Raw genomic sequence first — 48,979 nt, 5'->3', positions numbered from 1 at the left:
GGGGTCCGCGGTAGCCGGCGCCCCGGCCGGGGTCGACGGCGACTCGGTCGGGATCGTCCGTGCCGAGGGCTCCGGCGACGACGCGATCGTCGAGGCCGCCCGGTCGGCGCTCGCCGACGGTCACGTCCCGGTCGTCGTCGTGACGGCGGACCGGGAGCTCCGGACCCGCGTCGAGGCGCTGGGGGCCGAGGTGCGCGGCCCGGGCTGGTTCCGCGAGCAGTAGCCCGACGCAGCGAGCAGGAGCCCGCGCCGGCGAGCAGGAGCCCGCCATGGCGTCAGCCCTCGGGCACGTACCGCTTCGACGACACCAGCAGCGCCACCCACGACACCACCCCGAGCCCGACCACGACGGCCAGGACCACCGAGACCGGCACCCCGGTGCCGCCCACGACCGCCGCGATGACCGCCGGCGCGAGGAACCCGCTGTACGCCACCGCGTAGAACGCCCCCGTCAGACCGGCCAGGTCGCGCGACCCGGCGATCCGCTGCACCTCGAGCAACGAGGACACCAGTGCGGTCCCCATCCCGACACCGATCACGACGTTCGCCGCGAGGCCGACCCACACCGACTGCAGCTCGACGGCCAGGAGCACGACCCCGATCCCGACGGTCATCACGGCGACCGAGGTCACGAGCCCACGCGCCGAGGCCACCGAGTGCACCCGCTTGGCGAACGGCTGCACGGCGCTCGACACCCCGAGCGCCACGACGGTCGCGGCGGTGGCGAACACGAGTCCCCACGGACCGGTCGCCCCCGCGAGCCGCGTCGGCAGGTACCCGTAGCCGATCGCGGCGGAGCCGAAGATCCACGGCGCCGCGACGACGACCACCCGGGTGAACCGGCGGTGCCCGGCGCTCGGGATCGCGAGCTGCCGCCACCACGGCCCGGCCAGACCGCCGTGCACCGCGGTCTCCGGCGCCCGCCACACGACGAGGGCGAACGGCGCCGCGACGCAGACGTGCACGAGGAACGGCGTGACCTCGGGCACCGGCCCCCACTGCGCGATCGCCCCGGCGACCAGCGCCCCGATCCCGGACCCCAGGGTGAACGCCAGGGATGCCCGCCGTGCACCGGACCCGGTGTCCGCCGACGGGTCGTACCGGCCCTGCGAGAGCTCCTTCACCCAGCTGTTGCCGACCGCCATGGCGATGCCGACGGTGACGCCGGAGAAGAGCCGTCCGGCCGCCAGGAACCCGGGCCCGAGCGGTCCGAGTGCCAGGAGCCCGCTGCCGACGACCGCGGCGCCGATCCCGACGAGCATGAGCGGCTTCCGCCCGTGCCGGTCGGAGAGCGACCCGGCGACGAGCAGCGCGGGTGCGAGCCCGAGCACGTAGACGCCGAGGAAGGCGTTGACGAGCAGGGACGAGTAGTGCGCCCGCTCCTCGTACATGAGCAGCAGCGGCGAGAACTGGTTGCCGCCCCACGAGCACACGAAGACCGCACCCCAGACCATCGCCCACGGGGCCACCCGGCTCGTCGGCGTCGACACGGCCCCGGTGGTCGGGATGCTCCCGGTCGCGCCGCTCACAGTGCACCCCGGTGCGAGGCGACGTGGGCGCGGAGGACCGCGGCGTACCGCTCGGCGTCCCCGTCGTCGAGGGCGGCGGCGAGTGCCCGGTGGTCGTCGAGCGACGCCTGCAGCTGCTCCGGCCGCAGCCGCATCAGCTGGTGCCGGAGCCGCTGCTGACGGTCGCCCAGCGTCCGCGCGAAGAGGACGGCGATCGCGTTCCGCGACGCCTCGACGACGGCGCCGTGGAACGCCGCGTCGCGCTCGACGAAGCGGTCGACGTCCCCGGCGGCCACCGCCGCCTCCTGCTCCGCCAGCTCGGCCTGGAGGCGCGGTGCCAGTTCCGTCACCCGGCCGTCGGTGACGACGCGGGTCGCCGCGGTCGACTCGATCGCCTCTCGCATCTCGAGCACGTCCGCCGCCTCGTTCGGGGACATCGGGCGCACGACGGCGCCCCGGCGGGCGCCGAGCAGGATGAGTTCCTCGGCCGCCAGGCGCAGGAACGCCTCGTGCACCGGTGTCCGCGAGACGCCGATCTCCTGGGAGAGCGCGTTCTCGCTGATCGCGGCGCCGCCGGGCAGGTCACCGCGGACGATCGCCCGCTTGATGTGCTCGTAGGCCCGGACGGCTGCGGGTGCCTCGCTGCTGGTGTCGCTCACGGCAGCCGATCCTACGCCTTGCATGCAAGGTTGCATCCGCTGCGGAGCGAGAACGTCACACGGCGTTCGTGACCGGATCGAGACATTCCCCACCCGCCGTCGCTACGCTGACCCTCACGTCAACGGAGACGTACTGATCAGGAGGTCACGATGGAGCGTGTCACCAGAGCCGACGACCGCGTCCACCGCCCCGCGGGGCCCTGGACGCCGACGGTGCACCGGCTGCTCGCGCACCTGCACGAGCAGCGCTTCGTCGCGGCACCGGAACCGATCGCCGTCGGCGACGCCGTCGAGACCGTGACCTTCGTGCCGGGCACGGCGGGCAACTACCCGTGGAGCACCGAGATCGCGAGCGAGGCGGCCCTCGTCACGTCCGCGAGGCTGCTCCGCCAGTACCACGACGTCGCGGCGAGCTACCCGCGCGACGACGCGGTCGACGTCTGGTCGCAGGCCGGACGGCTGCCGGTCGAGACGATCGTGCACGGCGACTTCGCGCCGTACAACTGCGTGTACGACGGCATCGCTGCCGTCGGTCTCATCGACTTCGACACCGCACACCCCGGGCCACGGGTCTGGGACGTCGCGAGTGCCGTCTACCGCTTCGCGCCGTTCACCACCGGGCTCGTCGAGGGGAGCACCGCGCCGGGACTCGACGAGCGCCTCGACCGGGCGGCGGAGTTCTGCCGCGCCTACGGGCTCGACGACCGCTCCCGTGGGGTGCTCGTCGAGACGATGACCGCGTCGCTCGTCGCCCTCGTCACGACGATGGAGACCGAGGCCGCCGCCGGGAACCCGAAGTTCCTCAGCGACCTGGAGCACGGGCACGCCGACCTGTACCGCGCCGACGTCGCGTGGATCGAGTCGCACGCCGACGCGATCCACACCGCCGTCACCGCGGCCTGACGCCGGTCGCGCCGCGACCGCAGCGCGGGACGCCACGCGCCGCCCTGCACGCGAGACGCCGGCGTCGACGCGAGACATCGCCACCTCACCGAGACACAGCGGCGACACGAGACGCCGGCGTCGACGCGAGACGCCGCCGAGCCACCGAGACGCCGCCGGATCCCACGGCGTCTCGGCCGGCGGACGGCGTCTCGGGCGCACGCCGGCGTCTCGGGCAGGGAACCGGCTCGTCGAACCGCGGCGTCCCGCACAGACGCGGGCGTCTCGCGCACGCAACGCACGCGCCGGACGTGCACCGCGCCTCCCGGCAGCTCCCAGCGCACGCGCGGCGGACTCTGATCCTGCAGCCGGTAGTGTCGCAGGGCCATGACCGACAGCCCGGCCGACGCCACCCCGTACGAGGTCCTCGGCGTCCCCGCGACCGCCGACGACGACGAACTCCGTCGCGCCTACCGTCGGGCCGCCCGCGAGACGCACCCCGACCTCGGCGGTGACGCCCGGCGCTTCCGTCAGGTGCAGATCGCATGGGAGCGCATCGGGACGCCGGCCGCTCGGCGGGCGTACGACGCGGGTTCGCGCGCCTCGGCACCCCGGACCCCGTCCGGCTCCTCGGTGTGGGCGCACGACGAGGACGGCACGTTCGCACCCCCGACGGCCCGGCGCGACTCCCGGCCCCGGGCGCGTTCGCACGGACACCCGGGAGGTCGGTCCCGCGAGGTCTTCCTGCAGGCCGAGCGCGAGTGGGTCGGCCTCGGCGACCCGATCGAGGACCCGTACGACCCCGCGCTGGTGCGTTCGGCGCCTCGCCACATCCGACGGCTGCTCGCCGAGGCCCTGGCCGAGGAAGCCACGGCGGCGATCGTGTCCGAGATGGGCATCGGCGTGTCCGTGTGGCACGACCTCGACGCCGGTGCCGAGGGCAAGCTCGACCACGCGGTCCTCACCCCGAGCGGGCTCTGGGCCGTCGAGTCGATCGACTGGGGTGCGCCGGTGCGCGTCGAGCACGGGGAGATCGCCGGCGAGACCCTCGCGCCGGGGGAGCGCCCGGTCAAGGAACTCGTGCGGGCGGCCCGGGCGGTGCAGAAGCAGACCCGTGTCAAGTTCACCGGGCGCCTGATGGTCGTCCCGGACTCCGCCGTCGACGAGGACGTCCAGGTCGTCGGCCCGGCGCGGAAGCCCACCGCGCTCGTGGTCCGACGGAGCGCCCTCGGGCAGGTCCTGAACGGGGTGTTCTCCCCGGAGGGCTCCGTCGACGTGTTCGAGATCCGCGACCGCCTGCAGCAGACCGTCCGCTTCGTCTGATGCGTGAGGAGGTCGTCGTCGAGGTCGGCGGCTGGGAGCACGAGTGCTGCGGCCCGGCACACGAACTCGACACCGTCGCGTCGTTCACGGCTCTCGGGCCGGGCCCGCGCTACGACGAGTCCCGACACCACGAGACCCCGGACGGCATCGTCGAGCTCCGCGGACGCATCGTCGCGCTCTTCGCGGTCACCGAGCACGGAACGCGCGTCGGCGTGCAGCGCATCCCCTCTGGCCGGGCGCTCCGCGGGTTCGACGAGCACGATGACGGTCATCTCGAAGCACCGTGGACCGGCGAGCCGGTCACGGTCGAGGCCGACCACTTCGAGGTCGTCCTCGACCGGTACGTCACGCAGACCCGTCAGTAGCCGCGGAGCTTCTCGAGGTCGCGGCGCTCCCGCTTGCTCGGTCGCCCGGCACCGCGGTCGCGGGTCGGGACGAAGCCGGCCTCCTCGCGGGGGAGTCGGGGCGGGGTCCGGTCCTCGAAGTGCTTCGCCGCCTCGATCGCACTCGTGCGCTTGAGGATGATGCCCCGGACGACGACCACGCGGTCGAACCCGTGCTGGCGGACCCGGACCTCGTCCCCGGGGCCGATCGGTTGCGCCGGCTTCGCGCGCTCACCGTTGACCCGGACATGCCCGGCCTTGCACGCGCTGGTCGCGGCGGAGCGGGTCTTCGTGATCCGCACCGCCCAGATCCAGCTGTCCACGCGCGCCTTCTCCATCCCACCACCCTAGGCGGACCGGCCCTGCGAGCAGCCCCTACGCTCGACCCGTGCAGGAACCGCGGCAGCCGGACCCCGACGGACAGCTCCCCGACGGCCAGGCCCCCGACGGCCGGCCCCCGATCGGTGGCGCTCCCGGTGGGCAGGACGCCCTGGCTCGAGCGCTGGCGCTCGGCGTGCTGCGCGACGCGTCGCTCGGCGACCGGCTCGTGGTGCGGGCACGGGTCGGGGACGGCGCGCAGGACGCCCTCGGCACGCTGATCGCACGCACCGCGGACACGCTGACGATCGAGACCCGGCGAGGACCCGTCGAGGTCCTGCTCGCCGACGTCGTCGCTGCGAAGCCGGTGCCCCCACCACCTGCGCCCCGCCCACGCCGACGCTGACCGGCACGGCACGGCACGGCACGGCACGGCACGGCCGCAGCCCCCGTGGCCCGTCGCATCCCGGCGGCGCTCATCACCGGCGAGCCGTCGCCGTCCCCGCAGGCGCCGCCACGTAGCCTCGACCCATGGCCGTCCCCGTCCCGCTCGGCACCGAGGACCGAACCTCCCGCCTGACCCTCCGTCGTCCCGACCGCTGGCGCCGCGAGGACGCCCCGCAGGCCGACCTCCGCCTGACCGGTGACGACGTCGTGCTGACCGTCCGCTCCCGCCCCTCGGAACGGACGATCGCCGAGGAGCACACCAGCCTGCTCGAGCGCCTGCCCGGATCGGTCGACGGCCTGCGGCTCATCGGCTGCGACCCGTGGACGACCGCCGGTGCGCCGGCCCGCCTGGTCGAGTACGTCCGCCCCGACGAGGAGGGCGACGTCGCCGGTGCCCACCTGCTCTTCGTCACCGGTCGGCACCGTGTCGACCTGACCATCGAGCGGCCGCTCGCCCGGATGCTCGAGACCGACGACCTGGTCTCGGCCGTGCTCGAGTCCGTCCGCGCGACGGAGCCCGCACCGTCCCGCCCGCAGCGCGAGCTGGAGGCGCTGCCGGTCGCCGTGCCGGTCCCGCAGCTCGACGGCACGCACCTCGGAGCCGATGCGCTCCGGACCCTCCGCAGCCTGGCCGGACGCCGGTGGGACCCGATGCTCCTGCGCTCGCCCGCCGGGCGCGAACTCGTGCAGACGGGGCTCGTCGGCCGCCTCGGGACGCTCCCCGAGCCCACGCAGGAGCTCATCGCCCCGTGGGGCGACGACACCCAGCCGGTCACCCTGGAGCAGCGACTGCCCGACGGACGGACCACGCGCCTCCAGGCCTGGTCGGAGACCGTCGTGGACGGGACAGACGAGACGGGCGGCACCGTCGCCCGTCTGCCGGTCGAGCGGGTGGTCGCGCTGGCGGCCGGGAGGCTCGGCATCCGCCCGTCGTGGACCTTCCCCTTCCGCACGGGGGCGCTCAACGCCGACCTTCTGTCCCGCAGGACGGGTGACGCCGGGACCGCGCCCGACCTGCCGGCGGCCGTCGCCGAGGCCGACCCCCGGCTCGCCCGTTTCTGGGCGGCGCCGTGGACGGTCTCGTCGATCCGTCGGCCGGGACGACCGACGCCGGTCGTCGTCGTGCACGCCGAGGGGATCGGCTTCGCGCGGATCGGACGCACGGAGGCCGGGGAGACGGCCTTCCGGTCCGACTCCCCGGCCAACGTGTACCGGTCCCTCGTGCGGGCGCTGCTGGGCTGACGTCGTTGCCCCTGCTGCCGCTCGCTGGCGCTGCTCGCTAAGCGGCGGGGCCTGCGGTCAGCGTCACGGTGACGGTGTGCGCCGCGCCCGTTGCGTCGGTGTAGCCGATCTGCACGCGGTCGCCGACGGCATGCGAGCGGATCGCCGACGTCAGCGCGTCGTTGCTCGTGACGGCGGTGCCGTCGATGCTCGTGATCGTGTCGCCGGCGACCAGACCCGCCGCTGCCGCACCCGAGCCGTCGACGGTCCCGGCGACCGGGACCCCCGCGGTGGTCTGCGTGGTCGCGCTCGATCCGACCTGGACGCCGAGGAACGCCGGCAGGCCGATCGTGACGGTGTCCGAGGACTCTCCGGCGAGGATCTTGTCGGCGATCGCCTTCGCGGTCGTGATCGGGATCGCGTACCCGGTGACCTCGGCGGACCCGGACGACGCCGCGGTGGCCATGCCGACGACCTCACCCTCGCTGTCGAGGACCGGACCGCCGGAGTCGCCGGGGACGATCTGCGCGGCGACCTGGATCAGGCCCTGCAGCGACTCGGTGCCCGTGCCGGACTCGCTCTGCACCTGGATGTCCTGGTCGAGCGCCGTGACCGTGCCCGCGGCGGCGACGAGGTTGCCCGTGCCCTCCGCGTTGCCGACGTCGGTCACGGCGTCACCCGTCGACGGTTCGCCGTCGTCGTCGAGCGTCACCGTGGACAGGCCGGATGCGTCCTGCAGCTTCAGCACCGCGACGTCGTGCGTGGCGTCGGTGCCGACGACCTCGGCCTGGTACTGCTTGCCGGTCGTCTCGTCGGTGACCCTGATGCTCGTCGCACCCTGCACGACGTGGTTGTTCGTCAGGACGAAGCCGTCCGAGGTGAGGACCATGCCGGTGCCCGCGGCCTGCGACGAGGTGTCGTAGTTCATCACGGTGTCGATCGTCACGATGCCCTTCTTCTGCGCGGCGGTCGCCGGGGTCGCAGCGGTCTGCGTGCCCGTGCCCGTACCGGAGCCGCCGCTGCCACTGCCGCTCGTGCCGTCGCCGCCCGAGCCGTTCCCGTAGCCGGGGACGGTGAAGCCGTTCGTGCCGCCGCTCGTGCCGGACCCGCCGCCGGGCAGCGTCGTCGTGCCCTGCGACTGGCTCGACGTGGTCGTGGTGCCCTGCGAGGACAGCCCGAGCGCCGTGCCGCCGGCCGCGCCGATGATGGCCAGCGCCGCGACACCGGAGCCGATGATGAGTCCGAGCCGCCGCGGTCGCTTCGCCCCGGGGTGGTTCGCGGCAGCAGCGCCCGAGGTCCAGCCCCAGGAGGTACTGCCGGTCGTCGTGCTCGCGGGGCCGGTAATGCCGGTCGTCCCGCCGAGGGCCGCGCTGCCGATCAGGTACGGGCCACGGCCGTCCGGGGTGTAGGCGTACGGCCCCGAGCCGTCGGTGCCGTACAGCCACGGGCCGCTGCCGTCGAAGGCGTAGGCGGGGCGGAGGGTGTCGCGGTCGGCGTGCGGGGCCTCCCAGCCGGGGCGGTCGGTCGCGCGCTGGTCGTCGGCGGGGTTCTCGTTCATCGGTGCTCTCCGGTCGTCCCTCGACCACCCGGGGGTGGCGGTGTGCTCCTCGACGACCCGGTCGGGTGTCGACGGAGACCAGTACAGGAGCCGAACCCAAGACGACCCTATGAACGGGCCCTGTGGCTGCTCCGGGCTTCCTCGGGAGCCGCCGAACGAGGTGCGGGATTAGGCTTGCCGCACCTCCCATGCGCGCGTCCTCACCCGTCACCCCCGCCGTCCGGCCCCGCCCGGCACCCGCCACGCGGTCCCGCCTCGTCGGGGCGGCGCTGCTCGGGGTCGCCGTGCTCGTGGTGGCCGTGGCGCTCTCCGTGGCGTTCGGCTCGCGCCCGATCCCGCTCGGGACCGTCCTCGACGTCGTCCTGCACCCGCACCGGGACGACGAGGTGGGTCTCATCGTCCTCGGCAACCGTGTGCCGCGCACGATCGTCGGGCTGCTGGCCGGCGCCGCGCTCGGGGTGGCCGGCGCCGTGATGCAGGGGGTGACCCGGAACCCGCTCGCCGACCCGAGCATCCTCGGCATCAACGCGGGAGCGGCCCTCGCCGTCGTCGTCGGCATCGCGGTGTTCGGCATCAGCGGGACCGCCGCCTACCTGCCGTTCGCCTTCGTCGGTGCCGGACTCGCGGCACTGCTCGTCTACGGCATCGCCGCCGTCGCCCGTCGCGGCCTGTCGCCGGTCGGGCTCGCGCTCGCCGGGGCGGTCGTCGCCGCAGCCCTGTCGTCGATCACGACGGCGGTCCTCGTGTCGAGCCAGAGCCTGCTCGACCAGCTGCGCTTCTGGCAGGTCGGTGCGCTCGCCGGGAAGGACCTCGGCACCGCCGGGGTCGTCGCGGTCCCCGTGCTCGTCGGGCTCGTCGTGGCCGCGGGGCTCGGACGCTCCCTCAACACCCTCGCGCTCGGTGACGAGCTCGCCGCGTCGCTCGGCCAGCGGGTCGTCCTCGTCCGTGTCGTGGGCGGCATCGTGACGGTCCTGCTCGCGGGGTCGGCGGTGGCGGCCGCCGGTCCGATCGCGTTCGTCGGCCTCGCCGTCCCGCACGCCGTCCGCCGGCTGAGCGGACCCGACCAGCGTTGGACGATCCTCCTGTCCGCCCTCGTCGCACCCGCGCTCCTGCTCGTCGCCGACGTGATCGGCCGGGTCGTCGCGTACCCGGGGGAGCTGCAGGTCGGCATCGTGACCGCGCTCATCGGCGCACCCGTCTTCATCTGGCTGGTGCGGTCGCGGGTGGTGACCGGCCTGTGACCGCGGTCCGCCGCGAGCTCGCCGTGCTCGGCGCGGTCCTCGTGCTCCTGGTCGCCCTCGTGCTCGTCGGGCTCGGGGTGGGGGAGATCCCGCTCTCGCCGCTGCAGGTCGCCGGCGCCCTGGTCGGCCACGGCGACACCGTCTCGGACTTCGTGGTCGGGCAGCTCCGCGGGCCCCGGGTCGCCGGTGCCGTGCTGGTCGGGGCGGCCCTCGGTGCGGCCGGCGGCATCGTGCAGAGCGTCGTCCGCAACCCGATCGCGAGCCCCGACGTCATCGGCATCACCTCGGGCGCGAGCGCGGCCGGGCTGACCGCGATCGTGCTCGTCGGGGCGAGCGGCGGCGTGCTCTTCGGGTCCGTGGTCGTCGGCGCCGTGCTCGTGGCGCTCGTGATCGCCCTGCTCTCCTGGCGTCGTGGCATCACCGGCAACCGGGTCGTCCTGGTCGGCATCGGGGTCGCCGCGATCTGCCTGAGCATCACCGGCTGGATGCTGACCGCGGGCACCGTCCAGCAGGCGGGCACCGCGCTCCTCTGGCTCTCCGGCAGCCTGAACGCCGTCGACCGGACGCTCGTCGGCATCCTCGCGGTCGCCGTCGTCGTGCTCCTCGCCGCCGCCCTCGCGCAGTCCCGGCGCCTGACGGTCCTCGCGCTCGGCGACGAGGTGGCCGCCGCCCTCGGCCTCCGCCCCGACCGGGCGAAGGTGCTCCTGCTGATCACCGCCGTCGGCCTGACCGCGGGTGCGGTCGCGACGGCCGGTCCGGTCGCGTTCGTGGCGCTGATGGCCGCGCCGATCGCGCGCCGCCTCGTCGGCAACGGTCGCGTCGCGCTCGGTGCGGTCGCCGCGGTCGGTGCGGTCGTCACCCTCGCGAGCGACCTGGTCGCGCAGTTCGCGATCCCCGGCAACGCGCTGCCGGTCGGCGTGGTCACGGGTGTCGTGGGCGCGCCCTACCTGCTCTGGCTGCTCGCCCGCGGGCGGTAGGCGCCGCACAGTCCCGGTCGTGCCTGGTCCTTCCAGGCGCACCCCGTCGTTCCGCGCACACCTGGTCCTTCCGGGCACACCTGGTCGTTCCGGGCACACCTGGTCGTCCTGGAACACCAGGTACGCCCGTTCCCGCAAGGCATCCCACCCGTTTTGGGAAGGAACGGGTGCACGGAACGGGCGCCGCGGCGGACGGGAGGCGCGGTGCGGGCCGGTGCCGCGCCTCCCGTCCGTCACGTGGTGGCGTCGCGAGGGGGCACCTGCCGTCCGTCCGTCGGCCGACGGCAGCAGGCGGCGGCGCCGACCGACTCGACCCGACGGCCCGTGCGGGGATCCGCGCCGCGGCCACGCGATGCCGCACGCGGCTGCGTGATCCCGCACACAACCGCCCGGACCCCCCGTACGGGTGTCGGCGTCCTGCGCGATCCCTCGTACCGTCGTCCCGACCGACCGGACCCCCGACAGCGCCCGACCCGACGGAGCGCTGGTCCGGAAGGAACGAAGGACTGCCATGCCCGAACCGTCTGCCGGCGCACCGATGCGCCGTCGTCAGTGGGGGGCCGAGCGCCGGACCCGTCCGCTCGACACCCTGCACGCACGCCCCTCCGACCGCAAGCTCGTGTCCGGACGCGTGGCGATCATCCTGACCATCGCCTTCTGGCTGGCGTACGTCGTCTACACCGTGATCCGCCAGTTCCTCGACTACGGCACCGAGAGCTTCCGCTTCACCACCGAGGCCGTCTCGTACCTCGTGGTCGTCACCTTCCTGACGTTCTCCGCGCTCATGCACCTGGTGGCCCGCCAGGGCGCGATGGAGCGCTTCGCGACCCACGTCCGCGTCCCGCGCGCCGAGCTCGACCGGCACTTCGCGACCGGCCACGACGCCCCCATGACCGTCCTCGTGCCGAGCTACGCCGAGGAGCCCGACGTCGTCGCGACCACCCTCTGGTCGGCGGCGCTGCAGGAGTACCCGTCCCTGCGGATCGTCCTGCTGGTCGACGACGCCCCCTTCCCGTCCGACCCGGCGACGCTCGACAAGCTCGAGCGCACCCGAGCGGTCGCGGGCCGCATCCAGGCGCAGCTCGATGCCCCCTCGCGTCGGTTCCAGGAGGCGCTGTTCTCCGCCGAGGTCGAGGCGGACGCGGCACCGTTCGCCAGCACGCACGCCCTCCGGACCCTCGTCGAGCACCACCGCTGGGCCGACGCGTGGCTCCGTCGGAACGCCCGCGAGCACGAGGTCGCCGACCACGTCGACCGCTTCTTCCACGACCAGGTGCTCGTCGGGCTCGCCGACGAGTTCCGCCTCACCGCCGAGGCGCTGGAGGCCGCGATCGCCGATGCCGTCGCACTCGGGCAGGACTTCAGCGAGGTGACCTCCGCCCGGGCGCTCGAGCTGCAGCGCCGCCTCGCGTGGACCTTCACGGCGGAGCTCACGGCCTTCGAGCGCAAGCGGTACGTGAACCTGTCCGACGAGGCCAACAAGGCGATGAACCTCAATGCCTACATCGGCCTGATGGGCGGGGCGTACGCGTTCGACGAGACCGCGTCCGGCACCGTCCTGCGCACCGTCGCCGACCCGGCAGCGGCCGACCTCGTGGTGCCGGCCTCGGACTACCTCCTGACGCTCGACGCCGACTCCGTCCTGCTCCGCGACTACTGCCTGCGCCTGGTCTACTTCCTCGAGCAGCCGGAGAACGCCCGGGTCGCGGTGACGCAGACCCCGTACTCGTCCTTCCGCGGTGCCGCCACGCGCATCGAACGGCTCGCGGGGGCCACCACCGACATCCAGCACATCCTCCACCAGGGGATGTCCCGCTACGACGCCACCTTCTGGGTCGGGGCGAACGCCGTCATCCGCACCCAGGCGCTCCGCGACATCGAGGAGGTCGAGACCGTCGGCGGCTTCGAGGTGAAGCGCTACGTGCAGGACCGCACCGTGATCGAGGACACCGAGTCGAGCGTCGACCTGGGCATGCACGGCTGGACGCTCGTGAACTACCCGGAGCGGCTCTCGTACAGCGCGACGCCCCCGGACTTCGGGTCGCTCGTCGTCCAGCGCCGCCGCTGGGCGAACGGGGGGCTCCTCATCCTGCCGAAGTACGTCCGGCAGGTCCGCGAGCGCCGGGCCCGTGGCGAACGGGTCGGTCTCGTCGAGATGGCGCTCCGCGTCAACTACATGGCGTCGATCACCTGGGCGTCGTTCGGCCTCGTCTTCCTGCTCGCGTACCCGTACGACTCGCGCCTGCTCAGCCCGATGGTGCTCCTCGCCGCGCTGCCCTACTTCTGGCTGCTGTCGAGCGACCTGAAGTACTGCGGGTACAAGCGCACGGACGTCTTCCGCATCTACGGCTTCAACCTCATCCTCACGCCGGTGAACGTCGCGGGCGTGCTCAAGAGCATCCAGCAGGCCCTGACGGCGAAGAAGATCCCGTTCGCCCGGACGCCGAAGGTGCGGGACCGCACCGCCTCGCCGGCGCTCTACGTCCTCGCGCCCTACGCGATCGTCGCGTTCTCGGTCTTCACCTTCGTCCGCGACTACGGCGCGCAGAACTGGGGAAACGCGGTCTTCGCCGCCTTCAACGCCCTCCTCGCCACCTACGCGATCGTCGCCTACATCGGCGTGTGGAACTCCGTGGTCGACCTCTGGCTGTGGGCCACCCGCTGGATGTACTACGACCCGTCGGCGCGCGCGGCCCGTCGTGCCGTCCGCCGTGCTGCTCGTGCCGACCGTCGGCACGGACGTCGTCGCGGCGGTGTCCGTCCCGTCCCGGAGCCGGTCACCGAGGACTGGCACGCGGTCCTGTACTTCGGCCACGGCGGCGGCAACCTGCCCGTCCGCCACGACGCCGACGTCGTCGGTGCGGCCGACGTCCGCCCGATCTCGTCCACCACCCAGACCGGCTCGGCCGGCCCCCGCCAGGAACGGAGCGCAGCCTGATGCCGACGACGAGACGACTCTCCCCGGTCCGGGTCACCATCGCGGTCGTGGTCGCCGCCGCCGTCTCGGTCGCCGGGTACGCCGGCTTCGACCGCTGGCACGCGGCCCAGGCGACCGAGCGGGAGCCGGCGTGGTTCGCGGCCTACACGGACGTCACCGCGACGCCGGCCTTCGCGTTCGAGGACGTCAAGTCGGCGAAGGGACGCAACGTCATGCTGTCCTTCGTCGTCGCCGACCACGACGACGCCTGCTCGCCGACGTGGGGGTCCTACTACTCACTGCAGGGTGCGGCGGACCAGCTCGACCTCGACCGCCGCGTCGCCCGCCTGCAGCAGCAGCACGGCGAGGTCGGCGTGTCGTTCGGCGGCCTGGCCAACGACGAGCTCGCCACCACCTGCACGAAGGCGTCCGACCTCCTCGGTGCCTACCGGAAGGTCGTGGACCGCTACGACCTGTCGACCGTCGACTACGACGTCGAGGGCGACGACCTCACGAACCGCGCCGCGGGGGAGCGTCGCGCGAAGGCGGTCGCGGCGCTGCAGGACGAGCGCCGGGCAGCCGGCCACCCGCTCGCGGTCTGGCTCACCCTGCCGGCAGCGCCCTCGGGCCTGACGTCCGACGGCACGACCGCCGTGGCGCAGTTCCTCGCCGCCGGTGTGGACCTCGCCGGTGTCAACGCCATGACGATGGACTACGGCGAGGCGAAGGGGTCGAGCCAGAGCATGTACTCGGCGTCGGTGCAGGCGCTGCAGGAGGTCCAGCGGCAGCTCGGTGTCCTGTACCAGCGCGCGGGCACGCCCCTCGGCGACAGCACGCTCTGGCACAAGGTCGGTGCGACCCCGATGATCGGGCAGAACGACGTCCGTGACGAGGTGTTCTCGCTCACGGACGCCCGGAAGCTCAACGCCTGGGCGCGTGACCGCGGGTTGGGCCGGATGTCGATGTGGTCGCTCAACCGCGACACCACGTGCGGCTCGAACTACGTCAACCTGTCGACCGTGTCGAACTCGTGTTCCGGGGTCGACCAGCACGGGGTGCTCTTCGCCGACGTGCTCGGCAAGGGCTTCGGCGGCGGGATCGTCGCGGCGGCTTCCGACGTGACCGAGGCCGAGCCGTCCGCGACCGAGCAGCCCACCGACGACCCGAAGACCAGTCCCTACCCGGTCTGGGACCAGGACGCCTCGTACCTCGAGGGCACGAAGGTGGTGTGGCACCACAACGTCTACGAGGCGAAGTGGTGGACGTCGGGCGACCTGCCCGACGACCCGGTGCTCAGCGCGTACGAGACGCCGTGGCAGATCATCGGACCGGTCCTGCCGGGGGAGAAGCCCGTGGAACCGCTCACCCTGCCCGCAGGGGCCTACGCCGCGTGGTCGGGGACCACGCAGTACGACACGGGAGCGCGCGTCCTGTTCCAGGGGATCCCCTACCAGTCGAAGTGGTGGAACACGGGCGACAGCCCCGAGGCGTCGACGAGCGACCCGGACGGGTCGCCCTGGGTGCGGCTGAAGGACGCCGAGGTGCGCCGGATCCTGGACGGGCTCGCCTCCGGGGAGCCGGCTCCGTCAGCCACCGCGACGGCGACGCCCGCGCCCTGATCGCGCACTCCCGCGACCACGTTCCGGACTGGAGGCACGGTGCAGGCCCGCCCCGTGCCTCCCGTCCGTGAGCTGGGTCGCGTCGGTGTGTTCGCTGTGCGCGTGCTCCCGAGTTGTCCCCAGCCCCGTTCGGGGCTCCCGCGAGGTCACCCGTTTCCGATACGCTGGTGCGCCAAGAGGAGGAGGTCCACGATGCCAGAGCCAGTGGTACCGCAGCCGGGCGGTCAGAAGACTCCGGAACAGCGGCTGGTCGACACCACCCTGACCTTCAGCATGGACATGGGGACGGCCCTGACGGCCGAGTCCGGTGTCTCGACCGAGGAGCGCGAGGCGATCAACGCCCTGCCCTCGGGTTCGGCGCTGCTGGTGGTCCGGCGTGGCCCGAACGTCGGCGCGCGGTTCCTCCTCGACTCGGACGTCACGACGGCCGGTCGACACCCCGACGCCAGCATCTTCCTCGACGACGTCACCGTGTCCCGCAAGCACGCGCAGTTCCTGCGCCACGGCACGGCCTTCAGCGTCAAGGACAACGGGTCGCTGAACGGCACCTACTTCGACGGTGTGCGCATCGACGAGGCGCTGCTCACCGACGGTGCCGAGGTGCAGGTCGGCAAGTTCCGCCTGACGTTCTACGCATCCCGGGTCGACCTGGCGCGCCTGGCGACCGCGTAGTGGCTGCGCGGTCCGCCGCAGCCCGGGCCAGTGCTGCGGTACCGGACCTGCTCACCATCGGGCAGGTCATCGCCCGGTTGAAGCCCGAGTTCCCCGACCTGTCGAGCTCGAAGCTCCGCTTCCTCGAGGAACGGGAGCTCGTCACGCCGATCCGCACCGCGAGCGGCTACCGGAAGTTCTCGGCGGCCGACGTGGACCGGCTCCGCATCGTGCTCGGGTTGCAGCGCGACCACTACCTGCCGCTCAAGGTCATCAAGGACTACCTCGCCGACCTCGATGCCGGTCGCGAACCCGTCCTGCCCGGTGGTGGCGACGCCCCGAAGCCGTCCATCCTGGGTCGTGAGCGCCGGTACACCCGCGACGAGACCGTCCGTGCCGCGGGCGCCTCACCGATGCTCCTGAACGACGCGGTCTCCGCGTCGTTGCTTCCCGCTGCGGACACCTACGGCGACGATGCCGTGGCCGTGCTGAAGGCCCTCGTCGAGCTGCAGCGCACCGGGATCGAGCCGCGACACCTGCGCACGATGCGCGGGGTCGTCGAGCGCGAGGTCGGGCTGATCGAGTCCGCGCTCATGCCGGTCTCCCGCCGGGGCGATGCCACCTCGCGGGCGAAGGCGACGGAGCTCGCGCGGGAGATCGCCGGACAGCTCGAGGTCGTCCGGTCCAACCTGGTCCGCGCGGCGATCGGCCGACTCGACGCATGAGCGTCCGCCGGGCGACTCCGAGCGCGCGGGTGACCCCTGTCGACCGTCGGTGGTCGGGGCGTATCCTCGACACGCCGGACGCGCCGGTGCGGATGTGCCGGGCAGACGCTGCCCGAGTCGCTACCGTGGACCTCGGAACAACTCTCAACCCGTCGTTGAACCTTCTGGTGAGAGCTCGAACGTCGTGGAAGGCATGCACATGAGTGGGACTGACACCCCCGGTACCGAGTCCGAGATGACTCGGTACGACCTCGGCCTGCTCTTCACCGACGGTCTCCCCGAGCACGACGAGCAGAACGGCTACCGCGGCACCGTCGCCGCCCGAGCAGCCGGCATCTCGTACCGCCAGCTCGACTACTGGGCCCGCACCGAGCTCGTGCAGCCGACCATCCGCGGCGCCGCCGGTTCCGGATCGCAGCGGCTCTACGGCTTCCGCGACATCCTCGTGCTCAAGCTCGTCAAGCGACTCCTCGACACCGGGATCTCGCTGCAGCAGATCCGCACCGCGGTGAACCAGCTCCGCGAGTCCGGCGTGTCCGACCTGGCCCAGACGACGCTGATGTCCGATGGTGCGTCGGTCTACCTGTGCACCTCGGACGACGAGGTCATCGACCTGGTGTCCCGCGGCCAGGGCGTGTTCGGCATCGCCGTCGGCAAGGTCCTGCGCGAGGTCGAGAGTTCCCTGGTCGAGCTCGACGCGACCCCGGCTGCCGATCCCGCCGACGAGCTCGCCGCCCGCCGGGCCACCCGCGCGTCCTAGCCGCTCGGCCCCGCCGGCACTGGCCCCTGGTCGTCACGGGGCCCGTCTTCCGGCTGCCCGTCGGTGTCGAGCGCTCCCGCGAGCGTGCAAGATCTGTCACGCTCGCGACGCCCCGGCGTCCCTGTCGCAGGGCTCTCTTCTGAGCGTGCACGATCTGTCACGCTCACGCCGCCCCGACGACGTTTCGAACCCGCTCGGTGTCCGACGCACGGCGTGTTCTGCCCGCTCGGTGCGGCATGATCGACGGCACGTCCGGCGTCTGGCTTCCGGCGCGTCTGGCGTCCGGCGTTCGGAGCCGGGAGCCGCCAGCCGAGGTGCGGCGATCGACCTCCGAGTCAGCACGGCCTGTCGTTCCGGGCGCACGACTTGCCGCACCTGTCGGTCGTGGTCGCACGACCTGCCGCTCAGCTCCTGTGCCGACGGCATGTCGTGCGACCACGACGGACGGAGCCCCGGCCGATCTCGGTCAGCGACGGCTCAGACGTACGAAAGGCCAGACGTGCGACGGCTCGGACGTGCGACGGGTCGAGCAGGCCCCGACCCGAGTGGGCAGGACACGCCGCGGGGTCGTCGTCGCGCGGGCAGGGATCGTCGCTCACGGCCGCCGAGCGTGACGGATGTGGCCCGCTCGACAGGCGCGGTACCGCCGACCGCGACGGACGTCGCCCGCTCGACAGCCGACGCAGCTCGACAGGGCCTAGGCGGCGCCGCCCTCGGCGTACGGGCCGATCTTGCCCGTGCGCATGATCCGCTCGAGCAGCTGATCGAAGTTCTTCGCCATCTCCTGCGCGGACTCGCCGGGCCACACGTGCAGGGGCTTCGCCGCACCCTGGGCCTGCTGCAGCGACGTCCGCTCGGGCAGCTGCGGCGAGAGGACGAGCGGCCCGAACATGTCCCGGAGCTCCTTGATGCGGAACTGGTGCTCCAGGGACTGCACGCGGGCCCGGTTCACGATGATGCCGAGCGGTTGCAGGCGGGGGGAGAGTCCGCGGCGGATCTCCTCGATCGCGCGGAGGGCGCGGTCGGCAGCGGCGACGGAGAACAGGCCCGGCTCGGTGACGACGGTCACACGGTCCGAAGCTGCCCATGCGGTCCGGGTGAGGGCGTTCAGCGACGGGGCGCAGTCGATGAGGACGAGTTCGTAGTCCTGCTCGACGTTGGCCAGCGCCTCCTCGAGCTTCCAGATGTCCCGGATGGAGGGGTGGGGGCCGTCGAAGTTGATGGCGGACGGTGATCCGACGAGCACGTCGACCTTGCCCTGCGAGCCCTTCGTCCACCCGGACGGGGCGATCGCCTGGCGGACGATCTTCTCCTTCGGGTTCTCGAGGACGTCGGCGACGTTGAGGTGGCCGGAGATGTCGATGTCGAGGCCCGTGGAGACGTCGGACTGCGGGTCGAGGTCCACCACCAGCGTGCGCAGTCCCTTGGCGAACGCGGCCGAAGTCAGGCCGAGCGTCACCGTCGTCTTTCCGACACCACCCTTGAGGGAGCTCACGCTGAGTACATGCACGGTGAGCCACGTTACCGCCAGTAGGGTTGTGACACCTCAACCCGGGCTGAAAGGGACGTCGTGTTCAGCAAGATCCTCGTGGCGAACCGTGGCGAGATCGCCATCCGCGCGTTCCGTGCCGCGTACGAGCTGGGTGCCCGTACGGTCGCCGTCTACCCGCACGAGGACCGCGGGTCGCTGCACCGGCTGAAGGCCGACGAAGCGTACGTCATCGGCGAGCCGGGGCACCCGGTGCGCGCCTACCTGGACGTGTCCGAGATCATCCGCGTCGCCCGCGAGTCGGGCGCCGACGCGATCTACCCGGGGTACGGCTTCCTGTCCGAGAACCCGGACCTCGCCGCCGCGGCGGCCGCAGCGGGCATCACGTTCATCGGACCCGGCGAGCACGTCCTCGAGATGGCGGGCAACAAGGTCACCGCCAAGGAGCACGCGATCGCCGCGGGCGTCCCGGTCCTCGCGAGTACCCCGCCGAGCCGTGACGTCGACGAGCTGCTCGCCGGCGCCGACACGATCGGGTTCCCGGTCTTCGCGAAGGCGGTCGCCGGCGGTGGCGGTCGCGGGATGCGCCGGGTGGAGACGAAGGCCGAACTGCGCGGGGCGCTCGAAGCGGCGATGCGCGAGGCCGACAGCGCGTTCGGCGACCCGACGATGTTCCTGGAGCAGGCCGTCCTGCGTCCGCGGCACATCGAGGTGCAGATCCTCGCGGACGCCACCGGCACGGACGCCGGCACCATCCACCTCTTCGAGCGCGACTGCTCCGTGCAGCGCCGCCACCAGAAGGTCGTCGAGATCGCTCCGGCGCCGGACCTCGACCCGGCCGTCGCTGCCGCGCTCCACCGTGACGCCGTCGCCTTCGCCCGGTCGATCGGCTACGTGAACGCCGGCACCGTCGAGTTCCTCCTCGACACCGAGGGCGAGCGGGCGGGTCAGCACGTCTTCATCGAGATGAACCCGCGCATCCAGGTCGAGCACACCGTCACCGAAGAGGTCACGGACGTCGACCTCGTGCAGTCGCAGATGCGCATCGCCGCGGGGGAGACCCTCGCCGACCTCGGGCTGTCGCAGGACACCGTGTCCGTGCACGGTGCGGCGCTGCAGACGCGCATCACCACCGAGGACCCCACGCAGGGCTTCCGGCCGGACACCGGGCGGATCACGACCTACCGGAGCCCGGGCGGCGCCGGCGTCCGCCTCGACGGCGGCACCGTCGCGACGGGCGCGCAGATCAGCCCGCACTTCGACTCGATGCTCGCGAAGATGACCTGCCGCGGGCGGGACTTCCCGGCGGCCGTGGCCCGGGCGAAGCGCGCCCTCGCCGAGTTCCGCATCCGCGGGGTGAGCACGAACATCCCGTTCCTGCAGGCCGTGCTCGACGACCCGGACTTCGCGCGCGGCGACGTCTCGACGCAGTTCATCGAGGAGCGTCCGCAGCTGTTCGGCGGCCACGTGTCGAAGGACCGCGGCACGAAGGTGCTCGGGTGGCTCGCCGACGTCACGGTCAACAAGCCGAACGGCGAGCGTCGCCCGCAGACCGTCGAGCCGAGCGAGAAGCTGCCGGCGGTCGACCTGTCCGTCGCGCCGCCGTCCGGCCAGCGCGACCTGCTGCAGCGCGTCGGCCCCGCCGAGTGGGCACGAGCCCTGCGCGCCCAGACCGCCCTCGCCGTCACCGAGACGACGATGCGCGACGCCCACCAGTCCCTGCTCGCCACGCGCGTCCGGACGAAGGACCTGGTCGCCGTCGCGCCGCACGTCGCCCGGCTCACCCCGCAGCTGCTGAGCGTCGAGGCGTGGGGCGGGGCGACCTACGACGTCGCCCTCCGCTTCCTCGGCGAGGACCCGTGGGAACGCCTGGCGGCGCTCCGTGCGGCGATCCCCAACATCCCCGTGCAGATGCTGCTCCGCGGGCGGAACACGGTCGGCTACACCCCGTACCCGACCGAGGTCACCGACGCCTTCGTCGCCGAGGCCGCCGCGAGCGGCGTCGACGTCTTCCGCGTGTTCGACGCACTCAACGACGTCAGTCAGCTGCGACCCGCCCTGGAGGCCGTGCTCGCGACCGACACGGCCGTCGCCGAGGCGGCGCTCTGCTACTCCGGCGACCTCCTCGACCCGGCCGAGGACCTCTACACGCTCGACTACTACCTGCGCCTCGCCGAGCAGATGGTCGAGGCCGGCGCGCACGTCATCGGCATCAAGGACATGGCCGGGCTGCTCCGCGCCGGCGCCGCCGAGCGGCTCGTCGCCGCGCTGCGCGAGCGGTTCGACCAACCCGTGCACGTGCACACCCACGACACCGCGGGCGGCCAGCTCGCCACGCTCCTGGCAGCGAGCCGGGCGGGTGCCGACGCGGTGGACGTCGCGGCGGCGCCGATGGCCGGCACGACGAGCCAGCCGAGCATGTCCGCACTCGTGGCGGCGCTGGCGCACACCGAGCGCGACACCGGGCTCGACCTGGCCGCGGTCGGCGCACTCGAGCCGTACTGGGAGGCGGTCCGTCGCGCCTACGCACCGTTCGAGTCCGGTCTGCCCGGCCCGACCGGCCGCGTCTACCAGCACGAGATCCCCGGCGGGCAGCTGTCGAACCTCCGGCAGCAGGCGATCGCGCTGGGCCTCGGCGACCGGTTCGAGCAGGTCGAGGACTGGTACGCGGCAGCGAACCGCATCCTCGGTCGTCCGACCAAGGTCACGCCGTCCTCGAAGGTCGTCGGTGACCTCGCCCTCCAGCTCGCAGCGGTGGGGGCCGACCCGGACGACTTCGAGCAGAACCCGCAGCAGTACGACATCCCGGACTCGGTCATCGGCTTCATGGCCGGCGAGCTCGGCGACCTGCCGGGCGGCTGGCCGGAGCCGTTCCGCTCCAAGGTGCTCGAGGGGCGCGAGGTGCACCTCGGGACGACCCCCGTGCCGGAGTCCGAGCGCGCCGCCCTCACCACCCCCGGCCCGGAGCGGCAGCAGGCCCTGAACCGACTGCTCTTCCCGCAGCCGACCCGGCAGTTCGAGCAGGTCCGCGAGCAGTACGGCGACCTGTCCGTCCTGCCGACCCTCGACTACCTCCACGGCCTGCGCCCCGGGCAGGAGCACGTCGTGCCGCTCGGGCGCGGCGTGGAGCTGCTCGTCGGGCTCGAGGCGATCGGCGAGGTCGACGAGCGGGGCATGCGCACGGTCATGACGACGCTGAACGGGCAGCTCCGCCCGGTCGCCGTCCGTGACCGCTCGGTCGAGGTCGAGACGAAGGCCGCCGAGCAGGCGGACCCGTCCGACCCGAAGCACGTCGCCGCACCGTTCTCCGGTGTGGTGACGCTCAAGGTCGCCGTCGGTGACGTCGTCCGGGCCGGTCAGCCCGTGGCGAGCATCGAGGCGATGAAGATGGAAGCGGCCATCACGGCGCCCGTGTCGGGCACCGTCGGCCGTCTCGCGATCCCGGCGACCCAGCAGGTGGACGCCGGCGACCTCCTGGTGGTGCTGCAGTAACGTGACCGTCCGTCCCATCCGCCTGTTCGGCGACCCCGTCCTCCGTTCCCCTTCGGACCCGATCGCGCCCGACGCGCTCGGTTCCCAGGGCGTCCGCGACCTCGTGCAGGACCTCCTCGACACCGTCCGGGAGCCCGGCCGCGCCGGCGTGGCCGCCCCGCAGATCGGTGTCGGCCTGCGCGCGTTCTCGTACAACGTCGACGGCGAGGTCGGGTACGTGCTCAACCCCGAGGTCGTCGAGGTCCGGGGCGAGGTCGAGCTGATGGACGAGGGCTGCCTGTCGGTGCCCGGTCTGTCCTACCCGACCCCGCGCTCCCCGTACGCGAAGGTCCGCGGCGTCGACGTCGACGGTGCCGAGGTCGTGCTCGAGGGCACCGGGCTGATGGCCGAGGCGCTGCAGCACGAGGTCGACCACCTCGACGGCACCGTCTACGTGATGACCCTCGACCCCGAGGTCCGCCGCGGCGCGCTGCGGGACATCCGCGCGCAGACCTGGTTCCACTGAGCGTCCACCGGCGTCCACGGGCGGCCGGAACGCAACGCGACCGGCCGCTCTCGGCGAACAGGGCGTGACACCCCTTCGCGGGATTGTCCGGACGTCCCCGTCGCGAGGTACCGTGTCCGCGTCGGCTTCCCACCGACACGGCTCCCACACCCTCAGGACACCCCGCATGACCGTTCAGAACGACGAGCTCAGCTCGCACCGCACCCGCACCAACCGCCGCCCGGACCCCGCACCGACGACGTCGTCGGTCGCCGTCCTCGACGCACCGGAGGCACAGCAGGCCCCGGAGGCCTGACCCGGCGCGCGGCCGCGTCCCCTCGTCGGGTCGCGAACCGCGCGCAGACGACACACGGGAGGCCCGGTGTCGGTCCGTCGGACCGGCACCGGGCCTCCCGTCGGTCGTCCCTACGCGCGGCCCCGTCGTCGGGACGCGACCACCGGGGTGGCCGTGGTCTGGACCTTCGACCCGGAGTAGATGTGCTCGACGTCCGCGGCGAAGTCGCGCAGCACGACCGCGCGCTTGATCGTCAGCTTCGGGGTGAGGTGGCCCGATGCCTCCGTCAGCTCGGTGTCGACGATGGTGAAGGACCGCACCGACTCGGCGCGGGAGACGCGCTGGTTCGCGGTGTCCACGGCCTCCTGCACGGCGACGTGCACGCGCTCGTCGTAGGCGGCCTCGCGGGGCGTGAGGGCGGGGGAGATGCCGCGGGCCTCGCACCAGCCGGGGAGCATCTCGCGGTCGAGCGTGACGAGCGCCGCGACGAACGGCTTGCCCTCGCCGACGACCACCACCTGTCCGACCAGCGGGTGCTCGCGGATGCCGTCCTCGAGCGGCGCCGGGGCGACGTTCTTGCCGCTGGCCGTGACGATGAGCTCCTTCGCCCGGCCGGTGACGGTGAGCACCCCGTCGGCGTCGAGCCGGCCGAGGTCACCGGTGCGGAACCACCCGTCGGCGAAGGCCTTCGCCGTCGCCTCGTCGTTGTGCCAGTAGCGGTCGAACACGTCGACGCCGCGGATCAGGATCTCGCCGTCGTCGGCGATGCGCACCTCGACACCGGGGAGTGCCCGGCCGACCGTGCCGATCCGCAGCTCGTGCGCCCGGTTCACGGTCGCGGGCGCGGTCGTCTCGGTCAGGCCGTAGCCCTCGAGGATGTGGACACCGATCGAGCGGAAGAAGTGCGAGAGGCGTGGCGAGAGCGGTGCTGACCCGCTGATCGCGTACTGCACCCGGCCGCCGATCGCGTCGCGGAGCTTGGCGTAGACCAGCCGGTCGAACAGGGCGAACCGGAGCCTCAGCCCGAGCGGCACCCGACCGGCGGCGACCGCCTCGGAGTGCGCGACCGCGACGTCGGCCGCGGCGCGGAAGATCCGGCCCTTCCCGCCGAGGTCGGCCTTCTGCTCGGCGGAGTTGTAGATCTTCTCGAACACCCGCGGGACGGCGAGCAGGAAGGTCGGCCGGAAGGTCGACACCGCCCGCATGAGGTCGCGCGTGTCCGGCTCGTGGCCGACGAGCACGCCGGTCGAGATCGACATCACCGCGATGAACCGGGCGAACACGTGGGCCATCGGGATGAAGAGCAGCGTGGAGGACCCGTCGGCGACGACCTCGGGCATGGCCTCGGTGGCGCCCTCGACCGTCCCGGTGAAGTTGTCGTGGCGGAGGACACAGCCCTTCGGACGCCCGGTCGTGCCCGACGTGTAGATGATGGTCGCGTCGTCGTGGCCGTGCACGTCCGCGGTGCGGGCGTCGAGCTCGGCGTCGGTGACGGTCTCCCCGAGCCGGACCAGGTCGTCGAGCCCGCCGCCGTCGATGGTCCAGTGCTGGCCGAGGTGCGGCAGGTCCGGGGCGATCGAGGCCACCCGGCGGGCGTGCTCCTCCTGCTCGACCACGATCGCCACGGTCTCGGAGTCCGACAGGATCCAGCGGACCTGGTCGGGGGAGCTCGTCTCGTACACCGGCACGGAGACGAGCCCGGCGGTCCACACGGCGAAGTCGACGAGCGTCCACTCCATCCGGGTGCGGGACAGGATCGCGACGTGCGCACCCGGTTCGAGGCCGGCTGCGACGAAGCCCTTCGCGATCCCGCGCACGCGCGCGAGGGTGTCGGCGGCGCTGACGGTCGTCCAGGTGTCGCCGTGCCGCTGGGCGAGGATCGCCCGGTCGGGCGTCCGACGTGCCCGGTCGGACAGCAGTCGGGCGGCGGAGCCGTGGTCGGGTGCGGAGGTGGGTGCGGGCTGCCGCTGATCGTTCACGGTTGACTCCCTTGTCGGCCGGTTCGATACGAGGACGCCTCGACGATGAGACGTCACCGCCAGCATACGGGCGGTGCGCCGGGCTCCCGTCCGGTTCGCAGCACCTCGTCAGCCACCCGCGCACCCGCGCGGGCGGTGCGGCTGCTCGACCGGTGGCTCCGCCCCGTCACGGGTTCGGCGTCGCCACGGGGAGACGGTAGGCTCGTCGCTCGTGCATGCCATCGGAATCGACATCGGGGGCACCAAGATCGCGGGAGCGGTCGTCTCGGAGCTCGGCGAGATCCTCGCCGAGGACCGCGTCGCCACCAACGCGGCGGACCCGGACGCCATGCTCGACGACGTCGTGACGATGGTCACGCGCCTGCGAGCAGCCCACGACGTGGGAGCGGTGGGTGTCGCGGCACCGGGCTTCATCGATGCCTCGCAGTCGATCGTCTACTACACGCCGAACATCCGGTGGCGGAACGAGCCCCTGCGGCAGAAGCTCCAGGAGCGCCTCGGCGACCTGCACATCACCGTCGACAACGACGCCAACGCGGCCGGGTGGGCGGAGTTCCGCTTCGGTGCCGGACGGCTCGTGTCCGACATGACCATGCTCACGATCGGCACCGGTGTCGGCGGCGCGATCGTGACCGAGGACCGGCTGTTCCGCGGCGGTTTCGGCACGGGCGGCGAGATCGGGCACCTGCGGATCGTCCCGAACGGTCTGCCCTGCGGCTGCGGCGCCCGCGGCTGCATCGAGCAGTACGGCTCCGGCCGTGCCCTGCAACGAATGGCGAACGACGTCGCCGACGCCGGTGGCATCGGTTCGGCGCTCGCGGACGCCCGTGAGCAGAACGGCGGTCAGCTCGACGGGAAGATCGTCGGCGACCTGATCCTGGCCGACGACCCGGGCGCGCTCGCGGCCCTCCGTCGCCTCGGTCGCCACCTCGGTGAGGCCTGCGCATCGCTGTCCGCCGTGCTCGACCCGCAGCTCTTCGTCTTCGGCGGCGGCGTCGCGAGCGCCGGCGATCGACTGCTCGAGCCGATCAAGCAGGCCTACCTGAACAACCTGCCGGCGCGCGGTTACCACCCGGAGCCCGACTTCGTGATCGCCGAGCTCGTGAACGACGCCGGTGTCGTCGGCGCCGCCGACCTCGCCCGCATCCACGCCCGCACGGCGTAGGGTCACCCCGACGGAACGCGCGTCCCGAACTGGAGTCGACGATGACCTACTGGCTGCTCAAGAACTTCCTGCTCGGCCCGCTCATCCTCACCCTCTTCCGGCCGTGGGTCATCGGCCGTGAGCACGTCCCCGCGAAGGGGCCGGTGATCTTCGCGTCGAACCACATCTCGTTCATCGACTCGGTGATCCTGCCGGCGGTGCTCGACCGCCGTCTCTCGTTCCTGGCGAAGAGCGACTACTTCACCGGTCGCGGGCTGAAGGGCTGGGCGACGAAGACGTTCTTCAACGCCATCGGGCAGCTGCCGATCGACCGCTCCGGCGGCAAGGCGTCCGAGGCCTCGCTCCACACCGGGCTCCAGGTCCTGGCGCGCGGCGAGCAGCTCGGCATCTACCCCGAGGGCACGCGCAGCCCGGACGGCAAGCTCTACCGCGGCCGTACAGGCATCGCCCGCATGATCCTCGAGGGTCGGGTGACCGTCGTGCCGGTCGCGATGGTCGGCACGCGCGAGGTGCAGCAGATCGGCCAGAAGTTCCCGAAGTTCAAGCGGGTCGGCGTCGTCTTCGGCAAGCCGCTCGACTTCTCACGGTTCGAGGGCTTCGAGACCGACCGCTTCATCCTGCGCAGCGTCACCGACGAGGTCATGCACGAGCTCGCCGGGCTGAGCCGTCAGGAGTACGTCGACGTGTACGCGACGAGCGTGAAGGAGCGCGCCAGCAGTGCGCGCGAGCAGGTCATGAGGGACCGCCGGACGCCCACGGCCTGACGGACCCCGTCGCCGCTGACCCCGCGTCACGCGGGAGCGACCGGTCCGGCGCGGACGGTAGGATCTGAGGACTCCGGCCCCGGCCGGCCCGGCCTGCGCGCAGGCCGTCCGCTCCCGCCCGACCCAGAACACCGAGGTACCGCCTTGATCGAGTCGACCGACGTCGTCGCCCTGCAGGATCCGGACGTGATCGAGGGCCTCGACCACTGGCGGACCCTGCCGATCAAGCAGCAGCCGACGTGGCCCGACCGTGCTGCGGCCGAGGCCGCCTCCGCCGAGATCGCGACGCTGCCGCCGCTCGTCTTCGCGGGCGAGGTCGACAAGCTCCGTGAACGGCTCGCCGCGGCGGCCCAGGGCAGGGCGTTCCTGCTGCAGGGCGGCGACTGCGCCGAGACCTTCGCGGGCGCCACCGCGGACTCGATCCGCGACCGCGTGAAGACGATCCTGCAGATGGCCGTCGTGCTGACCTACGGCGCATCGATGCCGGTCATCAAGATGGGCCGGATGGCGGGGCAGTTCGCCAAGCCGCGGTCGAGCGACTTCGAGACGCGCGGCGACGTGACGCTGCCGGCGTACCGCGGTGACATCGTGAACGGCTACGACTTCACGCCGGAGAGCCGCGAGGCCGACCCCCGTCGCCTGGTGCAGGGGTACCACACGGCCGCGTCGACGCTGAACCTCGTGCGCGCCTTCACCCAGGGCGGGTTCGCCGACCTGCGGCAGGTGCACTCGTGGAACAAGGGCTTCGCCTCGAACCCGGCGAACGCCCGCTACGAGCACCTCGCGAAGGAGATCGACCGCGCGATCCGCTTCATGGACGCCTGCGGTGCCGACTTCGAGGCCCTGAAGCACACCGAGTTCTACGCCTCGCACGAGGGGCTGCTCATGGACTACGAGCGCCCGATGACCCGCATCGACTCACGCTCCGGCCAGGCCTACGACACCTCCGGCCACTTCATCTGGATCGGCGAGCGGACCCGCGACATCGACGGCGCGCACGTGGACTTCCTGTCCCGCGTGCGGAACCCGATCGGCGTGAAGCTCGGCCCGACGACGAGCGTCGACGACATGAAGGCCCTGGTCGACACGCTCGACCCCGAGCGCGAGCCCGGGCGCCTGACCTTCATCACGCGCATGGGTGCCGGCAAGATCCGTGACGAGCTCCCGAAGCTGCTCGAGGCGATCAAGGGCATGGACGCGAACCCGCTGTGGGTGACCGACCCGATGCACGGCAACGGGCTCACCACGCCGACCGGGTACAAGACGCGCCGCTTCGACGACGTCGTGGACGAGGTCCTCGGCTTCTTCGAGGCCCACCGTCAGGTCGGGACCTACCCGGGCGGAATGCACGTCGAGCTCACCGGCGACGACGTCACCGAGTGCCTGGGCGGCTCCGAGCAGATCGACGAGGCGACCCTCGCGACGCGGTACGAGTCGCTGTGCGACCCGCGGCTCAACCACATGCAGTCGCTCGAGCTCGCCTTCCTGGTGTCCGAGGAGCTCAGCGCGCACCCGTACCAGCGGCCGTAGGCGCGACCACACGACGGACGGGAGGCGCGGTGCCGGCTGGCACCGCGCCTCCCGTCCGTCCGTACCGGCGTCCGTCCTGCTCGGCTGCGGTCGCACGACCTGCCGCTCAGGTTCCGTCGCGACGGCAGGTCGTACGACCGTGACGATCGCCGACGGTGCGCCGCGCGACCGGAGCGAGCCCCGACGGGTCTCGTGCCGGGTGCCTACTGCTCGTAGGAGAGCGTGATCGTGTCGCCGCGGTACACGGTGGAGCCCTGGACCGGGTCGGTCGCGGTGACCGGGAGCGCCGACTTCCAGTCGTAGAAGCGGCAGAGCACGTTCGTGCAGTCGGGCACCTTCACGTCGAGGCCGAGGTTCTCGAGCGTCGAGGTCGCCTCGTCGATGGTCTTGCCCGCGACGTCGGGCAGCGTGATCGGCGTCGGCCCCTTCGAGAGCACGAGGTCCACGGCGGAGCCACGGACAGCGGGGGAGTCCTCGACGCTGGACGAGATGACCTGGCCCTTCGGGACGTCGTCGCTGTAGCGCTCCTGCTGGGCGCCGACGACCAGACCGACGTCGTCGAGCGCGGCGGTGGCCGCGTCGAGGGTCTTCCCCGTGACGTCGGGGACGGCTCCGAGCGAGACCGTCAGGGTGACCGGGCCGCGCTCGGCGTACTCGCCGCCGGACGCCAGGTCGACGGTCTGCCCGTCGGTGCCGAGGCCCTTCGCCGCGATCACGGTGTCCTTCGGTGCGTCGGCGGAGAACTCGTACTGGTCGTCCTGCAGCTGGAAGTCGTCGTCGAGCGCGGCCGTCACGGTCGACAGGGGCTGCCCGACGATCGCGGGCAGGGCGATCATCCGCGGGCCGTTCGACACGACGATCTGCACCGGCGTGCCCTTGCGGACCTCGCGCTCGGCCGCGGGCTTCGTCGTCGAGACCTGGCCCTTGGCCACCACCGCGTCGTAGCGGCTGTCGGTGCCGGCAGCGGGCTCGAGGCCCTGCGCCTGGAGGAGCTGCCGGGCCTGTGCCACCGACTTGCCGGTGACCTCGGGGATGCGCACGTTGCCCCAGGGACCCGGACCGAGCGCCCACCCGACCACCCCGGCGATGATCGCGAGCACCACGACGACCGCGAGCAGGACCCACCCGCGCTTCCGGCGCTTGGCGGACTTGTCGGCCAGACGTTGTCCCGCGGGGGAGAGCGCACCGGGCTGGGACCCGGTGCGGCGGGGGCCGGGTGCGCCGCGACGACCCGGTGCCGCGGGGGCGCCGCCGGTCGAGCTGGCGATGACCCGCGTGGCGTCGTCCTGCGCGCCGCTGTCGCCCCGCACGGCGTCGGCCGAGGACGGTACGGCGCTGCCGGCGGGCAGGATCGCGGTGGCGTTCTCCGGACGGAGGACGGCCGTGCGGTACTGGCCGGTGGCGCGCTGCTGGTTGCCCGAGATGTGGTCGAGCATCTCGCGGGCGTCGCGGGGACGGTCCTCGGGATCGCGGGCGGTGGCCCAGGCGACCAGGTCGTCGAGCTCCGGCGGGACGCCCGGTTCCGCGGCACTCGGCACCGGGACCGTGTCGTTGGCGTGCTGGTAGGCGATCTGCATCGGCTGGTCGCCCTTGTAGGGCTGCTCGCCGGTGAGCATCTCGTACAGCATGATGCCGAGCGCGTAGATGTCGCTGCGCGAGTCGGCGGCGCCGCGCGTGACGAGCTCGGGGGACAGGTAGGCGATCGTCCCGAGCAGGGCCGCGCCGGTCGCGGTGTTCGCCGTCGTCGCGCGTGCCAGGCCGAAGTCGCCGAGCTTGATGCGACCGTCGTCGGCGAGCAGCACGTTCTCGGGCTTGAGGTCACGGTGCACGATGCCGGCCTTGTGCGCCGACGCCAGGCCGGCGAGCACGGCGCGCAGGATGTCGGTCGCCTGCTCCGGCGTGAGTGCCCGGTGCTCCTGCAGCAGGTCGCGCAGGGTGATGCCCGGGATGTACTCCATCACGATGTACGCCGTGTCGTCCTCGGCGCCCTGGTCGTACACCCCGACGAGGTTCGGGTGGGAGAGCCGTGCCGCCGAGCGTGCTTCCTGGATGAAGCGCTCCCGGAAGGCCTGGTCGTCGGCCAGGTGCCCGTGCATGATCTTGATCGCGACGCGGCGCTCGAGCCGGACGTCGGTGGCGAGGTACACGGTCGCCATGCCGCCGCGGGCGATGCGCGAGCGCACGCGGTACCGCTGGTCGATCATCCGACCGATCATCGGGTCCGTGGCGGCGTTCGTGGTCATCGGCGGCATTCTACGAAGGGCTGCCGGTGCGGTCCGACCTGACGCACCGACCGTGACCCAATCTCGATCTCGAGGATGAGTCGACCCACCGGTCGACGGGGCTGACTCGTCAGAGCGAGGTCAGCAGCGCGCGCGCCGTCTGCTCCCACTTCGCGTACTCGTTCGGGTACGCGGAGACCTGGACCGCCTGCGCGGCGTCGGTCAGGGCCATCGACGACCATCCTCGGACGCCGAGCAGGCCCCGGGTCTTGCCGGGGTTGCCGACGAAGAACAGCTCCGCGGCGGTGGCCGGGTCCTGCAGCGCCGCCGTCGTGCCCCAACCCTGGCTCGGGCGCTGCTGGAACAGGCCGACGGAGTCGCGGTCACCGTGCGACAGGTTGCGCAGGCTCGACTCCTGGAGCGCCGCCGCGAGGGCGATGACGATGCCGCGGTCGGGGACGCCGAGGGTCCGGCCGACGCTGACGATGGTTGCTGCGTTGCGCCGCTGCTCACCGGTCAGCTCGACGCCGTTGACGCTGCCGACCGCGGTCGTCACGGCGCCGCCGGTCGCGGTCGTCGTGGGCTTGGAGGTCGCCGCGGGCAGCACCAGGACCTTCCCGGCGTAGATCGTGCTCGTGTAGCTGAGGCCGTTCGCGGCGAGGAGGGCCTTCACCGACACCCCGTGCTTCGCGGCGATGGCGCCGATGGTGTCGCCGGCCGCGATCTTCACGCTCGTCGCAGCAGCGGGAGCGGGAGCCGGCGCAGCCGTGGCCGGCGCGGTGCTCGCAGCGGGTGCGGGTGCGGCCGGCGTGGTCCCGGCGCGCGGGATCGTCAGCGTCTGGCCGGGGTAGATGAGCGAGCGCTGCGACAGGTTGTTCGCCGCGAGGATCGCCGAGGTCGACACGCCGTTGCGGGCGGCGATGGCCGACACGGTGTCGCCGGACTTCACGTGGTAGTTGCCGCTCGTGCCGGACGGAGCCGGGGCGGCAGCGGCAACTGCAGCTGGGGCGGCGGGCGCCGACGCCAGGTGGAGCGTCTGGCCGGGGTGGATGATCGTGTTCCAGCCGAGGCCGTTGCGGACCAGGACCTCCTGCGCGGAGAGCCCGAAGCGTGCGGCGATCCCGGAGACCGTGTCGCCCTGGCGCACCGTGTACGTCGTCGGGGCCTTCGTCACGCTGGCCACCGTGGTGACCGTGGTGCTCGACGGGCGGGCGACGGCGGTGCCGAAGACCGGGCGGTGGCCCACGTTCCGGTCCTCGTCGACGTGCCGCTTCTTCGTGGCGTCGTCGTCGTGCCGAGGTTCGGCGTGCGCCACCGGGCCGGTGAGTCCGGCGGTGACGGCGATCGTGCCGGCGAGGACGATCGGCATGGTGGCGAACCGGGCGGATCGGGCACGCCGGGCGGCGTCGTCTGCAGCGTTGTCCACGGGTTGTCTCCTGTCCTGGGTGAGCCGTGCGCGCCAGCGAGCACTCACAGGTGGCTCCACGCTGACATGGCGTGATTCCCAAGTCAACCAGAGAGTCGCGTGTTGCGCGTGTGACTCGTGTGATCAGCGGGACGGCGGTGGATCGGGCCCGCGCTCTGGCAACATGGGGCTCGTGAGTGATGGATCCACCGACGACACGACCCTCTCCGAGCGCTGGCTGACGGTGCCCGACCTCGTGGACCTCCTCGGCGTGAGCCCGGGGCGTATCCACCGCCTGTTCGAGCAGAAGACCCTGCTGCCCGCCCGGGTCGACGGCGTGCTCCGGGTGCCGAGCGAGTTCCTCGACGACACCGAGCCGCTGCCGGAGCTCCGCGGCACGCTGATCGTGCTCGGCGACAACGGGTTCTCCGACGACGAGGCCGTCCGCTGGATGCTCTCCGAGGAGCCGGCGCTCCGCACCTCGCCGATCGCCGCGCTGCGCGCCGGCCGCAAGGCCGAGGTGCGCCGCGTCGCGCAGTCCCTGCTCTAGCAGCGACGGACCGTCGGGCGGTCCGCGCGACGCTGGTCGCCGGATCGACGTCCACGACGACGGACGGGAGGCACGTGGCGGGCTCGCCGCGTGCCTCCCGTCCGTTCCGACCTGCGTCTAGGCGACGCGGCGGCTGACCGTGTCGGCCAGCGACAGCAGCTGGTTGCGCGCCGAGGGGCTGAGCGGGGTGGCCTCGAGCGCGGCCTTGGCGCGGTGCACGTGGCGGTCGATCGAACGCTCCACCGCGGCGACCGCGCCGGACTCGGTGAGGGTCGCACGGAGCATCTGCACCTGCTCCTCGTCGAGGTCCGGGTCGCCGAGCAGTTCGTCGAGCAGCTGCCTCGGGCCCGGCGCCAGCGACTTGCGCGCCGAGGCGATGAGGACGGTGCGCTTGCCCTCGCGGAGGTCGTCGCCGGCGGGCTTGCCGGTGACCTCCGGGTCGCCGAAGACGCCGAGCACGTCGTCGCGCAGCTGATAGGCGACGCCGAGGGGCAGGCCGAAGGACCGCAGGCCCTCGAGCTGCGCCTCGGACGCGCCGGCGACCAGGGCACCGATGACGAGCGGGGCCTCGATCGAGTACTTCGCCGACTTGAAGACGATGACGCGCTGAGCGCGGACGAGGTGCTCGGACTCGTCGATGGACGGCCAGGCAGTCTCCTCGTGCACGTCGAGGTACTGACCCGCGGTCACGTCGAGCCGCATCGTGTGGAACTCCTGGCGGACGATCCGAGCACGCGCCGGGTCGAGGAGGGCGAGTCCCTCGTCGAAGACCGCATCGCTCAGCGAGAGCAGCACGTCGCCGAGCAGCAGTGCGGAGTTCGTGCCGTACAGCCCGCGGTCGCCGACCCAGCCGGACTCGTCGTGCAGGGACTCGAAGCGTCGGTGCGCGGCGGGACGTCCGCGACGGGTGTCCGAGCGGTCCATGATGTCGTCGTGCACCAGGGCTGCTGCGTGGAAGATCTCGAGCGCGGCGGCCACCGTGACGATCGCCTCTGCGGTGGTCTGACGGGACCCCTCGGCGAGGGGGTCGAACGACCCGGACCGGCCGGCGACGGACTGCCACCCCCAGTAGCAGAACAGCGCGCGGAAGCGCTTGCCGCCGGAGAGCAGGTCCCGGGCGTACTGGTCGAACGGCGCGAGGTCGGGGCTGATCGCGAGGAGCCGGTCACGCTGCTCGTCGAGTGCCCGGCCGACCCGTGCCGAAACGAGGTCCACTAATCGCGTACTCTCAGCCACGACTCCTACCCTAGTGGAGCGGTCGAGACGTAGGATCGGTCCACTTCCGCGATGCCACAACCCGGCGGCAACGCGGCACACCAGCGGTCACCCAGACAGCATCCCCAGGAACAAGAGGGAAACGAGATGCCACTCTCGGAGCAAGAGCAGCGACTCCTCGAAGAGATGGAGCGGAGCCTCTACCAGAACGACTCCGACTTCGTGGCGCGGGTCACGCGCCGCCAGGGTCGCGCCAGTTACACGTCGATCACGATCGGCGTGCTGGGCGCCCTCGTGGGCATCGCGATCGTCATCGTCGCCCTCGTCGTGAAGCAGCCGTGGCTCGGCCTGCCGGGCTTCGTCGTGATGCTCGCCGGTGTCCTCTACGCACTGCGTCCGGGCATGCGCATGCCGAAGTCCGGGGCGAAGGCGCCCGGGGCCGGCAAGGCGTCGTCCGGCCGGGCCCCGCGCTCGTCGTCCTCGGGCGGCTCGTTCATGGACCGCATGAACGAGCGCTGGGACAAGCGCAACGATCCCGGGCAGCAGTAGCCGCTCGGCACTCCCTCCACACGCCTCCACGGGGCCGGTTCTTCGGGACCGGCCCCGTCGTCGTTCCCGGGGCTGCGGTCGTCCGTCTCCGCGCGCAGCGGGCGCGATCCGCGCGGAGGAGGTGGATCCGCGCGTACAACGCGGGTCCGCGCGGAGGAGGCGGATCCGCGCGAGGGAGGGCGTTCCTTCGTTCGTCCTTCGCGCGGATCGGCATTCCATGCCGGGCGTGATGGGCAGGAACGGGCGCGGTGCGGGGCCTGCCGGGAACGCATCGGACAGGAGGCACGGGGCGGGTATGCGCCGCGCCTCCCGTCCGGCGCTCGTGGACGCGGGCGTACCGGGTCGAAGCGGGCGTGCCGGGTCAGTTCGGGCGTGCCTGGTCGGGCGGAACCACCTGGTACGCCCGGTTCCGCTTTCCATCGCGCGCGTGATGGGAAGGAACGGGCGGAGCGGGCCGCACGGCGCGAACCCGGGTTGCATCGGCCCTGGTCGAAGCGGGCGAACCTGATCGAAGCGGGTGTACCTGGTCGCATCGGGCGTACCTGGTAGCGCGGAACCGCCTGGCACGCCCGGTTCCGCTTTTCATCGCGGGCGCGATGGGCAGGAACGGGCGCGGTGCGGGACCAGGCGGGAACGCATCGGACGGGAGGCACGGGGCGGGCGTGCGTCGCGCCTCCCGTCCGGCGCGCCTTCGGTCGCTCCCGTTGCTGCGAAAGTCCTCCACTTCCCTCCACCCCCTCCACATCGCTCCACGAGCCCGTCGTTCCGCGGATGCGCGCTGCTCCCGCACCGGAGGGAGCGCCTGCCGACCGCCCCAATCCGGGGGAGGCGACCCCTTTCCGGAGCGCCTACCGTTCCGCGGGGAGCGAAGTGGAGTAAAGTGGGGGACACAACGGTCCGGTGGAGCGGAGGGGAGGCCCGACGTGCTGCTCGGTACCCATGCCCCGAAGCTCGACGAGAAGGGTCGCGTGATCCTCCCCGCCAAGTTCCGGGACGAACTGTCCGGCGGACTCGTGATGACCCGTGGGCAGGAACGCTGCGTCGTGGTCTTCAGTGCGGACACGTTCGAGCAACTGCACGAACGCATCCGGACGGCTCCGATGACCTCGAAGCGCACCCGGGACTACATGCGCCTGTTCCTCTCCGGAGCGAGCGCGGAGAACCCCGACAAGCAGAACCGCGTGACGATCCCGCAGAACCTCCGTGAGTACGCGGGGCTCGAGCGGGACCTCACGGTCATCGGCAGCGGTGACCGTGCCGAGATCTGGTCGACCCCCGCGTGGGAGGCCTACTACGCCGAGGTCGAAGAGGGCTTCGCCGACAACGACGAGGAGGTGATCCCGGGGATCTTCTGATCCGCGGATCGGGACTCCCAGCCGTGGTGCCCTGACACACCTTCCCCGGTGTCAGGTCGCATGGATGGGGATCCGGATGCGTGGCCCAGGGGTCCGAGGGGCTGCACATGGCCGAAGACCAGCCGAAGTTCCCGCACACGCCGGTGATGCTCCAGCGCATCGTCGACCTGTTCGTCCCCGCTCTCGACGGGCCGGGCAAGGTCGTCGTCGACGCCACCCTCGGGATGGGCGGGCACTCCGAGGCGCTGCTCGAGCGCTTCCCGGAGCTCACGCTCATCGGGCTCGACCGCGACACCGACGCCCTCGGCATCGCGGGGGAGCGACTCGCGCGCTTCGGTGACCGCGTGCGGCTCGTGCACACCGTGTACGACGGCATCGTCGACGCGGTGGAGGGCGAGGGGTTCCACCAGGTCGACGGCGTGCTGTTCGACCTCGGGGTCAGCTCCCTGCAGCTCGACCGTGCCGAGCGCGGCTTCGCCTACAGCCAGGACGCCCCGCTCGACATGCGGATGGACCGGACCGAGGGGCAGACCGCCGCCGACGTCCTCGCGACCTACGACGAGGGCGAGCTCCGCAGGATCTTCCAGCGGTACGGCGAGGAGAAGCTCGCTGGTCGCTACGCCCGCGCCATCGTGGAGCGTCGCGCCGAGCGGCCGTTCGAGATGTCCGGCGACCTGGTGCAGGTCCTGCACGACGCCACCCCCGTCGCCGTGCAGCGGCAGGGACACCCGGCGAAGCGCGTCTTCCAAGCGCTCCGCATCGAGGTGAACGCCGAGCTCGCCGTGCTCGAACGGGCGATTCCGGACGCCCTCGACGTGATCGCGGTCGGTGGCCGCATCGTCGTCGAGTCGTACCAGTCGCTCGAGGACCGCCTCGTGAAGCGGGCACTCGTCGAGCGCACCACCTCGAGCGCTCCGGCCGGCCTGCCGGTCGAGCTGCCGGAGCACGCTCCCACCTACTCCCTCGTCGTCAAGGGCGCGGAACTGGCCGACGAGGCCGAACGCGCCGCCAACCCCCGAGCCATCCCCGTGCGCCTGCGCGCGGCCGAGCGGATCCGGAAGTGACATGAGCACGAACCTCGCACTCGTCGACCCCGTCGGCGCACCGACCCGTGCCCCGCACCCACCGCGCCGGGAACGCCCCGAGCTCGTCGAGGTGGCGCCGTCGAAGGCCCAGCGCCGGGCACGGCCGAAGATCGCCTACGCGGTGGTCGGTGTCGTCGCGCTCGGTGTACTGCTCCTCGCGCAGCTCGGCATCAGCATGGTGCTCAGCCAGGGGGCGTACACGTTGAACGCACTCGGCGCCGAGCAGACGAAGCTGTCCCGTACGCAGCAGTCGCTGTCCGAGGAGCTCCGGGTGCTCGACTCGCCGCAGAACCTGGCGCGGAACGCCAAGGCGCTGGGCATGATCGCGAACTCCACGCCGGTGTACCTCGACCCGAAGACCGGCCACGTCTACGGCACGCCGACCCCGGCGGCCCCGGACGAGGCGACCGCGAGCGGTGACAACCAGGTGCCGAACTCGCTGCTCGACCCGGTCCCGCTCGCGGCGGGCCCCGACCCGAGCGCCGGGAAGGCCAGCGCGACCGACGGCGGCACGGCCACCGGCGGTGCGACGTCGGCCGCAGGCAGCTCGAGCACGACCGACGGCAGCGGTGCGGCCGGGGCCGGCGGCAGCACGAGCGCCGCCACCGGTGGCTCGTCGACGTCCGACGCTGAGAAGAGCGCAGGCGCCAGCGAGTCGGGCCGGACCGGCTCGACCACCGACGTAGAGTCCGACGCGAACCCGCTCCAGGCACCCACCACCCGGTGACCTGCGGGCGGGATCGGACTGCCGCACCACCCGGGAAGGACCGCACCGCGTGACGAAGACGATCCGCAACCCTCGACTGCGCTACAGCGTGGTGATCATCGCCGTGATCGCCCTCGTCGCGGTCTTCGTGATCCGACTGGTCGACATCCAGGTGGTGCAGGCAGCGGCGCTCAACGACGCGTCCAAGGCCAAGCGCAGCATCCCGGTCACCATCTACGGCAACCGCGGCGCGATCGTCGACCGCAACGGCACGGAGCTGGCGGAGAGCGTCAACCGCTACAACATCGTCACCTCGCCGCGGCTGGTCGCCGCCTTCGACGGGAAGCTCGGCGGCGAACGCACGAAGAAGATCTCGGTCGACGACGCGCTGCAGGCACTGGCGAAGGCGTCCGGGGGCGACGCCGACGCGATGCGGAAGGCGATCCAGGCCGATCCGAAGTCCGACTTCGCCTACCTGGTCAAGGGTCTCGACGTGAAGCACTACGAGGCCGTCGTCGCGCTCGGGATTCCGTGGGTCTACAAGGAGCAGCAGTCCGCGCGTGTCTACCCGATGGGGGCCACCGGCGGTGCGCTGACCGGGTTCATGGGCACCGACGGTGCCCAGGCCGGCCTCGAGTACTCCTACAACCAGTGCCTGGCCGGCAAGAACGGTTCGGAGACCTACGAGCGCGGTGAGGACGGCGTGCAGCTCCCCGGCAGCACCCGGACGACGGAGCAGGCCAAGGACGGCGGCACGCTCGAGACGACGATCGACAGCGACCTGCAGTACATGGCGCAGCAGACGATCGCCTCGGCAGCCCAGACGCTGCAGGCGGAGTCCGCGACCGCGACCGTCGTCGATGTCAAGACCGGTGAGCTCCTCGCGGTCGCCGACTGGCCGACGGTCGACCCGAACGACGTCGACGCGACCACGGACAAGGGCGCCTACGGTTCGCGCGCGCTGACCTCGACCTACGAGCCCGGTTCGACCATCAAGGCCGCGATCGCGGCTGCGCTCATCGACCAGGGCAAGTCGAGCCCGACGGACCGCGCGGTCGTGCCGTACTCGCGGTCCTTCCCGTGGGGCGGCAAGATCCAGGACTCCGAGTTGCACCCGACCGAGAACCTGACGCTGACCGGCATCCTGCAGAACTCGTCGAACGTCGGCATCACCGAGCTCGGCGAGCGGCTGTCGACCCAGCAGCGGTACGACTACATGAAGAAGTTCGGCCTGTTCGAGCCCGAGTCGGCGATCCAGTACCCCGGCCAGCCCGGCATGCAGTACGGCGCGAGCCCGAACTGGGACCAGCAGACGAACATCAACTCGATGTTCGGCCAGGGCATCTCGACGACCGCGATCCAGGTCGCGAGCGTGTTCCAGACCCTGGCGAACCAGGGTGTCCGGATCCCGCTCCACATGGTGAAGGGCTGCAAGACGGCAGACGGCAAGACGATCGACGCGCCCGACGTGCAGGGCTCGCGCGTCGTGTCCGAGGCGGCGGCCGACCAGACCGTGAAGATGCTGCAGAGCGTGGTCACCGGCGGCACCCTGGTCGGCATGAAGCCGATCTCCGGCTACAACATCGCGGCGAAGACCGGTACCGCCGAGGTGGCCGAGGGCAGCAAGGGCTACGGCGGTCAGCGCATCACGTCGGTGGCCGGAATGGCACCCGCCGAGGACCCCCAGTATGTTGTCACGGTGACGTTCACGAAGCCGCAGACCAACAAGTGGTCCAGCGGAGCGGCTCCGGCGTTCCGCACACTCATGTCCCAGGTGCTCGAGAAGTACCGAGTAGCCCCCTCCACGGCCGAGGCGCAGCTGTACCCGTCCACGTGGTGAGGAAGAAGGAGCACTTGTCCGCACGGATCCCCCCGGTCCTCCGACCCGAACACCCGACCCCGAGGAGCGTGGCCGAGCTCGCGAACGCGTTCGGCATGCGCGTGGTCGGCTCCGTCGACGCCGTCGAGACGACGGGCGTCACGCTGAGCGCTGCCGAGGTGCAGCCGGGTGACCTGTTCGTCGGCGTGCACGGCGCGAACCGCCACGGCGCCCAGTTCGCGACCGAGGCCGCCGAGCGCGGTGCCGTCGCGGTGCTGACCGACGCCGACGGTGTCGCCCTCGCAGAGTCGTCCGGCCTGCCGGTGCTCGTGGTCGAGGACCCGCGCGCCGCACTCGGCGACGTCTCGGCGTGGGTCTACCGCACCCACCCGGACGAGGCCACCGACCTGCCGCAGCTCTTCGCGACGACCGGCACGAACGGCAAGACCAGCACGTCGTACATCCTCGAGGGCATCCTCAAGCAGCTCGGCCTGGTCACCGGCCTCAGCTCGACCGCCGAGCGCCACATCGGCTCGCTCAGCGTGACGAGCCGCCTGACCACGCCCGAGGCCAGCGAGATGCACGCGCTCCTGGCCCGCATGCGCGAGTCCGAGGTCCGCGCGGTCGCCGTCGAGGTCAGCGCTCAGGCCCTGAGCCGCCACCGCGTCGACGGCATCGTGTTCGACGTCGCCGGGTTCACGAACCTGTCGCACGACCACCTCGACGACTACGCCGACATGGAGGAGTACTACCAGGCGAAGCTCCCGCTGTTCCAGCCCGAGCACGCCCGTCGTGGTGTCGTCTCGCTGGACACCGACTGGGGCCACCGCGTGGTGCAGGACTCCCGCATCCCGGTCACGACGATCACGGTGCACCCCGAGGTCGAGGCCGAGTGGCACGTCGACATCGTCGAGGCGCACGCGGCCTGGACCGCGTTCCGGCTGACCGGCCCCGAGGGCCGTGAGCTGACCACCCGCGTGCCGCTGATCGGCTGGCACATGGCGGCCAACGCGGCACTGGCGATCGTGATGCTGGTCGAGGGCGGCTTCGAGCTCGGCGCCATCGCGCACGCCCTCGCGTCGAACCACCGCCGCTACGCGGACGAGACCGACGAGCACCCGGTCAGTGCGATCGAGTGCTACCTGCCGGGCCGGACCGAGCGCGTCTCCGGCGACTCGGGCCCGAGCGTCTACGTCGACTTCGGCCACAGCGCCGACGCGTTCGAGAACACCCTCGCTGCCGTCCGACAGTTCACGACCGGCAAGGTGCTGATGCTCTTCGGCGCCGACGGCGACCGCGACACGACCAAGCGCGGCGACATGGCCCGGGTGGCTGCGGCGGGGAGCGACATCCTCGTCGTCACCGACCACCACCCGCGCTTCGAGGACGCCGCGTCCATCCGGAAGACCCTGGTCGACGCCGCGCGCGAGGCCTACCCGGACCACGAGACGTACGAGGTCAGCCCGCCCGAGGCCGCGATCCGCAAGGCCGTGAGCCTGCTCGGCGAGGGCGACTCGATCCTCTGGGCCGGCCCCGGTCACCAGGACTACCGCGACATCGCGGGGGTCCGCACGCCCTACTCGGCGCGCGACGAGGCCCGACAGGCCCTCCGCGAGGCCGGCTGGGAGCCGAACTCCGGCCCGGCGGAGGAGATCCGATGATCGCCCTGACCCTCGCCGAGATCGCGGCCGCGATCGGCGGCGAGCTCGTCGACGGTGCCCCCGAGCAGGTCGTCGACGGCAGCGTCGAGACCGATTCGCGCCTGGTCGCCGCCGGCAGCGTGTTCTTCGCCCTGCTCGGCGAGGAGACCGACGGCCACCGCTTCGTGCCGAACGCGGTCCAGGCCGGTGCGGCCCTGGTCGTGACCGAGCGCGCCGTCGCACTGCCGGACGGCACCGCCGCCGCGCAGGTCGTCGTGTCCGACGGGTACGCCGCCCTCGCCGCGCTCGCGCACGAGGTCGTCGCACGCGTCCGCGCCTCGAGCGCCGACCGCACGGACGAGCAGGGTCGTCCTGCCCCCCTGCGCGTCGTCGGCATCACGGGCTCGAACGGCAAGACGAGCACCAAGAACATGCTCCGCACGATCCTCGAGCAGCACGGTGCCACCGTCGCGCCGCAGGGATCGTTCAACAACCACGTCGGCGCCCCGGTGTCGATGCTCCGCGTCACCCACGACACGCGGTTCCTCGTCGTCGAGATGGGGGCGAGCGGCACGGGTCACATCGCGAAGCTCGTCTGGATCGCCGAGCCGGACGTGGGCGTCGTCCTCAAGGTCGGGCTCGCGCACGCCGGCGAGTTCGGCGGCATCGAGGCGACGCAGCGTGCGAAGTCGGAGATGGTCACCGACCTGCCCGCCACCGCGACGGCCCTGCTCAACGTGGACGACGACCGGGTCGCGTCGATGCGCGCGATCACCGACGCGCGGGTCGTCGGCTTCGGCACGTCCGCCGGTGCCGACTACCGCATCGCCGGCATCGAGACGGACCGCAGCGGCACGCGTTTCACGCTCACCGCGCCTCCCGTCCCGCACGAGGCCGCCGCGGACCACGAGGGAGGCACGTCGCCGGTCCCCGAGACCGTCGACGTCCGCCTCGCCATCCTCGGCGAGCACCACGCGATGAACGCGTCGGCCGCGCTCACCGTCGCCCACCTGTGGGGCGTGCCGCTCGCCGCCGGCGCCGAGGCGCTCGCGTCGATGACGCGGGCCGAGCGCTGGCGCATGGAGCTCCTCCAGGGCGGACCGGAGGGCGTGACCGTCATCAACGACGCGTACAACGCGTCGCCCGACTCGATGGCCGCCGCGCTCCGGACCCTGGCGCAGATCGTGCGCCCGGGGGAGCGATCCGTCGCCGTGCTCGGCGAGATGGCGGAACTCGGCGAGTTCTCGACCGAGGAGCACGACACCATCGGCCGGCTCGTCGTCCGTCTGAACATCGGGCAGCTCGTGGTCGTCGGACCCGGCGCTGCACCGATCCACCAGGCCGCCACCCTCGAGGGATCGTGGGACGGCGAGTCCGTGTACATCGAGGACGTCGACGCAGCCGTCCACGCCCTGCAGGAGATGGTCCGCCCCGGCGACGTCGTCCTCGTCAAGTCCTCGAAGTCCGCCGAACTGCGATTCCTCGGCGACCGCCTCGGAGGTGTCACCGAATGATCGCGCTCCTCGTCGCCGGCGCCGTGGCGCTGGTGTTCACACTGCTGCTCACACCGCTGTTCATCAAGCTCTTCCACCGGCTCGGCTGGGGCCAGTTCATCCGTGACGACGGCCCGCAGTCGCACCACACCAAGCGCGGTACGGCGACCATGGGCGGCATCGTCCTGATCCTCGGCGCGGTGCTCGGCTACTTCGTCGGGCACCTGGTCGGCCGCGACTCGGTCACGCTGTCCGGGCTGCTCGTGCTCTTCCTGATGGTCGGACTCGGCTTCGTCGGGTTCATCGACGACTTCCTGAAGGTCCGCCGACAGCGGAGCCTCGGGCTCGGCGGCTGGGCGAAGGTCCTGGGGCAGGTCATCGTCGGCGTGGTGTTCGCCACGATCGCGCTCGTCGTGCCGACGGGCAACGGCAAGCCCCCGGCGTCGACGATGATCTCCGCGATCCGTGACGTCCCCTGGCTCGACTTCATGGTACTCGGCACCGTGATCGGCACGGTCCTGTACCTCGCGTGGATCGTGCTGCTGACCGTCTCCACCTCGAACGGAGTGAACGTCGCGGACGGGCTGGACGGCCTCGCGACCGGCTCGAGCATCCTGGCGATCGGGTCGTACGTCATCATCGGCTTCTGGCAGTCGAACCAGATCTGCGGCGGCGTCCGCCTCGACGAGAGCACCGCGCACGCCTGCTACAGCACGTCGGACCCGCTCGACCTCGCGGTCGTGGCGGCGGCGGTGTGCGGTGGCCTGATCGGGTTCCTCTGGTACAACACGTCGCCGGCGCAGATCTTCCTCGGCGACACCGGTTCGCTCGGCCTCGGTGGTGCGCTGGCCGGACTCGCGATCCTGAGCCGCACCGAGCTGCTGCTCATCCTGATCGGTGGCCTGTTCTTCATCGTCACCGGGTCGGTCATCCTGCAGCGCGCCTACTTCAAGATCACCCACGGCAAGCGCATCTTCCGGATGAGCCCGCTGCACCACCACTTCGAGCTGAAGGGGTGGGCCGAGGTGACCGTCGTCGTCCGGTTCTGGATCATCGCGGGGCTCTGCGTCGCGGCCGGTGTCGGACTCTTCTACCTGGAGTGGATCGCCCGTGTCGGCTGACGCCCGCCTCGAAGGACTCGACAGCTGGTACGCCGAGGGCTGGAAGGGGCTGCGCGTCGCGGTGCTCGGCCTCGGCTCGACCGGGTTCTCGGTCGCCGACACGCTGGTCGAGCTCGGCAGCGACGTCATCGTGTACGCCCCCGACGGTCCGGCCGACACGATCGAGCTGCTCGACGTCATCGGCGCGCGGTTCGAGCGCACCCCGCTCGACACCGTGCCGGCTGCCCTCGAGCAGCAGGCCCCGGACGTCGTCGTCGTGTCGCCCGGGCTGCCCCCGCACAACGCCTCGGTCCGCTGGTCGGTCGAGCACAGCACCGTGTGGGGCGACATCGAGCTCGCCTGGCGCGTCCGTGACAAGGTCGTGCGCGGCCCGGTCGCCGCGCCCTGGGTCACCATCACGGGCACGAACGGCAAGACCACCACGACGCAGCTGACGACCGCGATGTTCGCCGCCGCCGGGCTCCGCGCGGCCGCGTGCGGGAACATCGGTGTGCCGGTCCTCGACGTGGTCCGCGACCCCGAGGGCTTCGACGTCCTGGTCGTCGAGCTGTCCAGCCACCAGCTGCACTACCTGCCGACCTCGGGCGACGGTGCGGTCGTGCCGCTCGCCAGCGCCTGCCTCAACATCGCGGACGACCACCTCGAGTGGCACGGTTCCGCCGAGGCGTACCGGGCCGCCAAGGCGAAGGTCTACGAACGCACCGTGATGGCCTGCGTGTACAACACCTCCGACGAGGCCACGCGCCGCATGGTCGAGGGCGCCGACGTGGTCGAGGGGTGCCGCGCCGTCGGCTTCACGCCCGGCGTCCCCGCCCCGGGCGACGTGGGGATCGTCGACGACGTGCTCTGCGACCGCGCGTTCACCGAGGACCGCCGGAACAGTGCCCTCGAGCTCGCGACACTGGCCGACCTCGAGCAGGCCGGGCTCGCCAGCCCGCACATGACCATGAACGTCCTCGCTGCTGCCGCCCTCGCGCGTGCGGCGGCCGTCGAGCCCGCGCACATCCGTGCCGCGGTGCAGGGCTTCCGCGCCGACCACCACCGGACGGAGCACGTCGCGACGGCCGACGGCGTCACGTGGGTCGACGACTCGAAGGCGACCAACCCGCACGCGGCGACCGCGTCGCTGGCCTCGTTCGAGACCGTCGTCTGGGTCGTCGGCGGGCAGTTCAAGGGCGTCGACATCGACGCCCTCGTCGAACGCTTCGGCCCCGGAGCTCGAGCGGTCGTCGTCATCGGCACGGACCGCACCCCGGTGCTGGAGGCATTCGCGCGACACGCGCCGGCGGTCCCGGTCCTGCAGGTCGAGGCGACGGACACTGATCAGGTCATGCCCGAGGCGGTCCGGCATGCCGCCTCGGTCGCACGACCGGGCGACACGGTCCTCCTCGCCCCGGCTGCCGCGTCGTTCGACCAGTTCGACTCCTACGCCGACCGGGGGCGCCGGTTCGCGGCGGCGGTCCACGAGCACCTGGGAGGCACAGCCGATGGCGACCACGGATCTCCCGAGCGGCCGTAGCGGCGGCCGGACGACGGGAAGCACCGGACACACGGGCACCGAGCACACGGGCGCCCCTCGCCGTGCGCGGGGCGCCGTCGTCGCGGTGAAGAACGTGTTCGTCGCCGAGTCGAGCACGTTCTACACGATCCTCGGCGTGACGCTCTTCCTCGTCGTGTTCGGCGTGGTGATGGTCCTGTCGTCGTCGAGTGTCGAGCAGTACGCCGCCACCCACGACTTCTTCGGTGCGGCCTCGAAGCAGGGGCTCTACGCGGTGCTCGGCGTCCCGCTCATGCTCGTGGCCAGTCGTGTGCCCGCTCGGCTCTGGCGGAAGTGGGCGATGCGGATCCTCGCCGCGGCGCTGGTCCTGCAGCTGCTCGTCTACACGCCGCTCGGCATCGAGATCCAGGGCAACCGGAACTGGATCCGGCTCGGCTCGTTCAGCGCCCAGCCGTCCGAGGCCGTGAAGCTCGGCATCGCCCTGGCCGTCGGCGCGATCATCTACGTGAAGCGCGACCGGCTGCGGGAGTGGAAGGAGCTGTTCCTGCCGATCGGCATCGCGACGGTGCTGCCGCTCGCGATGGTGCTCCTCGGCGGCGACCAGGGCACCGCGATGATCATGCTCATCCTGCTGCTCGGCGCCCTGTACATCGGTGGTGCCCGGGCGAAGCACCTGCTCATCATCGTCGGAGCCGTCGCGGTCGTGCTGCCCTTCGTGACCATGACGTCGGCGTCCCGGCAGTACCGCATCAACGCGTGGCTCTCCGGCTGCACCGACTCGAACCAGTACCAGGACCTGTGCTGGCAGCCCGTGCACGGCATGTGGGCGCTGGCGTCCGGCGGTGTGTTCGGCGTCGGCCTCGGCAACTCGAAGGCGAAGTGGTCGTGGCTGCCCGAGGCGGACAACGACTACATCTTCGCGATCGTCGGCGAGGAACTCGGGCTCATCGGAGCCGTCGTCGTGCTGGCCCTGTTCATCGTCCTGGCCGTCAGCATGATCAAGGTGATCCGCCAGTCGGACGACCCGTTCGTGCGGACCGTCACCGGCGGGATCATGGCGTGGATCATCGGGCAGGCGCTCGTCAACATCGCGGTCGTGCTCGGTCTGCTGCCCGTGCTCGGTGTACCGTTGCCCCTCATCTCCGCCGGTGGGTCCGCCCTCATCATGACCCTGCTGGCGATCGGCGTCGTGCTGTCCTTCGCGCGGGAACTCCCGGGCAAGGGTCGTCCCGGCGGGGCGCGCGACACCTCCGCACCACAGAACGGAGTGCTCCGGTGAGCACCTACCTCTTCGCCGGCGGCGGCACCGCCGGCCACGTCAACCCGCTGCTCGCGGTCGCCGACCGGCTGACCGAGCAGGACCCGGACGCCCGCGTGCTCGTCCTCGGTACCGCCGAGGGGCTCGAGGCCCGGCTCGTCCCGATGCGCGGCTACGAGCTGCTGACGATCCCGCGCCTGCCCTTCCCCCGGAAGCTCGACGCCCGCGCGCTCCGCTTCCCGGGCGGCTTCCTCGGCGCGGTCCGGCGCACCGAGCGGTACATCCGCGAGCACGACGTCGAGGTGGTCCTCGGGGTCGGCGGCTACGCGGCGGCGCCGGCCTACATCGCCGCGAAGCGGACCGGTACCCCGATCGTCGTGCACGAGCAGAACGCCAAGCCCGGGCTCGCGAACCGGCTCGCCGCACTGCTGACCCGGCACGTCGGCCTGACGTTCTCGAACACACACCTGCGCCACGGTCGCGTGGTCGGCATGCCGCTGCGACGGGAGATCGAGTCGCTCGACCGTCGGGCCTCGCGGGCCGAGGGCCTGGCCGAGTTCGGCCTCGACCCCGACCGCCCGGTCCTGCTCGTGACGGGCGGATCGTCCGGCGCGCGCAGCATCAACACGACCGTGAACCGTTCGGCGACGGCGATCGTCGACGCGGGCTGGCAGGTGCTGCACGTCGTCGGCGGGAAGTCCGACATCGGGCCGAGCGACCTCGACGGCTACCACGTGCTGCCGTACTGCGACCGGATGGACCTGGCCTACGCCGCGTCGGACTTCGTCGTGTCGCGGTCCGGAGCGGGGATGGTGTGCGAGCTCACGGCGGTCGGACTGCCGAGCGTGCTCGTGCCGTACCCGGTGGGCAACGGCGAGCAGCGGCACAACGCGGCGGACGTCGTCGGTTCCGGGGGAGCGGTCCTCGTCGACGACTCGGCGTTCACGGACGAGTGGGTGACGTTCCAGCTGCTGCCGATCCTGCGCGACCGGGCCCGGATCGCCGACATGGCGGTCCGCGCAGGCAGCGTCGGACACCGCGACGGCGCCGACCGGATGACGGCCCTCGTGCGCGAAGCGTCGAAGCGCAGCAGCAGGCCCCGCGCAGACCGCACCGGCGGTACCCGCCCGGAGCGCACCGGCGGACCAGGCGCGGAGCGCACCGGCGGACCCGGCGCGGAGCACACCAGCACCAGCACCACGGAGGAACGATGACCATCAAGCCGGACCTGACCCAGCCGATCCCGGACGACCTCGGCACGGTCCACTTCGTCGGCATCGGCGGGTCCGGCATGAGCGGCATCGCACGGATGTTCCTGGCCGCCGGGCACCGCGTCACGGGCAGCGACTCCCGCGAGACCGCCACGACCGGCACGATGCGCGAGCTCGGGGCCGAGGTGCACGTCGGCCACGACGCCGCGAACCTCGGCGACGCCGACACCGTCGTGGTCACGAGCGCCCTGTGGCCGGACAACCCCGAGCTCCTCGAGGCGCAGCGCCGCGGGCTCCCGGTGCTGCACCGCTCCCAGGCCCTCGCCGCGCTCATCGCCGAGCACCGCCTGGTCGCGGTCGCCGGTGCGCACGGCAAGACCACCTCGACGGGCATGATCGTCACCGCGATGGTCGAGCTCGGCCTCGACCCGAGCTTCGTCAACGGCGGCGTCATCCAGTCGCTCGGCACGAGCTCGGCTCCCGGCGCCAGCGACCTGTTCGTCGTCGAGGCGGACGAGTCCGACGGGTCCTTCCTGCTCTACGACGTCGCGGTCGCGCTCATCACGAACGTGGACGCCGACCACCTCGACCACTACGGCAGCGAGCAGGCGTTCATCGACGCGTTCGTCGAGTTCGCCGGCAAGGCGAGGGAGCGCATCGTCGTGTCGAGCGACGACGCGGGCGCGAAGCGGGTGACCGAGGGCGTGCGGGCCCGCGAGCACGCCCCGGAGATCGTCACCTTCGGCGAGGCCGCCGACGCCGACGTCCGCATCGAGCGCATCGTCGAGGCCGCGAGCGTCGAGGTCGACCTCCGCGCCGACGGCCAGCAGCACCACATGACGCTCCGGGTGCCCGGCCGGCACAACGCGGTCAACGCGGTGGGTGCCTTCGCGGTGCTCACCGGGCTGGGGGTCGAGCCCGCCGACGCGATCCGCGGCATCGAGGCGTTCGGCGGCACCGAGCGCCGGTTCGAGCTGCACGGCGTCGAACGCGGGGTGTCGGTCTACGACGACTACGCGCACCACCCGACCGAGGTCGCGGCCGCGCTGCGCGCAGCACGGAACGTCGTCGGCGACGGCCGGATCATCGCGATCCACCAGCCGCACCTGTACTCGCGCACACGGCTCATGGCCGGCGACTTCGCCCGGGTCTACGAGGAGCTGGCCGACCACACGGTCGTGCTCGACGTCTACGGCGCCCGCGAGGACCCGGAGCCCGGCGTCACCGGCGCCCTCGTCCAGGAACGCTTCACGGACCAGTCGAAGGTCGAGTTCCTGCCGGACTGGGACGACGCCGCCGCCCGCGCGGCCGCGGTCGCCCGCGACGGCGACATCGTCATGACGCTGAGCTGCGGTGACGTGTACCGGATCATCCCGCAGGTCCTCGGTGCGCTCCGCCAGGACGGCGACGGGGACCGCGCGCAGTGAAGCGACCCGAGGGCTTCGACGGCCGTCCGGAGGAACCA

General features: G+C 72.2%; 40 protein-coding genes and 1 pseudogene. 32 read left to right on the top strand and 9 right to left on the bottom strand.

The features are described 5' to 3' along the window. Positions 1-223: pseudogene (locus D8M35_RS16525) on the top strand (NTP pyrophosphohydrolase); the annotation flags it as partial. Between the two features lie 52 nt (positions 224-275). On the opposite strand, the gene D8M35_RS04330 reads toward D8M35_RS16525, so the two are convergent. Both D8M35_RS04330 and D8M35_RS04325 read right to left on the bottom strand, forming a co-directional pair. Then, complete coding sequence (locus D8M35_RS04330; protein ID WP_202976527.1) at positions 276-1,529, bottom strand: MFS transporter; 1,254 nt, start codon at positions 1,527-1,529, stop codon at positions 276-278. Continuing rightward, positions 1,526-2,167, bottom strand: a complete 642-nt coding sequence (locus D8M35_RS04325) for a GntR family transcriptional regulator (RefSeq protein WP_202976526.1) — start codon at positions 2,165-2,167, stop codon at positions 1,526-1,528. Before D8M35_RS04325 ends, D8M35_RS04330 begins: the two co-directional genes overlap by 4 nt. A gap of 150 nt (positions 2,168-2,317) precedes the next feature. Between D8M35_RS04325 and D8M35_RS04320 the strand changes: the two genes are divergently transcribed. The 3 genes from D8M35_RS04320 to D8M35_RS04310 all read left to right on the top strand — a co-directional run bounded on the left by D8M35_RS04320 (position 2,318) and on the right by D8M35_RS04310 (position 4,737). After that, positions 2,318-3,070, top strand: a complete 753-nt coding sequence (locus D8M35_RS04320) for an aminoglycoside phosphotransferase family protein (RefSeq protein WP_126890738.1) — start codon at positions 2,318-2,320, stop codon at positions 3,068-3,070. 366 nt (positions 3,071-3,436) lie between these two features. After that, entirely contained in the window at positions 3,437-4,372 is a 936-nt protein-coding gene (locus D8M35_RS04315; protein ID WP_126890737.1) for a DnaJ domain-containing protein, read from the top strand. After that, positions 4,372-4,737: a hypothetical protein gene (locus D8M35_RS04310; RefSeq protein ID WP_194074860.1), complete on the top strand. Its 366-nt coding sequence runs from the start codon at positions 4,372-4,374 to the stop codon at positions 4,735-4,737. The genes D8M35_RS04315 and D8M35_RS04310 overlap by 1 nt, the downstream gene beginning before the upstream one ends. Here the strand turns inward: D8M35_RS04310 and D8M35_RS04305 are convergent. Further along, on the bottom strand, positions 4,731-5,093 hold the full coding sequence (locus D8M35_RS04305; RefSeq protein ID WP_126890736.1) for an RNA-binding S4 domain-containing protein: 363 nt from the start codon (positions 5,091-5,093) through the stop codon (positions 4,731-4,733). The genes D8M35_RS04310 and D8M35_RS04305 overlap by 7 nt on opposite strands. A 50-nt stretch (positions 5,094-5,143) precedes the next feature. Between D8M35_RS04305 and D8M35_RS16995 the strand changes: the two genes are divergently transcribed. Both D8M35_RS16995 and D8M35_RS04295 read left to right on the top strand, forming a co-directional pair. Further along, positions 5,144-5,479: a hypothetical protein gene (locus D8M35_RS16995; RefSeq protein ID WP_238638090.1), complete on the top strand. Its 336-nt coding sequence runs from the start codon at positions 5,144-5,146 to the stop codon at positions 5,477-5,479. A gap of 125 nt (positions 5,480-5,604) precedes the next feature. Beyond that, positions 5,605-6,762 (top strand): hypothetical protein, encoded by a 1,158-nt coding sequence (locus tag D8M35_RS04295; RefSeq protein WP_126890735.1) that lies wholly within the window; start codon positions 5,605-5,607, stop codon positions 6,760-6,762. Positions 6,763-6,799: 37 nt separating this feature from the next. Here D8M35_RS04295 and D8M35_RS04290 read toward each other — a convergent pair whose 3' ends face one another. Beyond that, entirely contained in the window at positions 6,800-8,299 is a 1,500-nt protein-coding gene (locus D8M35_RS04290) for a S1C family serine protease (protein WP_126890734.1), read from the bottom strand. Between the two features lie 188 nt (positions 8,300-8,487). Here D8M35_RS04290 and D8M35_RS04285 point away from each other — a divergent pair, with 188 nt between their 5' ends. From D8M35_RS04285 to D8M35_RS04255, 7 genes are all read left to right on the top strand, one after another. After that, positions 8,488-9,540 carry an iron ABC transporter permease gene (locus D8M35_RS04285; RefSeq protein ID WP_126890733.1) on the top strand — a complete coding sequence of 351 codons (1,053 nt, stop codon included), beginning with the start codon at positions 8,488-8,490 and terminating at the stop codon, positions 9,538-9,540. Next, positions 9,537-10,517 carry an iron chelate uptake ABC transporter family permease subunit gene (locus D8M35_RS04280; protein WP_126890732.1) on the top strand — a complete coding sequence of 327 codons (981 nt, stop codon included), beginning with the start codon at positions 9,537-9,539 and terminating at the stop codon, positions 10,515-10,517. The genes D8M35_RS04285 and D8M35_RS04280 overlap by 4 nt, the downstream gene beginning before the upstream one ends. Positions 10,518-11,028: 511 nt before the next feature. Further along, positions 11,029-13,455, top strand: coding sequence for a glycosyltransferase family 2 protein (locus tag D8M35_RS04275; protein ID WP_126890731.1), 2,427 nt, complete (start codon positions 11,029-11,031; stop codon positions 13,453-13,455). After that, positions 13,455-15,053: a chitinase gene (locus tag D8M35_RS04270; RefSeq protein WP_126890730.1), complete on the top strand. Its 1,599-nt coding sequence runs from the start codon at positions 13,455-13,457 to the stop codon at positions 15,051-15,053. Before D8M35_RS04275 ends, D8M35_RS04270 begins: the two co-directional genes overlap by 1 nt. A gap of 192 nt (positions 15,054-15,245) precedes the next feature. After that, positions 15,246-15,725: an FHA domain-containing protein gene (locus D8M35_RS04265; protein ID WP_126890729.1), complete on the top strand. Its 480-nt coding sequence runs from the start codon at positions 15,246-15,248 to the stop codon at positions 15,723-15,725. Beyond that, positions 15,725-16,429: a MerR family transcriptional regulator gene (locus D8M35_RS04260; RefSeq protein WP_126890728.1), complete on the top strand. Its 705-nt coding sequence runs from the start codon at positions 15,725-15,727 to the stop codon at positions 16,427-16,429. The genes D8M35_RS04265 and D8M35_RS04260 overlap by 1 nt, the downstream gene beginning before the upstream one ends. A gap of 235 nt (positions 16,430-16,664) precedes the next feature. After that, complete coding sequence (locus tag D8M35_RS04255) at positions 16,665-17,189, top strand: MerR family transcriptional regulator (RefSeq protein WP_111225779.1); 525 nt, start codon at positions 16,665-16,667, stop codon at positions 17,187-17,189. 697 nt (positions 17,190-17,886) lie between these two features. Here the strand turns inward: D8M35_RS04255 and D8M35_RS04250 are convergent. After that, on the bottom strand, positions 17,887-18,699 hold the full coding sequence (locus D8M35_RS04250; RefSeq protein ID WP_058729211.1) for a ParA family protein: 813 nt from the start codon (positions 18,697-18,699) through the stop codon (positions 17,887-17,889). A gap of 60 nt (positions 18,700-18,759) precedes the next feature. On the opposite strand from D8M35_RS04250, the gene D8M35_RS04245 reads away from it, so the two are divergent. The 3 genes from D8M35_RS04245 to D8M35_RS17175 all read left to right on the top strand — a co-directional run bounded on the left by D8M35_RS04245 (position 18,760) and on the right by D8M35_RS17175 (position 22,970). Next, a complete protein-coding gene (locus D8M35_RS04245; RefSeq protein ID WP_126890727.1) occupies positions 18,760-22,170 on the top strand; it encodes a pyruvate carboxylase in 3,411 nt (1,136 codons plus the stop codon). A 1-nt stretch (position 22,171) separates the two neighbouring features. Then, positions 22,172-22,675: a peptide deformylase gene (locus D8M35_RS04240; protein WP_126890726.1), complete on the top strand. Its 504-nt coding sequence runs from the start codon at positions 22,172-22,174 to the stop codon at positions 22,673-22,675. A 166-nt stretch (positions 22,676-22,841) separates the two neighbouring features. Further along, positions 22,842-22,970 carry a hypothetical protein gene (locus D8M35_RS17175; RefSeq protein ID WP_274542763.1) on the top strand — a complete coding sequence of 43 codons (129 nt, stop codon included), beginning with the start codon at positions 22,842-22,844 and terminating at the stop codon, positions 22,968-22,970. Between the two features lie 110 nt (positions 22,971-23,080). On the opposite strand, the gene D8M35_RS04235 is transcribed toward D8M35_RS17175, so the two are convergent. Next, positions 23,081-24,928, bottom strand: a complete 1,848-nt coding sequence (locus tag D8M35_RS04235) for a long-chain fatty acid--CoA ligase (protein WP_238638089.1) — start codon at positions 24,926-24,928, stop codon at positions 23,081-23,083. A gap of 211 nt (positions 24,929-25,139) precedes the next feature. Between D8M35_RS04235 and D8M35_RS04230 the strand changes: the two genes are divergently transcribed. From D8M35_RS04230 to D8M35_RS04220, 3 genes are all read left to right on the top strand, one after another. After that, complete coding sequence (locus D8M35_RS04230) at positions 25,140-26,093, top strand: ROK family glucokinase (RefSeq protein ID WP_058729214.1); 954 nt, start codon at positions 25,140-25,142, stop codon at positions 26,091-26,093. Between the two features lie 41 nt (positions 26,094-26,134). After that, positions 26,135-26,857 carry a 1-acyl-sn-glycerol-3-phosphate acyltransferase gene (locus D8M35_RS04225; protein WP_126890724.1) on the top strand — a complete coding sequence of 241 codons (723 nt, stop codon included), beginning with the start codon at positions 26,135-26,137 and terminating at the stop codon, positions 26,855-26,857. 186 nt (positions 26,858-27,043) lie between these two features. Continuing rightward, complete coding sequence (locus tag D8M35_RS04220; RefSeq protein ID WP_126890741.1) at positions 27,044-28,387, top strand: class II 3-deoxy-7-phosphoheptulonate synthase; 1,344 nt, start codon at positions 27,044-27,046, stop codon at positions 28,385-28,387. Between the two features lie 203 nt (positions 28,388-28,590). Here the strand turns inward: D8M35_RS04220 and pknB are convergent, their stop codons facing one another. Both pknB and D8M35_RS04210 read right to left on the bottom strand, forming a co-directional pair. Continuing rightward, on the bottom strand, positions 28,591-30,630 hold the full coding sequence (gene pknB / locus D8M35_RS04215; protein WP_161972597.1) for a Stk1 family PASTA domain-containing Ser/Thr kinase: 2,040 nt from the start codon (positions 30,628-30,630) through the stop codon (positions 28,591-28,593). Between the two features lie 109 nt (positions 30,631-30,739). Further along, positions 30,740-32,035: a LysM peptidoglycan-binding domain-containing protein gene (locus tag D8M35_RS04210; protein ID WP_238638088.1), complete on the bottom strand. Its 1,296-nt coding sequence runs from the start codon at positions 32,033-32,035 to the stop codon at positions 30,740-30,742. 172 nt (positions 32,036-32,207) lie between these two features. On the opposite strand from D8M35_RS04210, the gene D8M35_RS04205 reads away from it, so the two are divergent. Continuing rightward, positions 32,208-32,564: an Rv2175c family DNA-binding protein gene (locus tag D8M35_RS04205; RefSeq protein ID WP_238638087.1), complete on the top strand. Its 357-nt coding sequence runs from the start codon at positions 32,208-32,210 to the stop codon at positions 32,562-32,564. A gap of 117 nt (positions 32,565-32,681) precedes the next feature. Here D8M35_RS04205 and D8M35_RS04200 read toward each other — a convergent pair whose 3' ends face one another. After that, on the bottom strand, positions 32,682-33,800 hold the full coding sequence (locus D8M35_RS04200; RefSeq protein ID WP_126890721.1) for a polyprenyl synthetase family protein: 1,119 nt from the start codon (positions 33,798-33,800) through the stop codon (positions 32,682-32,684). Between the two features lie 126 nt (positions 33,801-33,926). Here D8M35_RS04200 and D8M35_RS04195 point away from each other — a divergent pair, with 126 nt between their 5' ends. From D8M35_RS04195 to murC, 12 genes are all read left to right on the top strand, one after another. After that, complete coding sequence (locus D8M35_RS04195) at positions 33,927-34,328, top strand: DUF3040 domain-containing protein (protein ID WP_126890720.1); 402 nt, start codon at positions 33,927-33,929, stop codon at positions 34,326-34,328. 923 nt (positions 34,329-35,251) lie between these two features. Beyond that, complete coding sequence (mraZ, locus tag D8M35_RS04190; protein ID WP_126890719.1) at positions 35,252-35,683, top strand: division/cell wall cluster transcriptional repressor MraZ; 432 nt, start codon at positions 35,252-35,254, stop codon at positions 35,681-35,683. Positions 35,684-35,790: 107 nt separating this feature from the next. Then, on the top strand, positions 35,791-36,747 hold the full coding sequence (gene rsmH / locus D8M35_RS04185; RefSeq protein ID WP_126890718.1) for a 16S rRNA (cytosine(1402)-N(4))-methyltransferase RsmH: 957 nt from the start codon (positions 35,791-35,793) through the stop codon (positions 36,745-36,747). 1 nt (position 36,748) lies between these two features. Further along, positions 36,749-37,495, top strand: a complete 747-nt coding sequence (locus D8M35_RS04180) for a hypothetical protein (protein ID WP_126890717.1) — start codon at positions 36,749-36,751, stop codon at positions 37,493-37,495. Between the two features lie 49 nt (positions 37,496-37,544). After that, positions 37,545-39,314 carry a penicillin-binding protein 2 gene (locus tag D8M35_RS04175; RefSeq protein WP_126890716.1) on the top strand — a complete coding sequence of 590 codons (1,770 nt, stop codon included), beginning with the start codon at positions 37,545-37,547 and terminating at the stop codon, positions 39,312-39,314. 14 nt (positions 39,315-39,328) lie between these two features. Continuing rightward, positions 39,329-40,954, top strand: a complete 1,626-nt coding sequence (locus tag D8M35_RS04170; RefSeq protein ID WP_126890715.1) for a Mur ligase family protein — start codon at positions 39,329-39,331, stop codon at positions 40,952-40,954. After that, positions 40,951-42,447 (top strand): UDP-N-acetylmuramoyl-tripeptide--D-alanyl-D-alanine ligase, encoded by a 1,497-nt coding sequence (murF, locus tag D8M35_RS04165; RefSeq protein ID WP_126890714.1) that lies wholly within the window; start codon positions 40,951-40,953, stop codon positions 42,445-42,447. Before D8M35_RS04170 ends, murF begins: the two co-directional genes overlap by 4 nt. After that, entirely contained in the window at positions 42,444-43,547 is a 1,104-nt protein-coding gene (gene mraY, locus D8M35_RS04160; protein WP_126890713.1) for a phospho-N-acetylmuramoyl-pentapeptide-transferase, read from the top strand. The genes murF and mraY overlap by 4 nt, the downstream gene beginning before the upstream one ends. Further along, positions 43,537-45,066: a UDP-N-acetylmuramoyl-L-alanine--D-glutamate ligase gene (gene murD, locus D8M35_RS04155; protein ID WP_126890712.1), complete on the top strand. Its 1,530-nt coding sequence runs from the start codon at positions 43,537-43,539 to the stop codon at positions 45,064-45,066. Before mraY ends, murD begins: the two co-directional genes overlap by 11 nt. A gap of 85 nt (positions 45,067-45,151) precedes the next feature. Continuing rightward, the gene (ftsW, locus tag D8M35_RS04150) at positions 45,152-46,324 is read left to right on the top strand and encodes a putative lipid II flippase FtsW (RefSeq protein WP_238638086.1); all 1,173 of its coding nucleotides are present in this window, start codon (positions 45,152-45,154) and stop codon (positions 46,322-46,324) included. Continuing rightward, positions 46,321-47,517, top strand: a complete 1,197-nt coding sequence (locus D8M35_RS04145) for a glycosyltransferase (RefSeq protein ID WP_126890710.1) — start codon at positions 46,321-46,323, stop codon at positions 47,515-47,517. Before ftsW ends, D8M35_RS04145 begins: the two co-directional genes overlap by 4 nt. After that, positions 47,514-48,941 carry a UDP-N-acetylmuramate--L-alanine ligase gene (gene murC, locus D8M35_RS04140; RefSeq protein ID WP_126890709.1) on the top strand — a complete coding sequence of 476 codons (1,428 nt, stop codon included), beginning with the start codon at positions 47,514-47,516 and terminating at the stop codon, positions 48,939-48,941. The genes D8M35_RS04145 and murC overlap by 4 nt, the downstream gene beginning before the upstream one ends. The last annotated feature ends 38 nt before the right edge of the window (positions 48,942-48,979 follow it).

The sequence above is a fragment of the Curtobacterium sp. HSID17257 genome, assembly GCF_003989515.1.
Lineage (GTDB): Bacteria > Actinomycetota > Actinomycetes > Actinomycetales > Microbacteriaceae > Curtobacterium.
The sequence above is the reverse complement of the archived record's forward strand: the minus strand, read 5'-3'. Positions and strand labels throughout refer to the sequence as shown.

Coding starts and splice junctions, on each gene's coding strand:
- D8M35_RS04320 (WP_126890738.1), top strand. CDS start 2,318: ATGGAGCGTGTCACCAGAGCCGACGACCGCGTCCACCGCCCCGCGGGG.
- D8M35_RS04315 (WP_126890737.1), top strand. CDS start 3,437: ATGACCGACAGCCCGGCCGACGCCACCCCGTACGAGGTCCTCGGCGTC.
- D8M35_RS04310 (WP_194074860.1), top strand. CDS start 4,372: ATGCGTGAGGAGGTCGTCGTCGAGGTCGGCGGCTGGGAGCACGAGTGC.
- D8M35_RS04305 (WP_126890736.1), bottom strand. CDS start 5,093: ATGGAGAAGGCGCGCGTGGACAGCTGGATCTGGGCGGTGCGGATCACG.
- D8M35_RS04295 (WP_126890735.1), top strand. CDS start 5,605: ATGGCCGTCCCCGTCCCGCTCGGCACCGAGGACCGAACCTCCCGCCTG.
- D8M35_RS04290 (WP_126890734.1), bottom strand. CDS start 8,299: ATGAACGAGAACCCCGCCGACGACCAGCGCGCGACCGACCGCCCCGGC.
- D8M35_RS04285 (WP_126890733.1), top strand. CDS start 8,488: ATGCGCGCGTCCTCACCCGTCACCCCCGCCGTCCGGCCCCGCCCGGCA.
- D8M35_RS04275 (WP_126890731.1), top strand. CDS start 11,029: ATGCCCGAACCGTCTGCCGGCGCACCGATGCGCCGTCGTCAGTGGGGG.
- D8M35_RS04270 (WP_126890730.1), top strand. CDS start 13,455: ATGCCGACGACGAGACGACTCTCCCCGGTCCGGGTCACCATCGCGGTC.
- D8M35_RS04265 (WP_126890729.1), top strand. CDS start 15,246: ATGCCAGAGCCAGTGGTACCGCAGCCGGGCGGTCAGAAGACTCCGGAA.
- D8M35_RS04255 (WP_111225779.1), top strand. CDS start 16,665: ATGACTCGGTACGACCTCGGCCTGCTCTTCACCGACGGTCTCCCCGAG.
- D8M35_RS17175 (WP_274542763.1), top strand. CDS start 22,842: ATGACCGTTCAGAACGACGAGCTCAGCTCGCACCGCACCCGCACCAAC.
- D8M35_RS04225 (WP_126890724.1), top strand. CDS start 26,135: ATGACCTACTGGCTGCTCAAGAACTTCCTGCTCGGCCCGCTCATCCTC.
- pknB (WP_161972597.1), bottom strand. CDS start 30,630: ATGACCACGAACGCCGCCACGGACCCGATGATCGGTCGGATGATCGAC.
- D8M35_RS04195 (WP_126890720.1), top strand. CDS start 33,927: ATGCCACTCTCGGAGCAAGAGCAGCGACTCCTCGAAGAGATGGAGCGG.
- rsmH (WP_126890718.1), top strand. CDS start 35,791: ATGGCCGAAGACCAGCCGAAGTTCCCGCACACGCCGGTGATGCTCCAG.
- D8M35_RS04180 (WP_126890717.1), top strand. CDS start 36,749: ATGAGCACGAACCTCGCACTCGTCGACCCCGTCGGCGCACCGACCCGT.
- murF (WP_126890714.1), top strand. CDS start 40,951: ATGATCGCCCTGACCCTCGCCGAGATCGCGGCCGCGATCGGCGGCGAG.
- mraY (WP_126890713.1), top strand. CDS start 42,444: ATGATCGCGCTCCTCGTCGCCGGCGCCGTGGCGCTGGTGTTCACACTG.
- murC (WP_126890709.1), top strand. CDS start 47,514: ATGACCATCAAGCCGGACCTGACCCAGCCGATCCCGGACGACCTCGGC.